Annotated in this window: 52 protein-coding genes and 1 pseudogene (2 of these 53 cut by a window edge); 24 read left to right on the forward strand and 29 right to left on the reverse strand. The window is 49.7% G+C overall.

Annotation, left to right across the window (positions count from 1 at the left end; all coding sequences use genetic code 11):
• The 3 genes in view from KTJ90_RS11090 to KTJ90_RS11100 are tightly spaced (at most 44 nt apart) and all read left to right on the forward strand, a layout consistent with a single transcriptional unit that may run on beyond the window.
• On the forward strand, window positions 1–569 hold the 3' portion of the coding sequence (locus KTJ90_RS11090) for a PP2C family protein-serine/threonine phosphatase (protein WP_003853125.1). It extends 208 nt beyond the left edge of the window; the window shows 569 of its 777 coding nt (coding positions 209–777); the start codon falls outside the window, past its left edge; it ends in the stop codon at window positions 567–569.
• A 14-nt stretch (window positions 570–583) separates the two neighbouring features.
• A complete protein-coding gene (locus KTJ90_RS11095; RefSeq protein WP_003853126.1) occupies window positions 584–1,537 on the forward strand; it encodes a hypothetical protein in 954 nt (317 codons plus the stop codon).
• Between the two features lie 44 nt (window positions 1,538–1,581).
• Window positions 1,582–3,012 carry a serine/threonine protein kinase gene (locus tag KTJ90_RS11100; RefSeq protein ID WP_008926159.1) on the forward strand — a complete coding sequence of 477 codons (1,431 nt, stop codon included), beginning with the start codon at window positions 1,582–1,584 and terminating at the stop codon, window positions 3,010–3,012.
• An 85-nt stretch (window positions 3,013–3,097) separates the two neighbouring features.
• Here the strand turns inward: KTJ90_RS11100 and KTJ90_RS11105 are convergent, their stop codons facing one another.
• Both KTJ90_RS11105 and chaB read right to left on the reverse strand, forming a co-directional pair.
• Window positions 3,098–3,772 (reverse strand): gamma-glutamylcyclotransferase, encoded by a 675-nt coding sequence (locus tag KTJ90_RS11105; protein ID WP_003850848.1) that lies wholly within the window; start codon window positions 3,770–3,772, stop codon window positions 3,098–3,100.
• A 226-nt stretch (window positions 3,773–3,998) separates the two neighbouring features.
• Window positions 3,999–4,229, reverse strand: coding sequence for a putative cation transport regulator ChaB (gene chaB / locus KTJ90_RS11110; RefSeq protein ID WP_003850845.1), 231 nt, complete (start codon window positions 4,227–4,229; stop codon window positions 3,999–4,001).
• A 386-nt stretch (window positions 4,230–4,615) separates the two neighbouring features.
• Here chaB and chaA point away from each other — a divergent pair, with 386 nt between their 5' ends.
• Window positions 4,616–5,707: a sodium-potassium/proton antiporter ChaA gene (gene chaA, locus KTJ90_RS11115; RefSeq protein WP_003850842.1), complete on the forward strand. Its 1,092-nt coding sequence runs from the start codon at window positions 4,616–4,618 to the stop codon at window positions 5,705–5,707.
• A gap of 60 nt (window positions 5,708–5,767) precedes the next feature.
• Here the strand turns inward: chaA and kdsA are convergent, their stop codons facing one another.
• Genes kdsA through hemA form a run of 6 tightly spaced genes read right to left on the reverse strand, consistent with a single transcriptional unit; the run spans window position 5,768 to window position 11,089 of the window.
• Window positions 5,768–6,622: a 3-deoxy-8-phosphooctulonate synthase gene (gene kdsA / locus KTJ90_RS11120; protein WP_003850840.1), complete on the reverse strand. Its 855-nt coding sequence runs from the start codon at window positions 6,620–6,622 to the stop codon at window positions 5,768–5,770.
• Between the two features lie 25 nt (window positions 6,623–6,647).
• Window positions 6,648–7,457 carry an invasion regulator SirB1 gene (sirB1, locus tag KTJ90_RS11125; protein WP_003850839.1) on the reverse strand — a complete coding sequence of 270 codons (810 nt, stop codon included), beginning with the start codon at window positions 7,455–7,457 and terminating at the stop codon, window positions 6,648–6,650.
• Window position 7,458: 1 nt separating this feature from the next.
• Window positions 7,459–7,851, reverse strand: a complete 393-nt coding sequence (locus KTJ90_RS11130; RefSeq protein ID WP_003850837.1) for a SirB2 family protein — start codon at window positions 7,849–7,851, stop codon at window positions 7,459–7,461.
• Between the two features lie 26 nt (window positions 7,852–7,877).
• Window positions 7,878–8,708, reverse strand: coding sequence for a HemK/PrmC family methyltransferase (gene prmC / locus KTJ90_RS11135; protein ID WP_499024563.1), 831 nt, complete (start codon window positions 8,706–8,708; stop codon window positions 7,878–7,880).
• The gene (prfA, locus tag KTJ90_RS11140; RefSeq protein ID WP_003850832.1) at window positions 8,708–9,790 is read right to left on the reverse strand and encodes a peptide chain release factor 1; all 1,083 of its coding nucleotides are present in this window, start codon (window positions 9,788–9,790) and stop codon (window positions 8,708–8,710) included. The genes prmC and prfA overlap by 1 nt, the downstream gene beginning before the upstream one ends.
• A gap of 42 nt (window positions 9,791–9,832) precedes the next feature.
• Window positions 9,833–11,089, reverse strand: coding sequence for a glutamyl-tRNA reductase (hemA, locus tag KTJ90_RS11145; RefSeq protein WP_003850831.1), 1,257 nt, complete (start codon window positions 11,087–11,089; stop codon window positions 9,833–9,835).
• A 216-nt stretch (window positions 11,090–11,305) separates the two neighbouring features.
• On the opposite strand from hemA, the gene lolB reads away from it, so the two are divergent.
• The 4 genes from lolB (at window position 11,306) to KTJ90_RS11165 (ending at window position 15,233) form a co-directional block, all read left to right on the forward strand.
• On the forward strand, window positions 11,306–11,929 hold the full coding sequence (gene lolB, locus KTJ90_RS11150; RefSeq protein WP_499024567.1) for an outer membrane lipoprotein LolB: 624 nt from the start codon (window positions 11,306–11,308) through the stop codon (window positions 11,927–11,929).
• Window positions 11,926–12,783, forward strand: a complete 858-nt coding sequence (ispE, locus tag KTJ90_RS11155; protein ID WP_003850827.1) for a 4-(cytidine 5'-diphospho)-2-C-methyl-D-erythritol kinase — start codon at window positions 11,926–11,928, stop codon at window positions 12,781–12,783. The genes lolB and ispE overlap by 4 nt, the downstream gene beginning before the upstream one ends.
• 136 nt (window positions 12,784–12,919) lie before the next feature.
• Window positions 12,920–13,867 (forward strand): ribose-phosphate diphosphokinase, encoded by a 948-nt coding sequence (gene prs / locus KTJ90_RS11160; RefSeq protein ID WP_003850825.1) that lies wholly within the window; start codon window positions 12,920–12,922, stop codon window positions 13,865–13,867.
• Between the two features lie 214 nt (window positions 13,868–14,081).
• Window positions 14,082–15,233, forward strand: coding sequence for a GGDEF domain-containing protein (locus tag KTJ90_RS11165; RefSeq protein WP_499024569.1), 1,152 nt, complete (start codon window positions 14,082–14,084; stop codon window positions 15,231–15,233).
• On the opposite strand, the gene ychH is transcribed toward KTJ90_RS11165, so the two are convergent.
• Window positions 15,230–15,505: a stress-induced protein YchH gene (gene ychH, locus KTJ90_RS11170; RefSeq protein ID WP_008926152.1), complete on the reverse strand. Its 276-nt coding sequence runs from the start codon at window positions 15,503–15,505 to the stop codon at window positions 15,230–15,232. The genes KTJ90_RS11165 and ychH overlap by 4 nt on opposite strands.
• A 255-nt stretch (window positions 15,506–15,760) precedes the next feature.
• Here ychH and pth point away from each other — a divergent pair, with 255 nt between their 5' ends.
• From pth to KTJ90_RS11185, 3 genes are all read left to right on the forward strand, one after another.
• Window positions 15,761–16,348, forward strand: coding sequence for an aminoacyl-tRNA hydrolase (pth, locus tag KTJ90_RS11175; protein ID WP_003850818.1), 588 nt, complete (start codon window positions 15,761–15,763; stop codon window positions 16,346–16,348).
• Between the two features lie 108 nt (window positions 16,349–16,456).
• Window positions 16,457–17,548 (forward strand): redox-regulated ATPase YchF, encoded by a 1,092-nt coding sequence (ychF, locus tag KTJ90_RS11180; RefSeq protein ID WP_003850816.1) that lies wholly within the window; start codon window positions 16,457–16,459, stop codon window positions 17,546–17,548.
• A 214-nt stretch (window positions 17,549–17,762) separates the two neighbouring features.
• Entirely contained in the window at window positions 17,763–18,956 is a 1,194-nt protein-coding gene (locus KTJ90_RS11185; RefSeq protein ID WP_499024572.1) for a tyrosine-type recombinase/integrase, read from the forward strand.
• 465 nt (window positions 18,957–19,421) lie between these two features.
• On the opposite strand, the gene KTJ90_RS11190 is transcribed toward KTJ90_RS11185, so the two are convergent.
• The 10 genes and pseudogenes from KTJ90_RS11190 to KTJ90_RS11235 form a co-directional block, all read right to left on the reverse strand.
• Complete coding sequence (locus KTJ90_RS11190; RefSeq protein ID WP_499024575.1) at window positions 19,422–22,493, reverse strand: type III restriction-modification system endonuclease; 3,072 nt, start codon at window positions 22,491–22,493, stop codon at window positions 19,422–19,424.
• A 10-nt stretch (window positions 22,494–22,503) separates the two neighbouring features.
• Window positions 22,504–24,609 (reverse strand): site-specific DNA-methyltransferase, encoded by a 2,106-nt coding sequence (locus KTJ90_RS11195; protein WP_499024576.1) that lies wholly within the window; start codon window positions 24,607–24,609, stop codon window positions 22,504–22,506.
• A gap of 75 nt (window positions 24,610–24,684) precedes the next feature.
• Window positions 24,685–27,387, reverse strand: coding sequence for an ATP-binding domain-containing protein (locus tag KTJ90_RS11200; RefSeq protein WP_499024577.1), 2,703 nt, complete (start codon window positions 27,385–27,387; stop codon window positions 24,685–24,687).
• A complete protein-coding gene (locus KTJ90_RS11205; protein ID WP_499024580.1) occupies window positions 27,384–28,085 on the reverse strand; it encodes a DUF4391 domain-containing protein in 702 nt (233 codons plus the stop codon). The genes KTJ90_RS11200 and KTJ90_RS11205 overlap by 4 nt, the downstream gene beginning before the upstream one ends.
• A complete protein-coding gene (locus KTJ90_RS11210) occupies window positions 28,082–31,360 on the reverse strand; it encodes a helicase-related protein (RefSeq protein WP_499024581.1) in 3,279 nt (1,092 codons plus the stop codon). The genes KTJ90_RS11205 and KTJ90_RS11210 overlap by 4 nt, the downstream gene beginning before the upstream one ends.
• Window positions 31,351–32,226, reverse strand: coding sequence for a helix-turn-helix transcriptional regulator (locus tag KTJ90_RS11215; RefSeq protein ID WP_499024584.1), 876 nt, complete (start codon window positions 32,224–32,226; stop codon window positions 31,351–31,353). The genes KTJ90_RS11210 and KTJ90_RS11215 overlap by 10 nt, the downstream gene beginning before the upstream one ends.
• A 265-nt stretch (window positions 32,227–32,491) precedes the next feature.
• Window positions 32,492–32,881: pseudogene (locus tag KTJ90_RS11220) on the reverse strand (integrase core domain-containing protein); the annotation flags it as partial.
• Between the two features lie 303 nt (window positions 32,882–33,184).
• Window positions 33,185–34,030, reverse strand: coding sequence for a hypothetical protein (locus tag KTJ90_RS11225; protein ID WP_499024586.1), 846 nt, complete (start codon window positions 34,028–34,030; stop codon window positions 33,185–33,187).
• Between the two features lie 265 nt (window positions 34,031–34,295).
• Window positions 34,296–35,495: a hypothetical protein gene (locus KTJ90_RS11230; RefSeq protein ID WP_499024588.1), complete on the reverse strand. Its 1,200-nt coding sequence runs from the start codon at window positions 35,493–35,495 to the stop codon at window positions 34,296–34,298.
• A 337-nt stretch (window positions 35,496–35,832) separates the two neighbouring features.
• On the reverse strand, window positions 35,833–36,072 hold the full coding sequence (locus KTJ90_RS11235; RefSeq protein WP_499024590.1) for a helix-turn-helix transcriptional regulator: 240 nt from the start codon (window positions 36,070–36,072) through the stop codon (window positions 35,833–35,835).
• A gap of 234 nt (window positions 36,073–36,306) precedes the next feature.
• On the opposite strand from KTJ90_RS11235, the gene KTJ90_RS11240 reads away from it, so the two are divergent.
• Entirely contained in the window at window positions 36,307–36,813 is a 507-nt protein-coding gene (locus KTJ90_RS11240) for a hypothetical protein (protein ID WP_499024592.1), read from the forward strand.
• A 6-nt stretch (window positions 36,814–36,819) separates the two neighbouring features.
• Here KTJ90_RS11240 and KTJ90_RS11245 read toward each other — a convergent pair whose 3' ends face one another.
• The 5 genes from KTJ90_RS11245 to KTJ90_RS11265 form a co-directional block, all read right to left on the reverse strand.
• Complete coding sequence (locus tag KTJ90_RS11245) at window positions 36,820–37,734, reverse strand: tyrosine-type recombinase/integrase (RefSeq protein ID WP_499024594.1); 915 nt, start codon at window positions 37,732–37,734, stop codon at window positions 36,820–36,822.
• A 46-nt stretch (window positions 37,735–37,780) separates the two neighbouring features.
• Window positions 37,781–38,233, reverse strand: a complete 453-nt coding sequence (gene radC, locus KTJ90_RS11250) for a Mov34/MPN/PAD-1 family protein (RefSeq protein WP_499024596.1) — start codon at window positions 38,231–38,233, stop codon at window positions 37,781–37,783.
• A gap of 1 nt (window position 38,234) precedes the next feature.
• Window positions 38,235–38,696, reverse strand: a complete 462-nt coding sequence (locus KTJ90_RS11255; protein ID WP_499026511.1) for a hypothetical protein — start codon at window positions 38,694–38,696, stop codon at window positions 38,235–38,237.
• Between the two features lie 123 nt (window positions 38,697–38,819).
• Entirely contained in the window at window positions 38,820–39,239 is a 420-nt protein-coding gene (locus KTJ90_RS11260; RefSeq protein WP_499024599.1) for a DUF2787 family protein, read from the reverse strand.
• Window positions 39,240–39,470: 231 nt separating this feature from the next.
• Window positions 39,471–39,845, reverse strand: a complete 375-nt coding sequence (locus KTJ90_RS11265) for a helix-turn-helix domain-containing protein (RefSeq protein WP_499024600.1) — start codon at window positions 39,843–39,845, stop codon at window positions 39,471–39,473.
• Between the two features lie 190 nt (window positions 39,846–40,035).
• Here KTJ90_RS11265 and KTJ90_RS11270 point away from each other — a divergent pair, with 190 nt between their 5' ends.
• Genes KTJ90_RS11270 through KTJ90_RS11285 form a run of 4 tightly spaced genes read left to right on the forward strand, consistent with a single transcriptional unit; the run spans window position 40,036 to window position 41,516 of the window.
• Window positions 40,036–40,563: a hypothetical protein gene (locus KTJ90_RS11270; RefSeq protein WP_499024603.1), complete on the forward strand. Its 528-nt coding sequence runs from the start codon at window positions 40,036–40,038 to the stop codon at window positions 40,561–40,563.
• 12 nt (window positions 40,564–40,575) lie between these two features.
• Window positions 40,576–40,935, forward strand: a complete 360-nt coding sequence (locus tag KTJ90_RS11275) for an acyl-CoA dehydrogenase (protein ID WP_499024605.1) — start codon at window positions 40,576–40,578, stop codon at window positions 40,933–40,935.
• Window positions 40,932–41,144: a DNA translocase FtsK gene (locus KTJ90_RS11280; protein ID WP_499024607.1), complete on the forward strand. Its 213-nt coding sequence runs from the start codon at window positions 40,932–40,934 to the stop codon at window positions 41,142–41,144. The genes KTJ90_RS11275 and KTJ90_RS11280 overlap by 4 nt, the downstream gene beginning before the upstream one ends.
• 39 nt (window positions 41,145–41,183) lie before the next feature.
• Window positions 41,184–41,516 carry a hypothetical protein gene (locus KTJ90_RS11285; protein ID WP_499024608.1) on the forward strand — a complete coding sequence of 111 codons (333 nt, stop codon included), beginning with the start codon at window positions 41,184–41,186 and terminating at the stop codon, window positions 41,514–41,516.
• 126 nt (window positions 41,517–41,642) lie between these two features.
• On the opposite strand, the gene KTJ90_RS11290 is transcribed toward KTJ90_RS11285, so the two are convergent.
• The 3 genes from KTJ90_RS11290 to KTJ90_RS11300 form a co-directional block, all read right to left on the reverse strand.
• Complete coding sequence (locus tag KTJ90_RS11290) at window positions 41,643–41,789, reverse strand: hypothetical protein (protein ID WP_499026572.1); 147 nt, start codon at window positions 41,787–41,789, stop codon at window positions 41,643–41,645.
• The gene (locus KTJ90_RS11295; RefSeq protein WP_499024610.1) at window positions 41,725–41,913 is read right to left on the reverse strand and encodes an S-type pyocin domain-containing protein; all 189 of its coding nucleotides are present in this window, start codon (window positions 41,911–41,913) and stop codon (window positions 41,725–41,727) included. Before KTJ90_RS11295 ends, KTJ90_RS11290 begins: the two co-directional genes overlap by 65 nt.
• A gap of 459 nt (window positions 41,914–42,372) precedes the next feature.
• Window positions 42,373–43,665: a hypothetical protein gene (locus KTJ90_RS11300; protein WP_499024613.1), complete on the reverse strand. Its 1,293-nt coding sequence runs from the start codon at window positions 43,663–43,665 to the stop codon at window positions 42,373–42,375.
• 514 nt (window positions 43,666–44,179) lie between these two features.
• Between KTJ90_RS11300 and KTJ90_RS11305 the strand changes: the two genes are divergently transcribed.
• From KTJ90_RS11305 to KTJ90_RS11340, 8 genes are all read left to right on the forward strand, one after another.
• A complete protein-coding gene (locus tag KTJ90_RS11305; RefSeq protein WP_499024614.1) occupies window positions 44,180–46,198 on the forward strand; it encodes an ATP-binding protein in 2,019 nt (672 codons plus the stop codon).
• Window positions 46,199–46,824: 626 nt separating this feature from the next.
• Window positions 46,825–47,721, forward strand: coding sequence for a WYL domain-containing transcriptional regulator (locus KTJ90_RS11310; RefSeq protein ID WP_499024616.1), 897 nt, complete (start codon window positions 46,825–46,827; stop codon window positions 47,719–47,721).
• A gap of 3 nt (window positions 47,722–47,724) precedes the next feature.
• A complete protein-coding gene (locus KTJ90_RS11315) occupies window positions 47,725–48,714 on the forward strand; it encodes a P-loop NTPase family protein (RefSeq protein ID WP_499024618.1) in 990 nt (329 codons plus the stop codon).
• 10 nt (window positions 48,715–48,724) lie between these two features.
• Entirely contained in the window at window positions 48,725–50,989 is a 2,265-nt protein-coding gene (locus KTJ90_RS11320) for a P-loop NTPase family protein (protein ID WP_499024620.1), read from the forward strand.
• Between the two features lie 6 nt (window positions 50,990–50,995).
• Window positions 50,996–51,895 (forward strand): hypothetical protein, encoded by a 900-nt coding sequence (locus tag KTJ90_RS11325; protein WP_499024621.1) that lies wholly within the window; start codon window positions 50,996–50,998, stop codon window positions 51,893–51,895.
• Window positions 51,896–51,908: 13 nt separating this feature from the next.
• Window positions 51,909–55,145 (forward strand): ATP-binding protein, encoded by a 3,237-nt coding sequence (locus KTJ90_RS11330; RefSeq protein ID WP_499024623.1) that lies wholly within the window; start codon window positions 51,909–51,911, stop codon window positions 55,143–55,145.
• Window positions 55,142–55,744: an HNH/ENDO VII family nuclease gene (locus tag KTJ90_RS11335; RefSeq protein WP_499024627.1), complete on the forward strand. Its 603-nt coding sequence runs from the start codon at window positions 55,142–55,144 to the stop codon at window positions 55,742–55,744. Before KTJ90_RS11330 ends, KTJ90_RS11335 begins: the two co-directional genes overlap by 4 nt.
• Complete coding sequence (locus tag KTJ90_RS11340; RefSeq protein ID WP_499024629.1) at window positions 55,741–56,142, forward strand: SMI1/KNR4 family protein; 402 nt, start codon at window positions 55,741–55,743, stop codon at window positions 56,140–56,142. The genes KTJ90_RS11335 and KTJ90_RS11340 overlap by 4 nt, the downstream gene beginning before the upstream one ends.
• 357 nt (window positions 56,143–56,499) lie before the next feature.
• On the opposite strand, the gene rdrD is transcribed toward KTJ90_RS11340, so the two are convergent.
• Entirely contained in the window at window positions 56,500–57,237 is a 738-nt protein-coding gene (rdrD, locus tag KTJ90_RS11345) for an antiviral RADAR system accessory protein RdrD (protein ID WP_499024632.1), read from the reverse strand.
• 11 nt (window positions 57,238–57,248) lie between these two features.
• Window positions 57,249–57,671, reverse strand: the end of a protein-coding gene (rdrB, locus tag KTJ90_RS11350) for an amidohydrolase family protein (protein ID WP_499024634.1). It continues 2,322 nt past the right edge of the window; only the last 423 of its 2,745 coding nucleotides appear in the window; the start codon falls outside the window, past its right edge; it ends in the stop codon at window positions 57,249–57,251.

Here is a 57,671-nt window from a genome sequence, read left to right on the forward strand (position 1 = left end):
CCCGTCAGGCGATTGAGCAGTGCCGCCTGGCGCTGCACGAGGCACAGGGTAAAAATCCGAAATATTCACGCATGAGTACGACGCTGGCGGCCCTGTTTATTGACCGCCATAAACAACGTGCATGGTGGGCGCATGCAGGTGACAGCCGGGTTTACCACTTCCGCCGCGGCGCGCTTCATGAGGTAACACGGGATCACAGTCTGGCCCAGCAACTGAAAGATGCAGGCTATGAAAATACCGGTATTAACAGTAATTTACTCTATAATGCGCTCGGCGCTGAGCCGTCTCGCTTAGTGAGCTTTTCAGAAGAGATTGCGCTGGAAGATGGCGATGCTTTTCTGGTTTGTACCGACGGCTTCTGGCTGAATCTGACCAGTGATGAAATGGAACAGGCGCTGCGCATGGTGAATGCGTGTGAAGAGTGGCTGGCTTTGATGGAACAGGCGGTGAGCCGCAACGTGAAGAAAGATAATCTCAGCGCACTGGCGGTCTGGATTGGTGAGCCAGAAGAAGCAACATTGCTTTATTCACTGGCTGATTCGGCGCGCTTTCTGCCGCCTCGTTTTTGATTCCAAGGATCCTTATGAAACTGTGGTTGCCCGGCATCATCACCCTGCTGATTGCCTTTAATGCCCAGGCTGAAAATTATCGGGTGGTCTACTCCCCCAGCCTGGCGCTGGAGGTCTACATCGATAATGTGGTGAGCAAAGCGCCCGACGACTGGTGTAAAGAGACGCTGCCGCTGCGCATCGTCTCCGGTAAAAGTAAGGATTCCGCCGTGCTGACCACCTTTTTACCGCGCGTCGGCACCCTGCTCGCCAATCAGTGCGGATTACTGGATGAACTGCCCTGGCAGATGACCAACAAAGAAGGTGGCGTCATGGCCAGCGGCAGCGCAAGCAAGTTGCAGAACTGGCGCCCTATTGTGATGGCGGATGCCACCGTTAGCGCCAGTGACAGCAACGCCGCACCACTTGACCTGTCACGGCCTGCCAATAGCACGCCGCTGCAACATTTTGATCTCCCCAGCGGCTGTCACTTCCGCACCGCCTGGAATGAAAATGCTCAGACGCTGTTTATACCGGACGTCAGCAAGCAGCACTGCTCGCCGGATGGCTGGGCTGAGGGCAAGAGTGAGCTGACGCTGGTGACCCCGGAACATCCCACGCCGGTCGCTGTCACCTTCTATCAGGGCTATCCCATCGCCAACCTGGCGATTCCGGACAGCAAGCTTGAGGTCATCGCCGCTAATAATCAGCGCATGATTGTGACCCGCCCGGACGCCTCAGATAGCTGGCTGGTCCTGCCCTTTGATGCACGACAACATGTCTGGCGCTTCAATGGCGCACTGTTGATTAAAATGGATAAGAATGCTGCGCAGCAGAATGCTGACGCGGTGAAATCGCGAGTCGATACCTTGCGCAGCCAGTGGGCGCCCTATTTCATGCCACAGCAAAAAGTGAATGTGTTACTTATCGACACCCTGCACGCGGATCTGGTTGATCCTGCCATTGGTGCCTGGCGTAACATCAATTAATTACCGCGCAGCCTGGCAATCAGGCCGTGTACAGAGAGTTCACTATGTCGGCAAATGATAATACGAAAACTGTTCCGAATGCCCTGCCTGACGGCTACCGTTTTAATGAGTTTGAGATCAAGGAAGTCATCGGAGGCGGTGGCTTCGGCATTGTCTATCGCGCCTGGGATCACCAGCTCGAACGCACAATTGCTATAAAAGAGTATATGCCGGTGTCGCTGGCGGTTCGTGCCGCCGATTTGTCACTGGAACTGCGCGGAGAGCGTTTTCAGAAACTGTTTAATGCCGGACTGAACAGCTTTATTCAGGAGGCGCGTCTGCTGGCCCGATTTAATCATCCGGGACTGCTGCACGTGCTGCGCTTCTGGGAGCAGAACGGCACGGCCTATATGGGCACGCTCTACTACAGTGGCATGACGCTCAAAGAGTGGCAGGTTACCAGCCCGGCGTCGATTTCTGAAGCCTGGATCCGCCGTCTGCTGCCGCCGCTGCTGGGTGCTATCAGCACGATTCATCAGGCTGGCTATCTGCATCGCGATATCTCCCTCGACAACATTCAGCTTCAGGAGAATCAGCTGCCCGTACTGCTGGACTTCGGCTCGGCGCGTAAGGAGATCGGCAACCTCTCTGACGAAACGGAGATCATGCTTAAGCCTGGCTTTGCACCCATCGAACAGTACAGCGAAGAGGGTGAAGTTGAACAGGGACCCTGGACGGATATCTACGCCCTGGGCGCGGTGCTGCATAGCCTGATTACCGGTAATCCCCCGCCGGTGAGCGTGGTGCGCTGCATTGAAGATAATTATCAGCCGCTGGTGGAACGCCAGCCGGAAGGCTACTCGCTGCCGCTGCTGCACGCCATTGACTGCGCGCTGGCAATGAAACCTGGCGATCGCCCGCAAACCATCGACGCCTTTGCCGCGCTGATTGATCTACCGGTCAGTGATGTTGAGGCCGTGGTCAACAGTTTCCCGGTGCCGGGCGAGCCGCCGGTTATGCCGATCGAAGAGGTCGTTGAGGCGACTCCGCCGGTTGTGATGGCGATGAATCATGCTGCAGCCGCAGCGGAGCCTGTTACCCCGCGTGCGGTGCGCAAATTGTCACCTGTCTTGCTGAGTCTGGCGGCCGTGGCTATCCTGGCAGTGGTCGTCGCCATCTGGCTGGCTAATCGCCACACGGCAATGCCAGATGTGGTCAGCAACAGCTCAGCCGTGACGCACCCGGCACCTGCATCGACGCCGCCAGCCGCAGCCGTTCCTGCCGCGCTGGCGACGGTCTATCTGAAGCTGGAAAGCGGTGAAAGCGTAGTGCTCAACGGACAGCAGGTCGAGGTGAAGCCTGGCAGCAGCGGATTTGCCGCGCTGAATCTGGCGGCCGGGCAGTACAAAATAGACGTTCAAAATGGCAGTGAGACGCATACCCAATCCCTGACCATTGATAAGCCTGGAACCTGGCTTATCAATCCGGGCAAGTAATCCCCGGATCGTTCGTAAAAGGGCGCGACAGTGTCGCGCCCTTTTCTATGCGGCTTCTGCGCTGCTGATTCGCCTGTGGCCTGATTCAGGCCTGTTTGAGACAGGATTGCTGCAGCGTCCGCACCTGATGCGCCAGCCGGCTCAGGCTCTCTTCCTCCATGCCACGACGGGTGAGTTCCTCTTCCAGTGCAAACAGATACTGCGCATTCGAACCCAGCGGGCCGCTGGCCGCAGCAATGAGCGGCGCAATCGCCTCCGGGCAGGAGTCCGATTCATAAAGCGGATGACGTGGATCCATAATAAAGGTCAGCGCAGTCACGCTGCGGCCATCCTCCAGCTGTAATTCGCACCAGGTCGGTAAATAGCAGCCGGTGATCATCTCACGCTTCCACAGCAGCGCCAGCTCTTCATGTAAGCGCGCTTCCGGCAGACGAAATGCCAGTCCGGTTGTGCGGCCACCCTGTTTCAGCGCCAGCATGCGCCCCGGATGCGTGGCAGTGCCACGTCCCGCGATAAGCCGCAGGCAGAAAGCACGATGCCAGCCCTCCAGCGAACCGGATGCAACTTCATCCGCCTCAAAAATCGGGTTCCACATCAGTGAGCCGTAACCAAAGATCCAGACAGGGCTGTGATCGGGACGGCAGGCCAGCGTGGCGGCCAGCGAGGCGGCGCGCTGCTCGCAACTCCAGAGTAGCGTCTCATCGATATCCCCGAATGATGTTTTACAATCCGCTTTTAATAGAAATTCCCGGGTAAGCAATGCGACCTCCTCAACGTCATCGGCGTCCTGCGAAAGTGCTCCTGTAACATGATCTCCAAAACGGCGCTGCGTTTCGTTCATTAAATTGACATTAATCTATTTACGCGCGGGGTTTCAAGCGTGATTCCGGTCGCAGGTTAAAAAAAACCAGATAAACCTGATAGCGAAGTCGAAAAAAAGGGCTGGATAATCCTGGCCCTTTGACGTGAACAGACTAGCAAGGCGATTACGCTTTAGGATGCCACTTATCGTCATTCCCTTTTTCATACTCTTTTTTCACGGCTGACCAGGCGACCTTATGCGCCACTTCTTCCCGCGAATCATCGCCGCGTCGATCTTCCGCCTCTTTATATTGATCCCACGCACTGTTAAATGCCTGCTGATAGATATCCTGCGCATGCGCAGGAAGCACGTGCTTAACGTTGTCGGGTAAGTCGGTTCGTTTATCGTAAGGCATAATTTTTCCTCTGTTTATCGTCGCGGTTTAGTGTTTCTGGTTAAGCCTGGCGCAACAGTAAAAAAACGCAAACCTGTACTTATCGTCACTTCAGTTTAAAAATATGAGCCCATCCCTGAAATTTAGATTAAAATGCCATTTTTGTGACATATATCGTCAGGATAGGTGCATAGGTCAAACTTGTTGTATCCTGATTAATATTGCAATATTCCAGATAACATCAGGTTAATATCATTTCAAAAGGTTATTGCACTTAAGTAAAAACCAGTAAATTTCTCCTGTCAGGCCCGGTGAAAAGATAAACTGCGCACTGCCCTAAAACTGATTATATTTCTAACAGCAGCCCCCGCTGTGTCCGGATAATCATTAACCAGAGAGGATGGTGAATGCCTTCACATGAAAAAACTCGTCACAAGGAATTCTCGCTGATATTTCCCCTTATCACGCTGGGTATACTCTATTTTTTTGGTGCTAACACCGCATTTCCCGTTGTCGTCGGTATCAACTTAGTGGCATTGATTGCCATTCTGAGCAGCGCGTTTAGCGTGGTGAGACATGCAGATGTGCTGGCCCACCGGCTGGGCGAACCCTATGGCTCACTGATTCTGAGCCTCTCTGTCGTCATTCTGGAAGTGAGTCTGATCTCGGCGCTGATGGCGACAGGCGATGCCGCACCCGGCCTGATGCGCGATACGCTTTATTCGATTGTGATGATTGTGACCGGCGGGCTGGTCGGCTTTGCGCTGCTGCTGGGCGGTAATAAGTTTGCGACGCAGTACGTCAATCTGGCGGGCGTGAAACAATATCTGATCGCTATCTTTCCCCTCGCGATTCTGGTGCTGGTATTTCCCAACGCGCTGCCGGGCGGTAATTTCTCTGTCACCCAGGCCCTGCTCATCGCGGCAATTTCAGCCGCAATGTATGGCGTTTTCCTGCTGATTCAGACCAAAACCCACCAGAGCCTGTTTGTTTATGAGCATGAAGATGAGAGTGACGATGGGGATCCGCATCATGGTAAACCTTCGGCGCACAGCAGCGTCTGGCACACTATCTGGCTGATCGTGCATTTGATTGCGGTCATTGCCGTGACCAAGATGAACGCCAATACGCTGGAAAGCCTGCTGACAGACCTGAATGCACCGGCACAGTTTACCGGCTTCCTGGTGGCGTTGCTTATCCTCTCGCCGGAAGGGCTCGGCGCAATTAAGGCTGTGCTGATGAATCAGGTACAGCGCGCCATGAACCTGTTCTTTGGTTCGGTGCTGGCGACTATCTCCCTGACGGTACCGGCAGTAACCATTATCGCCACCCTGACCGGACAGGAGCTGATATTCGGTCTGGAGCCGCCACAGATGGTGATTATGATGGCGTCGCTGATTCTCTGTCAGCTCTCCTTCTCGACCGGACGCACCAATGTATTGAACGGTGCCGCCCATCTGGCGTTGTTTATCGGATATCTGATGACCATCATGCTGTAACGGCAGCGGGCTTCAGACGAAAAAAAAGAGCGAGTAATCGCTCTTTTTTTTTCAGCAAACTTATTTGCTGGTATCGAGTTCCGGGAAGCTTTTCACCAGATCGTCAATCGCTTTCATCTGCACCAGGAATGGCTCCAGCTTATCCAGCGGCAACGCGGATGGGCCATCACACAGGGCGTGTTCCGGATCCGGATGCGCTTCGATAAACAGACCGGCAATGCCGACCGCCATACCGGCACGCGCCAGCTCAGCCACCTGAGCACGACGACCGCCTGATGCTGCACCGAACGGATCGCGCGTCTGCAGCGCATGGGTCACATCGAAAATCACCGGGCTGTTTTTGGTGACTTTCTTCATCACGTTAAAGCCGAGCATATCGACAACCAGATTGTCATAGCCAAAGTTGCTGCCGCGATCGCACAGGATAACCTGCTCGTTGCCACCTTCAGCGAACTTATCAACGATGTTGCCCATCTGACCCGGGCTGACAAACTGTGGCTTCTTAACGTTGATAACTGCGCCGGTTTTTGCCATCGCTTCTACCAGATCAGTCTGACGCGCCAGGAAAGCTGGCAACTGAATCACATCCACCACTTCAGACACGGGCTGCGCCTGTGACGCTTCATGAACATCGGTGATGATCTTCACGCCAAAAGTCTGCTTCAGCTCCTGGAAAATCTTCATCCCTTCTTCCAGGCCCGGGCCACGATAAGAGTGAATTGAGGAGCGGTTCGCTTTATCAAACGACGCCTTAAAGACGTAAGGGATACCGAGTTTTGTGGTCACGTTGACGTAGTGTTCGCAGATGCGCATCGCCAGGTCGCGTGACTCCAGCACGTTCATCCCGCCAAACAGTACAAATGGCAGATCGTTTGCGACGTTGATATCGCCAATACTCACGACTTTCTGTGTCATGCCCTTTCCTTTTCAGTGGGTCCGCTTAGTGCAGCGTGACCTGTTTTTGTTCGATTGCGTGAATCTGAACTTTGATCATTTCGCTGACCGGGTCTTCAGGACACTGCTCAACGAAGTAAGTTAAATCATTCAGCGCGATATGTTCGCACTCCAGCTGCGCGTAGATCAAACCGCGGTCGCGAATTTCATAGGGATCATCCGGATCAATACGCAACAGCACCTGACTGACGTTCAGTGCCAGTTCCATCTTCTGCTCTTCCATCAATGCCGCTTTAAGCGTGTCGAGCATTTTGCGCATCACGGTGACGGTCTTCGCTTCGTCGAGGTCATCATCATACAGACGCGCGGTCGGGCTGATGTTGCCTTTGAGCCACACTTCCAGCGTGTGCCGGTCAAGGGTTTCTCCATTGAACGGATTGATCATCCACTTGTCGCCATCAATCCAGTCCGCACGCAGAATCAACTGCGTCGGGAAAATCACCGGCATCAGCGGCAGTTCCAGCTCGGCGGCAATATGTAGCAGGATAACGCCCAGTGACACTGCCGTGCCCTGACGCGTCTTCAGCACATTGTCGATCCAGAGCGCATCAGAAAGCTTGTAGACACCGCTGGCGCCGCGAAATCCCCACTGGCGATAAAACAGCTCAAGCAGCTTTTCCAGCTGCATATCCGCATCTTCAGCGTGGCTGACATAGTCACGCGCTTCGGCGACTAACGCCGCAAGCTGCGCTTCCACCGACAACGCCGGAAAATCGGCGCGGATGGCAAGCGTAGCGCCAATCACCGCTTCACACAGCGGTGTCTGGCTGAAATCTAATTGTTCGGTCGAGGTCATACTATCCCCATAACGGCATTTTAGTCAGCGCCAGCGTAATGATGGTCACCAGGGCGAGTAACGCCACCAGAAAAGCGATCCAGCGGGTGCGATCAGTGCGTGGACGGCGACTCAATGCCACAAATCCTAAGGCGATGTAGATGATAACCGCTAAAAGCTTCTCCGTCAGCCAGCTTCCTTGCGGCGTGAAGGGATAGAAGTGAGTAATCATCACCAGCGAGACGCCGGTCACCAGTAACAGCGTGTCATTAATGTGCGGCAGAATGCGGACCCAGCGTTTCGTCATCATTGCCGAACCACAGCGCAGCCAGTAAAACCGCAGCAGGAACAGCGTCACGGTCAGCACGACGGTTAAGATGTGCAGATTTTTAATCAGAGGATAAAAGGCGACCATTATAAATCCTTTTTAAAGCGCTTTTATTAGGGGAACTGACCTAAGGTGACTCGTGGATTGCCACCGTAATCGTTGACGGTTTCAACGGCGTGATAGCCATTCTGCCGCATCAGCGTAGCCACCGCATCGCCCTGCTGCCAGCCATGCTCCAGCAGCAGCCAGCCGCCGGGTAGCAGCCACGCAGGTGCCTGCTCGATCAGCGTGCGCAGATCCGCCAGTCCCGCCTCATCGGCCACCAGCGCGCTGCGCGGTTCGAAACGCACGTCACCCTGCTCCAGATGACTATCGCTGGCATCAATATAGGGCGGATTGCTGACGATGAGACTAAAGCGCTGCGGCGTGAGAGCCTGGAACCAGTGACTGAGCAGAAAGCGAGTGTTGCTGAGGCTGAGCTGCTGCGCATTACTGCCTGCCAGCTCAACGGCGGCCTGAATGCGATCCACGCCGGTCACCTGACAGTCGGGGCGCTCGCTGGCCAGTGCCAGCGCAATCGCTCCGGTGCCGGTGCCCATATCCAGAATGGTCGAAGGTGTCGCAGGCAGATGCGCCAGCGCCTGTTCAACCAGCAGTTCGGTATCCGGACGCGGAATCAGCGTGGCATCAGTGACGCGTAAGGGCAGCGACCAGAACTCGCGCTCGCCCACCAGATGCGCTACCGGTTCGCCCCGGGCACGACGCGCCAGCAGGCTATTCAGCTGCGCCAGCTGTTCATCGCTGAGCACCGTTTCATCAAAGGCAATTAACCAGCTGCGTGACTTGCCGGTCACGTAACCCAACAGGATCTCTGCGTCACGCTTCGGACTGTCACCACCATACAGCGTGGCAACCGCCTGTTTCAGCCAGTGACGAAAATCCATTAATCCTGACCAGCCAGCGCCGCCAGCTGATCCGCCTGGTATTCCTGCACAATCGGCTCGATCAGGCTGTCAAGTTTGCCTTCCATCACTTCATCCAGACGGTAGATCGTCAGGTTGATACGGTGATCGGTCACGCGGCCCTGCGGGAAGTTATAGGTACGGTTGCGGTCAGAGCGATCGCCGCTGCCCAGCAGGTTGCGGCGGGTGCTGGCTTCAGCGGCGTGACGGCGGGCCATCTCTGCCGCGTGAATACGCGAACCCAGCACCGCCAGCGCTTTAGCTTTGTTTTTATGCTGTGAACGTTCGTCCTGGCACTCCACCACGATGCCGGTGGGCAGGTGGGTAATACGAATCGCGGAGTCGGTGGTGTTAACGTGCTGACCGCCTGCACCAGAAGAACGGAAAGTATCGATTTTCAGGTCACCGGCATTGATCTCCGGCAGTTCTGCTTCCGGAATTTCCGGCATCACGGCAACGGTACAGGCTGAGGTATGAATACGGCCCTGAGATTCGGTCTCCGGTACACGCTGCACACGGTGGCCGCCTGACTCAAACTTCAGGCGCCCATAGGCACCGTCGCCGGTCACGCGAGCAATGACTTCTTTGTAACCGCCATGCTCGCCTTCATTGGCGCTGATGATCTCCACGCGCCAGCGACGCGCTTCGGCATAGCGGCTGTACATACGGAACAGATCGCCGGCGAAGATCGCGGCTTCGTCGCCGCCGGTGCCGGCGCGGACTTCAATAAAGCAGGCGCGCTCATCATCGGGATCTTTCGGCAGTAACAGAACCTGCAACTGCTGCTCCAGCACGTCGTTTTTCTCACGCGCTTCCTGCAACTCTTCCTGCGCCATATCACGCATTTCAGGGTCGTCGAGCATCTGCTGCGCCGTTTCGATATCTTCCTGTACCTGCTGCCAGTCGCGGAAGCAACGGGTCACATCGGTCAGTTGGGCATATTCGCGTGACAGCGCACGGAAACGCTCCTGATCGGCGATCACGCCAGCATCGCCCAGCATCGCTTCCACTTCTTCGTGGCGCTCCTGCAGGGCTTCCAGTTTGGCAACTATAGAGGTCTTCATTTAAATGTGGGATTCCCGTAACAGGTGGCGACAGCGGTGTGCCTAATCGAGACCCAAGCTGTCGCGTAAAATCTGCAGGCGTTCATTATCGCCATCGCGGGCGGCCTGCTGAAGTGATTTGGTTGGAGCATGTATTAAACGGTTGGTCAGCTTGTGCGCCAGTTCCTGCATGACTTTCTGCGGATCGGCACCCTGCTGCAGCGCCTGCAGCGCACGGCCTTCCAACTCAGCGCGGATTTCATCCGCCTGAGAACGATATTCACGGATCGTATTCACCGCGCCCTGTGAGCGCAGCCACGCCATGAATTCGCTGCTTTCCTGAACCACGATGCTTTCGGCCTGAACCGCGGCCGCTTTGCGCTGCGCCAGGTTCTGTTCGATGATCGCCTGCAGGTCATCCACGCTGTAGAGATAAGCGTTAGGCAGATCGCCCACCTCCGGCTCTACGTCGCGCGGCACCGCAATATCGACCAGCAGCATCGGTTTGTTGCGGCGCGCTTTCAGGGCGCGCTCCATCATTCCCTTGCCGATAATCGGTAACGGACTGGAGGTTGACGAAATAATGATGTCGGCTTCAGCCAGACGGGCATCGATCTCCGCCAGCGTGATCACTTCCGCACCCACTTCCGCCGCCAGCGTTTCAGCGCGCTCGCGGGTACGGTTGGCGATGATGAGATTTTTGACCTGATGCTCACGCAGATGACGCGCCACCAGCTCAATGGTTTCGCCTGCGCCGACCAGCAGTACATTGACGGAAGAGAGAGATTCGAAGATCTGGCGGGCCAGCGTACAGGCGGCAAACGCCACCGAGACCGCGTTAGCACCGATATCGGTTTCTGTGCGCACGCGTTTGGCCACAGAGAAGGTTTTCTGGAACATGCGCTCCAGTTCACTGCTCAGTGCCTGACCGCGCGAGGAGTCAGCAAACGCTTTTTTTACCTGACCGAGGATCTGGGGTTCACCGAGTACCAGGGAGTCGAGTCCGCTGGCGACGCGCATCAGATGGCTGACCGCCTCGTTATCCTGATGCCAGTAGAGGCTGTTGCGTACATCCTCTTCATCCAGCTGATGATAATTACATAACCAGCTCACCAGACGCGCCTGTAAGTCGGCCTGTTGCTCTACACTCAGGTAAAGTTCAGTCCGGTTACAGGTGGACAACACCACGCCGCTCTGCACCATGGGCTGTGATAACAGGCTGTTTAACGCCTGCTCAAGCGTCTCCGGCCCGAACGAGACGCGTTCGCGCAGAGCAATGGGGGCTGTCTTGTGATTGATTCCGAGAGCGAGCAGCGTCATGGCGGTTTTAGTTGGGATGTCCCAATAATGTCAGGGTTTTGTGATGCGCATTCTACAAGATGCGGCAGATCAAGAAAAGCCATACAAAGGCTATGACTGTAATAAGATTAACCCGATCGTGCGCAATTTGCTGCATAACAGCATTGACGGTTAAAACCGGGACGGTTAGCGTTATCCGTTACGAAAAATACATGTGTCCGAGGAGATGACCACTTGATGCTTAATACACCACGCAATCTGTTGCGCCTTTTGCCCCTTGCCAGCGTCCTGCTGGCGGCCTGTAGCGTCAACAAACCGCAAGGCCCGGGCCCCAGCGTTACCGCGCCACAGTGGCAACAGCATCAGCAGGCGGTCTCAAAGGTTACGCACTATCAGACCCGCGGTGCCTTTGCCTACCTCTCTGACAAGCAGAAAGTCTATGCCCGCTTCAACTGGCAACAGACCGCGCCTGATCGCTATCGCCTGCTGCTGACCAATCCACTGGGCAGTACCGAACTGCAGCTTGATGCACAGGGCTCGGTGGTGCAGATCGTCGATAACAAAGGCAAGCGTTACGTCAGCAATGATGCACAGAAGATGATTTCGCAACTTACTGGCATGAACATTCCGCTGGCAAACCTGCGCCAGTGGATGATGGGTCTGCCTGGCGATGCCACCGATTATCAGCTTAACGAGAACTATCAGCTAAGCAGCCTGAACTACAGCCGCGACGGCCAGAACTGGCAGGTGTCTGTTGCGGGTTACGATAGCAAAGTTACCCCACCGCTGCCGTCCAGCCTGGAGCTGAAAGAGGGTGATCAGCGAATTAAACTGCGTATGGACGGCTGGACCGTTCAATGATCACCCACTGGCCTGCCCCGGCAAAACTGAATCTTTTTCTCTACATCACTGGCCGTCGTCCCGACGGCTATCACAACCTGCAGACGCTGTTTCAGTTTCTGGATTACGGTGACCAGTTGCAGATTACCGTTGATGACAGCGATTCCATTCAGCTGTTAACGCCGGTGGCAGGCGTCGCGGATGCAGATAACCTGATTGTGCGCGCCGCAAATAGGCTGAAACAGGCAGCCCTGAATAAGCATTGCCTGCCTGCTCGTGCTGGCGCACAGATCGCCATTGAGAAGCATCTGCCCATGGGGGGCGGCCTCGGTGGAGGTTCATCGGATGCTGCTACCGTACTGGTGGCGCTGAATCATCTGTGGCAAACCGGCTTCACACCGGATGAGCTGGCAGCAATTGGCGTGAAACTGGGCGCGGATGTGCCGGTGTTTGTGCACGGCTTCGCGGCTTTTGCGCAGGGAGTGGGTGAACAACTTCAGCCCGCAGAGCCGGAAGAAAAGTGGTATCTTGTCGCTCATCCCGGCGTGAACATCAGCACACCAGTGGTATTCAACGACCCCGAACTGACGCGTGATACCCCATCGCGCAGTTTATCGACGCTTTTAGCTGCACCCTTCACCAATGATTGTGAAGCAGTGGTAAGAAAACGTTTTCGTAAGGTTGATGAGCTTGTTTCCTGGCTGCTAGAATACGCGCCGTCACGCCTGACTGGCACGGGCGCTTGTGTGTTTGCTGAATTCGACACTGAGTCTGCTGCCCGTCAGGTGCTGGAGCTTGCCCCGAATGGGGTGCGCGGATTTGTAGCCCGGGGCGTAAATGTTTCGCCGCTACAGCGTACCCTGCGAGGCGATTAGCGATTGCGTGACAGTGTCACCACGTTCCAGACACTGCACGTTTCGCATCAACACACCCGTGTGAACGCACATGACTGTACGCGCCGGTTACTGTCATGCCGTTCATTCTCTGGACGCAAAGCCTGAGGTTCTTCTCGTGCCTGATATGAAGCTATTTGCTGGTAACGCCACCCCGGAACTAGCACAACGTATTGCCAACCGCCTTTACACCAGCCTGGGAGACGCCGCTGTAGGACGTTTCAGTGATGGTGAAGTGAGCGTACAGATTAACGAAAATGTACGCGGTGGTGATATTTTCATCATCCAGTCCACCTGTGCCCCCACCAACGATAATCTGATGGAACTGGTTGTGATGGTCGACGCGCTGCGTCGTGCTTCTGCTGGTCGTATTACCGCAGTCATTCCCTACTTTGGTTATGCCCGTCAGGATCGCCGCGTGCGTTCCGCGCGTGTGCCAATCACCGCAAAAGTAGTGGCAGACTTCCTTTCCAGCGTCGGTGTTGACCGTGTTCTGACGGTTGACCTGCACGCCGAGCAGATCCAGGGCTTCTTCGACGTCCCGGTTGATAACGTATTTGGCAGTCCGATCCTGCTGGAAGATATGATGCAGATCGGTCTGGAAAACCCGATTGTTGTTTCTCCCGATATTGGTGGCGTAGTACGTGCCCGTGCTATCGCTAAACTGCTGAACGACACCGATATGGCTATCATTGATAAACGCCGCCCTCGCGCGAACGTTTCTCAGGTGATGCACATTATTGGTGACGTTGCTGGCCGCGACTGTGTGCTGGTCGACGACATGATCGACACCGGCGGCACGCTGTGCAAAGCGGCTGAAGCGCTGAAAGAGCGTGGTGCTAAACGCGTGTTTGCTTACGCGACGCACCCGATCTTCTCCGGCAATGCGGTTGAAAACCTGCGTAAATCCGTTCTGGACCAGGTGATCGTCTGCGATACCATCCCACTGTCTGACGAGATTAAGTCACTGCCGAATGTGCGCACGCTGACTTTATCTGGCATGCTGGCCGAAGCGATTCGCCGCATCAGTAACGAAGAATCGATCTCGGCGATGTTCGAGCATTAATTCTTCGCGGAACCGGGCCCTGTGCCCGGTTTTTTTAAGCCAGCCAGTCGCCCGACTAACGCACTTCTTTTTCTGATTTTTCCGCGATAAATTTCCCCACTATCCCCTATTTTCAACGCCACTCACTCTTTTAGTAAAACGCTGCGTTCCCCGCTTCTGCCCGATGCCGTTAAGTGGTAATTTGCAACGCAATTTTAATAAGAACCCGGCCCTCATGAACCTCGATATCTATACCTTATTTATTTGCGAGCTTTATGTACTGGGGTTTCTGAGCATCATCATGGTCTTTGCCTGGATTGGATCGCAGTATGACCGCGTTCTGGGCTTCACCTGCCTGTCGCTGATATTTACCCTGATTTCCGTGTTCTTAAGTAGCCTGCGCAGCAGTGGTCTGCATTTTCTGCCGGTTGCGGTGGGCAATGTTTTAGTGATGCTGGCTTATGGCGGATTGTTAAATGCGTTGCGGCGCTTGAGTGGCAAACCCATCGGTACCCACTGGCTGCTGGGCGCGCTGCTCTGGGCACTCCTCTGCTGCTTTCCGGCCTTCTATTACAGCTTGCCCAGGCGAGTATTTGTGCTGTGTATCGCCTGTATGGCCTATACCGCAGCATTTATTCAACTGGTCTGGCTGGCTCGTGACTCGCTAAAATCGACTTTCTGGCCTGCACAGTTGCTGCTGTGGATTCACCTGCTGTTTCATCTGGCGCGCATTTTTCTGGATAGCGCCATTGCCAGTACCAGGCATGGTGCCATTGGCGGATCGGACTTCTCGGTTTACGTGATTCTGGAGTCCATTCTGTTTGTCATTGGCCTGACATTTACCATTCTGGCCATGGTGAATGAGCGGATGCAGAGCGTGTTGAAACACACTTCCCTGCACGATCCGCTGACCAGCGCCTGGAATCGCCGTGCTTTATTTAACGAAGCAGAAAAAATTGTGGCGCATTGCCGCCGTCAGAACCGGCCTTATAGTGCAATCCTGTTCGATCTTGATCACTTCAAGAGCATTAATGATCGGTATGGGCATCAGCAGGGTGACCAGATTTTGATCCACTTTTGCGGCATTGTCAGAGAGCTGATGCCTGCTGACGGGCGCTTTGCAAGGCTGGGTGGAGAGGAGTTTGCGGCGATAATCCCGGCCGGAGCAAAGGAGACGGAAGCCTGGTGTGAAGCGACACGACTGGCGGTTTGTAAGTCACAGCCCAATGAGATTACCTATTCAGTCAGCATTGGATTCGCAACGCTGGCCCAACCGCATCAGGGCTTTGAGGATTTACTGGCACTGGCAGATGCGGCGCTTTATCACGCGAAAGCCAGTGGCCGGAACTGCACTGCGCAGCATCCGGTCCCGGCTGCACTCACTTAATGATGTGAGTTGTGCGATCTGCGGCAGCGTTTGTCATAGTGACGCAGCCAGTAATAACGATCTTCTACCTTTTCACGACCACTCAGACCGGCGCCCACCAGCCATAGCAGCGCACCAATAAAGATGCCTAAAATCGCCCCCTGAGCCAGAAGCTGTGGCAGATCAAGTGAGGGGAGCTGATTAATAATTGAGAAGCCGACGCCCAGCACCATTGTCACTAATCCCAGTACCATCAAGCTGTTACCTGCTACACGGCAGTGTTGGTATTTCATGCTGCACCCCCATCCTTATGAGAAAATGACCGCACACAATGTTAAGTGCCATAAGTTTAGGCAATGGGTAAAGATTACGTTGCGGACTGGATCACACATCAGTCATAAAGCATTCCCTGGCCCTGAGTCCAGCCTGTTGATTTAGATAGAAAATGATTAATCACTTCACTGAACCATTTCGGCGTTTGTGCTTTGTCATCCTGGCTGTGGCGAAGTAAACTAACGCCCTTTCGCAATAACAGCAGGATAATCATTGTGAGCAGCATTAAACTGATTGTGGGCCTTGCCAATCCGGGCGCTGAATATGCCGCCACGCGCCACAATGCGGGTGCCTGGTATCTGGATTTACTGGCTGAGCGCCACAATCAGTCACTGAAAGAGGAAGGCAAATTCTATGGCTACACCGCCCGCCTGATGATCGCCGGAGAGGATGTGCGCCTGCTGGTGCCGACCACCTTTATGAACCTGAGCGGTAAAGCGGTTGCGGCGATGGCGACCTTTTATCGCATCGCGCCGGAAGAGATTCTGGTGGCACACGATGAACTTGATCTGCCACCCGGCGTAGCCAAGTTTAAACAAGGCGGCGGGCATGGCGGTCACAACGGTCTGAAAGACATCATCAGCAAACTGGGCAACAACAACAATTTTCATCGGCTCCGCATCGGCATCGGGCATCCCGGCGATCGTAATAAGGTAACCGGATTTGTACTGGGCAAGCCGCCTGCCAGTGAGCAGAAGCTGATTGATGATGCCATTGATGAAGCGGTGCGCTGCACCGAACTGTGGCTGAAAGAGGATCGCATCAAGGCGATGAATCGGCTGCACGCCTTCAAGCCTGCTTAAACGCCCGAATCGTCGTGATTCCGTGTATAATGCGCGAAATTTTTCTATTCGTCTCCGACAGTCCGTCGCCTGACGTGCTGTCCATCCAGTTATAAAGGGTATCAAACCATGGGATTCAAATGCGGTATCGTGGGCCTGCCGAACGTCGGTAAATCCACTCTGTTCAACGCGCTGACCAAAGCGGGCATCGAAGCGGCTAACTTCCCTTTCTGCACCATTGAGCCAAACACCGGTGTGGTGCCAATGCCTGACCTGCGTCTCGACCAGCTTTCTGAGATTGTTAAGCCACAGCGCGTGGTGCCGACTACCATGGAATTCGTCGATATCGCGGGTCTGGTGAAAGGCGCGTCAAAAGGTGAAGGCCTGGGCAACCAGTTCCTGACCAACATCCGCGAAACCGAAGCGATCGGCCACGTGGTGCGCTGCTTTGAAAACGACAACATCATCCACGTGGCGGGTAAAGTGAACCCGGCTGAAGATATTGATGTGATCAACACCGAACTGGCCCTGTCCGATCTTGAGACCTGTGAACGTGCGATTCAGCGTGTGCAGAAGAAAGCCAAAGGCGGCGACAAAGATGCCAAAGCCGAGCTGGCTGCACTGGAAAAATGCCTGCCGCATCTTTCTGAAGCAGGCATGCTGCGTTCACTGGATCTGGATGCAGACGACAAAGCGGCCATCCGCTATCTGAGCTTCCTGACCCTGAAACCCACCATGTACATTGCTAACGTCAATGAAGATGGTTTCGAGAACAACCCGTACCTGGATCAGGTGCGCGCTATCGCCGAAGCAGAAGGTTCTGTGGTGGTGCCTGTGTGTGCCGCTGTTGAGTCTGACATTGCTGAGCTGGAAGATGAAGACCGTGACGAGTTCATGGCCGAACTGGGACTGGAAGAGCCGGGCCTGAACCGCGTGATCCGCGCCGGTTATTCGCTGCTTAACCTGCAGACCTACTTCACCGCTGGCGTGAAAGAAGTGCGTGCATGGACCATCCCGGTTGGCGCAACAGCCCCACAGGCAGCCGGTAAAATCCATACCGACTTTGAGAAAGGTTTTATCCGCGCCCAGACCATCGCGTTTGAAGACTTTATCGCCTATAAAGGCGAGCAAGGTGCGAAAGAAGCCGGCAAGATGCGTTCAGAAGGTAAAGAGTACATCGTGAAAGATGGCGATGTGATGAACTTCCTGTTCAACGTCTAAATAAAATGTGTTGTCTCATGAGGTTTCATCCAATCTCATGACCTTCACTAAAAATGACTAAATCCACGCACTTGCGTGGATTTTTTGTTTCATAGCGTCTCAAAAGATTTCGTAGAAACGCAGTCAAAAATGAGTACGTAGGTGAGTACATCAAACTTCCATCTTTATTTTTAGTGAGTACAATAACGGTATAATAAATATACAAGGAATCGTTATGCTCACTGATACTCAATGCCGTACAGCAAAACCAAAAGAAAAGCTCTACCGCCTCAACGATTTCAATGGGTTATACCTTGAAGTAAAACCTAATGGCAAAAAAGCATGGCGCTATCGATTTAAACTCAACGGTAAATCCAGCATGTTTGCGCTGGGTGAGTACCCGACTGTCAAACTTGCCGAAGCTCGCGAGAAATGCGAACAAGCGCGTAAACAAGTCGCGAATGGAGTTAGCCCTACTCAGGCTCGCCAGTTAGATAAGATCCGCAAGGTCAATGACGCATCCAACACCTTTGAGCTAATCGCCAAAGAGTGGTTGCAGATGAAAGACTGGGCCGAAATCACCAAAACGCGGCGACTAGATATGCTTAAACGTGTGGTTTTCCCCGCAATAGGTAAGCTCCCTGTCAGGGAAATAACCCCGCACCACATTCTAAAAATTCTTCAGGAAACGGCTAAGCGCGGCGCTCCGTCCGTTGCCGCTGAAGCCCGCCGTACCATTTCATCGATTTTTGAGCTAGCAGTAGCGACGCTCAGAGCAGATAGCGATCCTGTCTGGCCAGTACGTAAGGCGATTCCAGCAAATAAAACGCAGCACAAACAGGCACTGTCTCCGCAGCAAATCGGTAAGTTATTAGGCTGTTTTGACAACAGTCGCGGCTCATACCAGGTTAATTATTGCATGTGGTTAATGTGGTGGACGCTAGCGCGTCCAGCCGAAGCCACCGAAGCAGCATGGGCCGAATTCGATCTTGATAACGCATTATGGATCATTCCGGCAACGCGCATGAAAGCTCGTAAAGAACATATTATTCCCCTTCCCTACCAAGCAGTCAAAATGCTCAAAACGCTGCAAGGATTAACCGGGCATCGCCAGCATCTATTTCCAGGCAGAGATAATCCGCTAGGGCCAATGACATCACATTCTCTGCGTCAGCTACTGAAAAGCCTCGGCTGGAGTGGTATTTATAGCCCACATGCTACCAGAACAACAGGCAGTACACGTTTAAACGAGATGGGCTATCGACCTGATGCTATCGAAGCTCAACTTGCCCATGCTGATACAAATAATGTTCGCCGCGCATACAACCATGCAACTTATCTTGATGAGCGTAAAGTGATGATGCAGGAATGGGCTGATAAGCTTGATGAATCGGTAAGATGCGCTGACAGCAGGGCTGCTGTTTCGTAAACGATGATGCATTGGTGTGTTAATACTGAAATTAAATGATTATTTCATAAAGGTAAGAAAATACCATTTATTATCCTGAGTTTATCCAACCCCCTAATTATAAGACACTCGTTGAAAGTTATACTTCTAGGTACTCAACCATTCTACCCAACATATTTATGAGTTAGTACCACGTTTTGGCAATGAGAGCTAGTATAGGAAAGTATCTGGGGTGAAAGTTCTGGCCAATATGTTAGGGATTGATACTTCATATGGCATAAATGATGCGCAATTTCTCCAATTCGAATATTTATTTAAGTCCCCTTTTAAGTTCAACGTTCTTTTTGATATTTCCTGCTTTTCAGCTATCGAAAGATACTCGTCCGGTGTCATGCACACCGGACGAAAGTTCAGATATGGCCATATGCTTCATTGGCAATTTGTGTACTCCATAATCTCACCACCACATGGCCAATACTTAGTATTTTATTTCACCACTTCCATCAGCTTACCAAAGCTATCCACTACGTCATACTTCACGTTTTCGGGTGCAAACTTTTTATTAATCTCATCGAAGAACTTACGGGCACACTTAATCTTAGTGGCTTCAATAGGCCGTAAATCAAATGACGACATCGAGCCCTTTGTCTCAGCAACGAAATACACATGCTTGACCGAACCTTCTTTAAAGGAAATGGCCCAGTCAGGGTTATAATCCCCGACAGGGGTTGGGATTAGAAAACCACGTGGCAACTTAGCATATACCACCACATCCTTGCAGGTATCCAGCTCCTCGACGAAATTGCGCTCAACCATGGAGTCAGTAAGCACGTAATCATAGATGTGATTTTGCAATTTATTCCCGGCCTTACTGAGATCCTGTTTGCTCTGCCCCGTGGTAAAAATGTCCAAATCAAACTTGTCTTCTAGCGTGTCATAGGCCAAATGCTCGATTATGACATTAGCCTTTTGTTCATTTACCAAGCGAATGGCTTCGGCAATGAAGCTTTCCGGATTGCTCTTGAATTGTGCGAAGACATCAACATTGAGGCCTTTAAGAATTTCGGCAACAGCTCGTCTTGTAAGCAAAGTCCCCTCTGATAATTTGCCAATCAGATCGTACTGCACAGCGGAGTGGATGGAGGCATTGTCCGATTCTGTTTCGGTAACTTTCAGGTCGAAGGCATTACCCTTTTTGAAGCCATCGTAAGTTGCCGTATCAGACTGCTCGCCACGATGGATGGTGTATTGCAACGGTGTCACTCGCAACCCAGCATTCTTGTCATTGAGCGCCTTGATCGCATTGTTCACTAGCTCAACATCATCAAATAGCACGCTGTAGGTAGCCTTGCTATTGATTCGACCCCATAGCGCCTTGAATTCCTGCTTTTCAAAGTTGGCATTGGGCTGCAGTCTTTTGGGCTTGCGACCATCTTCTAGCTGAATGAGTTGGCTTTCGCTGAATACGCTATCAATCAGCTGGAATATCTGCTCCGCATAGGACTGCAGTTCATACGGCAATGCCTCAAGCGTGCCGTCTTTCTTGTCTTGATGGTACTTCTCCGTGATATTGCGTTTTTTATCGACGTAGCCATTCTGGATTAGATAAAACTCAATGTCAGTGGCCTGATCGTCCGATACCGTAATCGGGCCTTCGTTCGTGTTCAGCATCTTGCCCGTGAAGTAGGCCTTGTCCGCCACACGCGGACGAGCTGACAAGGACTCGCTAATGTCCTTCTGCAAGGCTGTTACGAAGTCCTTGTAACTTTCGCTGGCAACAACTGTCAGTACGTTAATGTCATGAACAATGGACGGGTGATCAGTGCGATCACCATTCTGATTGACGGACAAACGCAGGCCGCGCCCGACCTCCTGGCGACGTGAAATGGTGTTATCACTATGTTTGAGCGTGCAGATAACAAATACGTTCGGGTTATCCCAACCCTCACGCAAGGCCGAGTGTGAGAAGATAAAACGCACTGGCTCAGCTAGTGATAATAACCGTTCCTTGTCTTTGAGTATCAGATCATAAGCATCTACGTCATCCGACAAGCCCGCATTTTCACCGCGCGCAGCGACTTTAGAATCGGTAAGGCGTTTGCTCTTCTTGTCGATGGAAAAGTAGCCACTGTGCGTCTTATCGGCCGCAATACGGTTTAAATATTTAGCATATGGGGCATCGCCCTCCATAAGCCCATCATCAAAGGCATTTTGAAGGTGATTGGCGTACTCCTCTTCAAATATTTTTGCGTACTCGCCTTTTTCATCGGCAGCGGAGTAGTCCCGGTACTTGGCTACTTCGTCGATAAAGAACAAAGAGAGAACCTTCACCCCTTTATCGAAGAGCTCCATCTCCTTGTCAAAGTGAGCCTTGATCGTCTCACGGATCTGAATACGACGCAGCGCTATCTCAGAAATATCACCAGTCGCATCACCCACCGTCAGCTCTACGCCATTGGTAAAGCTCAAGGTGTCCGTATTGGCATTGATGTCCGATACCACAAACCCATCGCGGTATTGATCCAGCTCGTTCGATAAAACAAACAGATTGTCACCCTTGCCCAGCTTGCGGGTGACGCGCTTGATGTTGCCACCGCTGAGTTTCTGTTCGAGCTCCACAACCGCGATTGGAGGTTTTTTGTTTGAGATTTCGATGGCTTGTAAATAGAGATAGGCGTTGGTTCCCGCCTGTCCCTTCACCGAGATCCCGCGCACCTCAATCTTCTTCACCAGCTTCTGGTTGTAAGCATCAAGCGCATCCAGTCGGTGGATCTTGTTGTGTGTGGTCTTGTGGGTAGCGGAATAACGCAATACCATCAACGGGTTGAAATTCGCCAGGGAATCCAGCGTCTTGCCTCCCTCCATCCGCTGCGGCTCATCGAGGATCAAGATGGGGCGGTTTGCGCTGATCACATCGATCGGGCGACGTGACTGAAAATCATCGAGCGCTTCATAGATGCGGCGGTTATCTTTGCCGGTGGCGTTAAACGCTTGTACGTTGATCACCATGACATTGATACCGGCATCGGAGGAAAAGCTCTCCAGATGGTGCAACTGCTTAGAATTGTAAATAAAGAAGCGCGCCTTTTTGTGGTAGGTTTCCAGAAAGTGCTCGGCCGTGATTTCCAGCGACTTGGCCACGCCTTCGCGGATGGCAATGCTCGGTACCACTATGACGAACTTGCTCCAGCCGTACTGTTTGTTCAGCTCGAAGATTGTTTTGATGTAGCAGTAGGTCTTACCTGTCCCCGTTTCCATCTCGATATCAAGATTTAGCCTAGCGACCTTAGTCTTGACCAAGCCCTCTGACAACGGTAGGTTTTGCTGGCGCTGCACCTGTTGGATGTTCTCCCGCAAGGCATCCTCACTGAGGGTTAGCTCAGCATTTTTAAAACCAGTATCTACCGCGAACAGATCTCCCATGCCGTTTTTGGTATTACCGGGGTCAAGGCGATAGCTCATAGCTGCATCAGAGCCCGGGGGCTGCCCCTGAAAAACATCGACGACCGCCTGCACGGCGGCAGCCTGATAGGATTGATGTTTGAATTTAAGTTTCATCACATGCCCCTCAGATGCATTTCACTTCGGTGACGGGCGACAAGAGCTTGAAAATCTGCTCGACGTTGATCTTGACCGCGCTGTTCTTGTACCCCGCGTCGCGGAACACCACACGCAGAGGCTGATGCTTGGCCAGTTCCTTCACAAAGGCTTCGTCGATGCTGCCGCTGGTGTCGAAGCAGGCTGCCAGCACATTGCCATCGACAAAGAACACGTCCTTACCTTGGATGGACTGCTTGGCGATTGGCAGGACCAGATCGACGCCCCAATCTAGCATTACCTGGAACAGCAGATCCTCAGGCGTGCGGTCAGGCTTGATGTTGTCCACGAACAGGTCAAGGTTAGTCTCGTCCAGCGCGTCGGGTGTGTAATAGACGTCGGCCATGTTGGAGGTGTCGATTTTGAGGACACGGAAGCCAATATCTTTCTTCCATTCCTCGTGTGTGTCTTCCTTCAATGTGGCTTCACCGGCCCTACGAATGCGCTCTTTTGTTACCTCCGAAAGCAACAACGGACGACTACTCTTTTTCAGGAGATTAATTGCCGCTTGAACAGTCTTTTTTGCCGTTCCTGTTGTTGAGGTCAAGGCATCTTCAAGACTTTCCGGTAGCTGCACGACAATGAAACGGTGGTTGGTGCCATAGGCAGCATTAGCCCTCAACACAGCTTCTGCTGTTGTTCCCGAACCAGCAAAGAAATCCATAATGATGGCTTCCCGGTTACGCGGCGTCATGTATTCAATCAGACGAGCAAGCTCGTCATGATCTTTCGGGTTACTGAATACTTTTGCTCCCATTAGCTTGCGCAGGTATTTCACAGCCACTTGGGACTGCTTGTAGAAGTACGAGCCGCGCACCTGAGTTGCAAGTTCAGCATCGGCCTCTTCATCGCCGCTTTCATCATCGCCATCAACTTGATCTTCAACCGCCTCATCAGGAATGGGACGAATGTGCGCCTTACGAAATGGTGGTTCTGAGTGATCTTTGCGAAACTCAACAAGCCCAAGCTTGATCTGGCGTTGCATTTCATCAGGAGATGAATATCTCCATCCGGCTTCCGGCACCACACATGGCTGCTTGGTTTCTGGGTGAATAACGTCATAACGCGGGCCATCACCACCTGGCCAAGAAATATCACGGTCACGCCATGGGCCATTCTTATCCACGCGTTTATAACGCGCCCATTTTTTTGATGGGTGACCTTTGGGCAGGTCCGAATACCACTTGCTTATTGCTGCTTCCATCGCGACATAATCTTCGCCATGAATGCTCTGGAGCCGCAGAAATTCAGCCCAAATTTCCCGTGCACCAGGTTTTTCTTCCCGCCAGACCTCACCGCGCTCTCGGAGTAACACCAAGTCCTTGGCGTAGATGAGCATGTATTCATGCCCAACGGAAAAATACTTTGCGTCGTTTTTACGGCCCTTTTCCCACACGAGTTGGGAAATAAAGTTTTGCTCGCCAAATACCTGATCGCAGACGCGGCGCAATGAAGCCTGCTCAGCGTCATCAATGCTAATCAGAATGAGCCCATCGTCGCTTAACAGCCTCTTGGCCAGCGTCAAGCGCGGATAGATCATATTCAGCCAGTCAGTATGAAACCGACCACGCGTTTCCGGGTTGCTGACGAGTCGACCACCTTCTTCATTACGCTCGCCACTAACTATCTCAAATGCTTCTTTGGATGCCGTAAAGTTGTCGTGGTAGATGAAGTCTTTCCCTGTGTTGTAGGGAGGATCTATGTAGATCAGCTTGACTTTCCCGAGGTAGTTTTCCTGCATCAGCTTTAACGCTTCAAGGTTATCGCCTTCGATGAATAGGTTCTTCGTGGTATCGAAATCCACGCTCTCCTCCCGGCAAGGGCGCAGCGTTTTGGCAATCGGCGCGTTAGCCGTAAGCAAGGCTTCACGCTTGCCCGGCCAGTTCAGGTGGTAGCGTTCCTGTGGACCTTCCACAATCGAATCGTCCAGTTCCTGCCGCAATTGGTCAAAATCCACCGCCAGCTTCACGCTGCCGCCTTCGCCCTTGGCTTCAGTAACGCAGCCCGGAAACAGATCGCGAATACGGGCAATGTTGTCCTGCGTGAGATTGGGTGAATGCATTTTTAGCTTTTCCATGTTCTTTTCCTCTGGTCGCTATGCTTTTTATTGAAAAGGCATAGCGGCTCTCAATTCGAATTCGTATTTGTAGGTTCAGCCGCCTTGTTGCCAGTCCTGGCAAAAGTGCGGGCGCAGACTTTCGATGGCCAATGGCAAGCTACCCTGGCAGGTCACGCCCAGGTAGGTGGCCGCCCGGGTAGTGCCGACGTACAGGTATTTGTCGAATAGCGCCGGATGCAGCGTGGCGAGCTGGTCAATGCTGACAAAGAACACCGCCTCGAACTCCAGCCCTTTGATGTGCTGGATGTCGAACACGCGCACGTTGCTTTCCTGCCCCACTGTCTGGCCTTCTCGGCAGGCAATGACCTGAATGTTGTGCTCCGCCAATGCTGTGTTGAGTGCTTCGGCCAGCGAAGCAACGTCATCCTCGGTGTTCACAAAAATGGCGGTGGATGGCAACTGGCCGACAAAGCGCTCAATCTCGCGAATGCGATCCGCCAGCCAACCGACAATGGTTTCTGTTTTGGTCGCGTGCTCTAGCAAGGCTGGCGCAAAGCCCATGCTGTTCATATGTGCAGGCAAGCTAGCGTTTTGCTCGGGGCCACCGACGGCGCGGATCATGTCGCGAGCCAGATCGTTCAGTTGCTTGCTCTGCCGATAGGAGACCGTGATCTCCTTGATGTCGAAATCCGCAAAGACCCAATTCAAATCGTCGACAGAGCGTGCGCCCCAGGTGGTCAGGCGCTGATTAAAGTCACCACAGGCAAAGAATGAGCGCAGTCGTGGATGCGCCAGCGCCGCCATGCTCGCAAGCTGAATGGGCGAGAAGTCGGTGGCTTCATCCACTAGAATCTGGTTGCAGTAATGCCCCAGAATGGGCTGGAGCGATGACCAAGCGGGGCTATCAATGTCGCGCTGCACGTTGGGCCGACTGAGCAGATCGCCTGCGGCGCGCAAGATCGCAAGCAGTACGATGTCCAACTCTAGGGGGTGGATGTCGCGCGCCTCAAAGCCTTCGCGGAGATACCAGGTGTTTGCCGGTTGGCGTTCGCGCCTGAAAGCACGGTAGCGCTTCGGGATGCCCTCGAGGTAGCGTTTGACCGGATTAACGAAGCGGCGTGCACTGGCCTGCACCAGCAGGCTTGCACCTACCTCAACGCGATCCGCTTCTGTCAGACCACGCTCCCCTAACCACTCGATGATTTTGCCATTGCGAGAGGTTTTGCTGACAGTGCGCTTGGATGCTGCAGCCCGGGCATGGGCGCGCACTGCTTGCATGAAGGCATTGAGCGCAGCGGCACGGCCTGTGCGGGGTGCTGTGGCGTCTTCTTCTTCATCGGCATCCGGATCATCCAGGTCGTCTGCATCAGTCGCATGCGCTTGTTGCGGGTTGTCGATCACGTGGGCCAACTCATCCAGAAAATCTCGGTTGCGTTTGAGCTGCAGGTTGAGTGCGTCTTTGATCTTGGCGTCCGATCCTTCTTTCATGCTACTGACGAGTGCCTGCACTTTGGCAACCTCCACCGACAGCGAGCCAAACATCGCCACCAGTGCGCCATCGGCCGCCCGCGACAAGATGTCTTGCAGACGTGCGCCGAGACTTAAGACGTCGGTCTTTTTGGCATCGTGGAGCTGGGTTGCGGCTTCACGCAGCTCCTGCACATAGGCCTTGCGCTGCCATTCATCGAAATCGTCGAACCATTGGATTGGGCACTCTAGTGCGGCATCGGTCATGCTGGTCAGTCCGTCTTTCAGAACAAATGTACCGCCACCGGAAGCCCTTCTGAGAACGCCGAATACGTTTCGGGCCAGCTCGCGTCGATAGTCTTGCCATGTTCTGATACGCAGATCCGAGGCGGGAACACCTTCACGCGCGAATGCCTCCTTGAGGTACTGCTTTAGCAATTCCGTGGGTGTGAACATCAACCAGCTGTTGGCGTGCGCAATGCCTTGGGCTGAGGCGATTGTTTCAACCAGACGTTGTTCGCCTTCTTCTAGGAAGGCGGTATCGAGTTTTTGGCCAAGGCGGCGGATCAGAGTGGTCGTCTTGCCAGTACCCGGCGGACCCAGGATCAAAAGACGATTGTCAATAGGACGACGGAAAATCTCATCTTGATATTGATCGAGGATAGGCTGATCACGCAGTCCCATCTTGGTGATGACGCTGCGGCGAACGCCGTCGATGATGTTGGCCTTGACTGCCTCCTCGGCCAGCAATTGGCCAATAATGTCTTCGGTGACGCCCTCCCCCGCAACCTCAGTCAGCAGCGCACGCAGCGACTCAATGGTGAACGGTCCGAAATGCTCGGCTTCAACGACGGTGTCCCGAGAGTCCCACCCATCGGCAAGCGCATTGGGGTGTAGATGTGCTCGCTCAATGACGGTTAAATAACTGCCGTCTTTGAGCTCCAGCTCTGCTCCAACAGGTAGGGATGCAAGTCGTCCTTTTTCTGTTAGATAACTAGTGTGATTGATAAATCCAGTTAAAGGAATTGCCCGACAGATATAGAACGTCTGTCGATTTCCTGTGTCGTCCTCAGCAACGACACGAGCAATGGCTGGCTCAGATGCCAAGGTCTGATAGCTCTCTCTATTCACTCGGCTAATCTGACCTAAGTTCTGAATAGCCGAGCTAGACGTCATCGTATTGATACTTGCCAACGCTTCTGAGCCCAATGTCCGCCTATCGTGCAACTTGCCCTTGGCGGTTTCAGCGATGCTTTCGAGTTGCGTCAAAGCTTCACCAGCGAGCTCCTCAATGTGCGTCCTTGACTCGTCATTCAAGCTCTGCGTCATGCACTCTCTCTCTCTGTCAATTCTTCAAGTTCGTTTTTAAGCTGTCGCAAGTGGGCATTGATCTCTACTTTGCGATTGAATTGTTTTTCTTTGGCAAGTCTGCTGGCTACTTTCTCAACCTCACGCTGCTTGGCTGCAACCAATTCGGCGCGTGAGACCAAGTCAGCGAGATTTTCTTGTAGGCGCGGGGGCGTTGGGATTAGGCGGTGAAGCACCTGCTCATACAAGCCTCCCAATTCGAGTGCCAGGGGCATTGCAGCGCGCTCACAGTCACTCGGCAACCAGGCTGTCGCAAAGTAGTCACTCAAGACCCAACGGCTGGCGTCTGACTCATTCGGTCGTTTGTAAGCAGCGATCACCTTTGTTCGGCCATCAAAGCTCAGCTCGAAGATTATGGGAAACTGCACAGCGCCATCTATGCAACGCAAAACGTCCAGATTCAGCTCCGATGTCTTGAGCTGGATCGAAAAAATCTGAAGTTCTGGAACTGCTGGCCTAGCGAGCAGGTTGATCGTTTCCGGAGCCAACTTGTATTGCCAGACAATCTGATCCACCTGCTCGACGAACAAGTCCTTCAGCCTTGTATTGGCGCCGCTGTGTTCGTAGATCTTATTCTTTGGCAGGGTACGACCAAAGACAGCCTGCTTCGGATAGTTGATGAACGCGGTATTCGACTCAAATCGCACAGACTGACTCATCCGGCCTCCTGAATCACGAGGAAGGTAATTAGTTCGAAGTCGTCCAGTCCGACGATAGTATTGACCAACGCGGTGGTCTTTCCGCTGCAGAAGAGGCTGTCCAGATCCTTCTCTTCCTTCACCTCGACCATTGAGCGGATGGCCTGGCCAAGCAGGTCCGAATACATCTGCATCTTGCGGCCATCGGCCGTTTCCTTATTGAACAAGAAACAGGCATCTGTAATAGGCTGGGCTTGTCCCTTACAGCAGGTGCGAACCAGATCCAGCAAACGTTTGACTTCGGTGTGATCGTGAATGACTTCCCCCTCGCGATTAATGTAGACGAGGTAATAAGGGTGCAGGCGGTTGTGCTGACTGACGTTGACGCTTGGATTCCGGTTGCATAGCGTGAAGATCACACCCGGGCGTAAGCCCATCTCCGGCTTGGCAGGCACTACGGCGTGCATCCCACTTGGCACGTTGCTCAATTCGCCATTGGCCTTCACATAGTTGAGCAAGTCCATTCGGAAGTCATTGAGTCCGAGATCAGTGATCGACACTCCGGTTTTCAAATCTTCCAGCTCAATCACTTCCTCTTGCAGACGTCGCAATTGCTCTTTGCGATAAGACACGTCGTTGGCTTGGGCACTCAGTACGTTGTCGTCACCGGTGGCTGTGACATCAGCAATCATCATCCGGCTCTCAACCCGTTCCTTCAGGTTGATGTATTCGTCGAGAGAGATGTCTGGCCAGTAGTTAACCAGTTGGATGCTGCTGTTGGGTGAACCGATACGATCCACACGACCGAAGCGCTGGATGATACGCACAGGATTCCAGTGGATGTCGTAGTTGATGAGGTAGTCGCAGTCCTGTAGGTTCTGGCCTTCAGAGATACAATCGGTGCCGATCAACAAGTCTATCTCTGCCGCCTCATTTGGCAGCACGATGGATTTCTCCTTCGAGTGCGGCGAGAAGAGGGTGAGCAGTTCCTGGAAGTCATAGCTCTTCTTGAGCGTGCTCTTTGGCGCCCCTTTGCCGGTGACTTTGGCACTGTGCAAGGTTTGTGTGGCCAGCAATTCCGGAGCCAAATAGGCATATAGATAGTCAGCGGTGTCGGCGAAGGCGGTGAAAATCAGCACCTTCTTGTTGCCAGGATTCAGCGGTGCTGCCACCTTTTCCAGAACCAGTGCTTTGAGATGCTGTAGTTTGGCATCATCGGCAACCGTGATCTTGTTCATCGACGTCAGTAAGGCATCAATGATTTCCAGATCGACCTTCAGTTCGTGCTCCCAAGAAGGCAAGTCCATATCGGCGAGGCTGATTTTGACCTTGCCACCGATCTCGCTGTCACCGATGCTGGCCAGGTCATCGTCCGCGTCGAGGTTTTCTAACTGGTCGGTGAGGTCATTGATTCTGCTGTCAATGCCACTGAGGTCGCTAGTCTCATTGAAAGAGCGGATCTTGGCCAGCGTATTCGTGTGGTTCGCGCGCAAGGACTGGAGCGTCAAGCGGAAGGACTCAATCGAGCTTTCCAGGCGCTTAAGCAAGTTGGTCGTCATCAATGCCTGCAGGCTCTTTTCGCGGTCAACTTGCTTTAGCTTGCCTTTGCCTGCGACCTGAGTGTCATACATCTCCTCGTACTTATTCAGCCGACTGGGCAGGATGTAGCTGATCGGGGCGTAAACGGCGAGCCTGAGCAACGACAACTGCCCGAAGATCTCGTTGAAGCTCATCACATCCGTTCGCTGCGTGAGCGGACTGTGGAACGACAAGGGCTTGCGGCGCTCTGGGAATTGGCCGATTTCCTTGGTGTCGTAAAAGGTCTGAATATGCTTGCGCGAACGTGCGATGGTGACGCTGTCGAGCAATTCGAAGAAGTCGAAGTCCAACGAATCCAGGATAGCCCGCGCTGTGCGCTCTTCCGATGGAAGCTTTGCCCATGCATTGAAGCTGGCCTGGGCACCACGGAAAATCTCCTCTACCGTCTTACCGGTACGCAGCTTCTTGCTGAGGTTTTCGGAATCGCCTTCGTAGGCCAGTGCCAGTTGGTTGCGTAGGTCATTGAAGCGGTTGTTCACAGGGGTGGCCGAAAGCATTAGCACCTTGGTTTTCACGCCCTGTTTGATGACTTTGTTCATCAGCTTCTGGTAGCGGGTTTCCTTGTCCTTGTAGACGTCATTGTTGCGGAAGTTGTGCGACTCGTCGATGACGACGAGGTCGTAATTGCCCCAGTTGATGCGATTCAGCGGTGTGCCGAACGACTCACCGCTCGTGCGGCTGAGGTCGGTATGACAAAGCACGTCGTAGTTGAACCGGTCGCGAGCAAATATGTTGGTCCTGAGGTTGCGACTGTAGTTAAGCCAGTTGTCCGCCAGCTTCTTGGGGCATAACACCAGCGCTGATTTGTTGCGCAGTTCGTAATACTTTATCACGGCCAGCGCGGTGAAAGTCTTGCCCAACCCCACGCTGTCGGCCAGGATGCAGCCGTTGTAGCTCTCAAGTTTGTTGATGATCCCGGTGGCAGCATCTTTCTGGTAATTGAAGAGTTTGTTCCAGATGAGCGTGTCTTGATAGCCCGTGCGGTCGTTCGGCAGGACATCCTCGTTGATGTCGTCCAGAAACTCATTGAAGATATTGTAGAGCATAAGGAAGTAGATGCTCTCGGGCGAGTTTTCTTGGTAGACGGACGAAATGTGGTCGCAGATCTGCGCCGTTACATCCTCCAGCTTCTCGGGGTCTTGCCAGATCTGGTTAAACAGACTGAGGTAGGTCGCCGTAAACGTCGACTCGTCCATCTTGTTGACGAGGTTAGAGATAGCGTTGCCCTGCTGGTAGCCGAGGTCGACGGCGGTAAAGCCGTGCAGTGGCATGTAGGCAGTATCTGCGGCAGCAGCATGAACACAAGCAAACTGCTGCATCGGTGCCTTACTGCGATTGGACTTGAATGTTGCCTTGCGCCGCATCCAGTCCGCGCACTCTTTTGCAATTGCGCGCTGGGTCAGTTTATTGCGTAGCTGAATTTCGAACTCACTCCCGTACAGACTCCGTTCGCGGTCGGCCTTCGGTATGTGAAATTCTTTGCGTTCCTTACGAATCTTATCGGCAACCTCGTTAGCGGTGAACGTCGGCGAGGTAAAGATGAATTGCAGCTCTTCGATTTTTTCCAGCTCTGCTTTGAGCGCTTCGAACGCGTACATCGAAAAGCAGGAGGCGGCGATCTTCAGGCGAGCGCCAGGTTTGAGCGTCTGCTTTAGGTCGTCTCCGAGCAAACGATTGATATTATCGATCAGTTCCATCCAGAGTCAGCCTTTTCAGTGGTTCTATAGCCTGGTGCCAGCAAGGCATTTTCCACGCCGTAAATCGCAAGATGATCTTTGAGCCATAATCGGTACTCCGGTCCACGAAGGCAGTGATCGGGTGAGCAGTCTACTCGCCATTGTAGCAACATATAGCCCACCACCGCCGCGCGAACGCGCATCCTGATCGATCCATCGGTCATCCCGTAGTCCATCTTGATAATCTCAGGTCGCTCAACGCGCGGGTGCGGCACGAAATCCAGCTCGACTATGCGCGTCCACTGAATGTCATTATCCGGTAGTTCGTTGGCCTGTGGCTCCTCGTCGAGCAATGTTGGTGCTTCGATGCGGGTGACGACGAAATCCCGAAACTCCCCACGCTTGCGATCAAAGGCCCGGACGTGCCAATGCAGGCCGGTATCTACCAAGGCAAAGGGTACAATGACCCGCTCGGACTCGCCGCTGCTCATCGAGTGGTAGCGGATGGCAACAGGTCGGTTGGCGTGAATAGCTCGGCAAATCGAGGCTAATACATCCATCTTGGGGATGCTCAGGGCTGCGGGAGATTCGCATGGTAATAGCGCCTGCCTTAGTACGCTCACGCCATCGCCAAAGCCGAGAGCCAACGCCGACAGAACGCGCTGGGATGCGTGCTCGAACAACGGGGAGAATGCCTGCCCAATGCGATAGATCTTGTTGCTACCATCGAAGGTGATGTTATGCGGCACGATTTCTCGGTACAAAGCCAGATCGCGTGTTGCCCCTGCCGGAGCCACAACGAAGCGCTCAATAAGATCTGGACGACCAATCTCACCGAAAAAGTAGAGCCGAAAATCGATGTAGGCCAGCCGCTCGCGCTGAACCATACTCAAATCCTCAAGCCGCTTAGAAGGGGAACTAGGCATGAATCATCACTATGGGGAGCAATGAAAATTGAATAAGGTAATCCATAAAGCGCTCTGATTGTCATCAATTTGATGACAATCTTGCATTAAAACTAATGTAACAGCAAGAAATGATGTCTCAAACATAGACTGCCATCATATTGGCTGATGTGTTTATACTGTTAAATTGATGCCATCCTGACCCTAGTCCCGAATATGATCCATGTATAATCAGGAATAACCGGCTTCAGGTTGGTTGCTTATTCTGGCAACCGGCAGATTTTTCGGCGAATTCGGATGGGGTCATCCACCCCAGCGCAGAATGGGGACGAATCTGGTTATAGTGTATGCTCCAAGCCTCGATTTTGCACCGGGCATCCTCCATAGACATAAACCAGTTCTCGTTCAGGCACTCCTGACGCAACCTGCCGTTGAATGATTCCGCCGTGGCATTATCCGTGGGCGTACCTGGCCGTGAGAAGTCAATCCGGATATCACGTTCGTACACCCACTTATCCAGCATTTTTCCCGCAAATTCAGAGCCATTATCTGTTTTCAGGAGTTGCGGTAACGGACGTATCAACGCGATGATATTCAGCATCTCAGCCACTTCTGAAGAGCGAAGGTTCTGACCTACTCGGCCCCCTGCATTTTCGCATTTATTACACGTAATAAAGCGGCTTGAAGACGTGCTTAAGTTAAGAGGCGTACGCTCGGTTCAGTTATCCAGACCATTTAAGCCTAAATAAGGCTGTATCTAATTAACAGCATTTATGAAGTTTTTTTGTCATCGCCCTCAGACCCCAGCCGCAAGGCCAGAAACGGCCTCCCCCTAGCGGTTCGGCGGTGCTAACCGGCATGCCGGTTAGCACATTCGGGCTGGGGAGCCAGAGGGGGCTAAAATTCGCGATAATGTTTTAGCATTGGGCTACATCATGAATTAACATAATATTTCTTCTTTCATACCGTCTGGATGTGAAAGCTGACCTTTTTCATTATCCTCGTATCTAATATGTTTGAAAAAAACCTCATGATTTACTGAAACTCCATCACGACCACCGCCTCCGAAATCTGGAGAGATACTTATCTCAGGTGTCCCTCCCATTCCATCAGTCAGATGCACCAAATGCAATGGAAAGGTTATGCATTTTTTATTATCAGGGTTTATTGCAACTACTACACTTAAATCGTGCGCTGTTATTGCCTTTCCACCAGGATCAGGATTATCCATATTCGGATTATTATGACCACCCTCATCTGAGTCTGAACAATGATGGCATTTTTGTGTTTTTTTATGGGATGCGAATCGCCCCACATAAAGTGCAAATTGATCATCTGTCATGCCGGCTTTAGAAGATAGCGCTTCTTCTAGCGTCGTACTCTGGCTTCTATCATGTGCGAAGTAATCCCTAACAACCAATTGAAAAAAATCATTTTCATATTTCGCCCCAATAAAGTAATGCCCAGTAACTATTGGATTGTTTTTTTCATCTGTGAAACAACTCTTGGCAGCATTATACCCATCTATTTCCCCCTTGAATTTCTTTTTAACCTCTCTGTTAAACCCATCATCACCAAGGTCTTTTTTAAACTCTATGATATAGAACTTGAAGTTTTTATAAGCATCCCTTATGACTGTTATTATATCTCCAGCTTGCTCCTGAAAACCGCTTAACGGAGCTATACTTTCAATAATCTTTTTTTCGAGACAGTCTGCAACAAATTTGTATTCGACTGTTTTTTCCCACCATACGATTGTTTCTTTTGTAGTTGATTCCTTGCTCATAACCCCCCCATCTAAAATAGTTAGAGAATGCTGAATATTAATTTGACCGACCATTACTACTAAAAATAGAATTTAATATACGTTACTTTAGTCAAGAAAATTATACATTTCCATTAATATTGCTAATCTGCTGACATGCTGCTGGTTAATTGACACAAAGCACTGTTAGTAGTGTCCGCAGATCGCTCATAGCTACCACTAAAGCCAAACGTGCTAATAGCTAATTATTAGTAGATGGCGGTCATTTGACCGCCATAATTGCTAGCTAGTGCCTACGAGTACGCCGGGAACGATCGCCAGATAACCTTCGTATTTTCCGCTCAATCTTGGATTGTGATTTTACCTCATCACTTGCGGGGTTCTTTCCAGTAAGACCAGCCAATACTTCTCCCATAGCATCAACACAAGTGGACCAACTGCTCCACACTTCATTTGCATTGAACAACTCAACTTCACGACGCTCAAAAATGCGTTCAGCGGCGCGGCTTAAACGCCCTCCAGTATCACGACTAAGGAGATTAACAAGCCCCTTGCTACTGTTAGTGTCAGGTCGCCCAACTTTGTACCACTCGTTGTACATGTCAGACATTAGTGCACGTTCATACACCTTAAGGCGGTGGAGTGGATTCTTCATGCTTTTCAGCTTACTTAGCATGACGACCTTCCCCGCTTTAGAGTATTTACCGTATGCGTTCTTCTTTTCCTGAACGCGAAACTCAACACGCAGTAGTCCCGGGCACTGCTCCTTTTTAAGGTCTATCAAGCGCTCTTTGCGATACCTGTCTTTGCCGCGATGATCTTTGTCGAACACATGGAAAAGGGCACGTTTTAACCCTTGGATCTTGAAATCGCTAGCGTCTACTTTCTCGTAGATATTTACGCTTAACGCTGATTTCTTGCCTATCTGCAGTCCGGGCAACCCATATGGCTCACAGAAATCTTCATAAGCCTTAGCCCAGCTTAGCCACCAGTAATAGTCATCCAGCTTGCACCCATAGATATCCAGCGCAATGTCCACGCGTGTAACCCAAGACCGGGACAATATTGGTAATAGCAGTCCATCGAGTGCATCATTCAACTTATTCAACAGAGAATCCATCCCCTGTCCTGTAGTACGTTGAGGATGAATCTGAATACTGATTCCTCCAACCTTTTTGAAGCGTGGAGATGTATAGATTGATAACAATTTAGGCGAATCAGTACCACATTCAGAAATGTGCAGACCATTCTTATACGGAGGTTTCTTTCCACTCCGCTTATCCATATTCCTGCGCGTAACCTTATACTCCCCCTTTAATTTATCTCCCAGAAGCAGCAAACCAAGTTCGAAAATCTCCTTTTTTTTATCACTTTCATAATCAGAGATAAGTGTTAGCCAATCACAATACATAGTCATAGGATAACGACCATAAGTTTGACCAACGGGTATCCCTTTACTCATTTTAATATTCTTAACATTAAGCATATAAACTCCGATTTGAGTCTAATGCTCAGCGCAGCTTCTAACCTGTTTATCGAGTAGATAATAGGTTCAACTTAATCACATAAAATTTATGAGATAGGGATACAGTCATATTTTCTGTAGTCACTCAACCAGAGTAGATACTCACTGTTATACCCTCAACGTTTTAAATGCAGCGAGTTCTACATTCACCTACGCGCATCCACACTATTACGCATATGAGACATACCAATCCGATTAGCTGGCGACTATAACTAGTACCTTACGCATCTATCTGGAGATGAAGTTAGTTCTGAAGTTGCACTGAGCTGTGTAACTTGACTGATGTTATACGCGCCAATTACTTGACACGTGTGCGCTCAACCAGCCATTGGTTAACTTCATGTTCGTAGAAACCTATCGAACGGATACTTATGCGAACTTGCCGGGGGAATTCGTTACGCTCCAGTAAACGATAAAGTGTCGCCCTGCTCAAAGCACAACGTTCAAGAACTTCCGGGACTTTGATGATACGAATTGTTGTCATGCTACACCTGTTTCGGTTACGCATCGGCTGATGCGAACAGGCTTTTACAACCATCGATTTTCACCAATTCAATTGCCGCAATGGGCTAAATGGTGTGTTTGCAACAGTTGCAACTCCAAGCCATGTGAAATGCAACTGTTGCTTCACTGCACTTGTTGTTTCGGCTAGTCGAGTCGTTTTTTGCCTATGCAACAGTTGCTTTTTTTGCAACTGTTGCATAGGCTAGTTAAATAGATTTTTAAAAATGCAACGGTTGCAATCAAAATGACATACTTGGGAGAGGTTGTTGTGAATAATGTTTCTGTAAAACAAGCTGCTAAACAGCGTTCTACCAGTAGTAGAGAAGACATGAAAAAAGAACTTGGAAACGCATTCTCAATAAATATGAAAAATGACGTAAAAAACAGATTGAGAGAAATATGTGTAATGTATGGTCACGAAGACATGGCCACACGTCAATCAGGTACCGGTCGAAAATTTAGTGATGTCATTAGTCGATTGATTGAATATCATTATATTACTCGTATCTTTGTACCAGTCTGCCCCGAACAGAAGGAAATCATCGGTATCTTTAAGGATGTACATCATCAGAATCTAAGTGGAAAGAAGAACGAAGAAATTTTAGACAACATGATAAAAAAAGAAAAAAGAAGGCCTAATATTATTGCAAAGATGGATGATAGAGACACCGATGAGGAACAAAATTGGAAAAAAGGTGACATAGATAAAATACTGGAAGGAACTAAAATAATTAATTTATTAGAAAAAATAACTGATAGAGTCAATAAAAATTGACTGCATTTAGAACATTAGGTTTTTGCTGGCTTTCACTTTAATATTATCCCCACGATAGTCATAACGCGTCGTGGTAGATATGTCGCTGTGGCCTGCCAGTTGGCGTACGGTGTTGATATCCACACCCTGCTCCAGCAAACGAGTGATGAAGGTTCGCCTCATATCATGTGGGGTAAACCGCGTAATGCCAGATGTGTGCTGTAACTCAACCAAGATGCCCGTTAACCCGGTTGTTGTCAGCGGCTGACTGACTCGCTGAATTCGGCTGAACAGTGCACTGTCGGCTTCGTTTGCGCTGACTTTCAACCATGCGCGGATGGCCTTGTCCACTGCATCCGCCACATGAATTTCACGGTATTTTCGCCCCTTCCCTTGCCTCACCCTCAGGATGCTGTTGCCATAGTCCCGGCGTTCAAGTTTGACTAGTTCCCCAGCCCGCAAGCCCGTTCCACAGAGCGTCAACATAATTGCGACATCACGGCATCGCCGTACCGGTTGCGGGTGCTGTTTTGCTGCCTGAATCAGTGCCCGTATTTCCTGCTTGTCTAACGCTCTTCCCTTACGTTGGATATCGCCGCTCACGCGCTTAACTGACCGTATACGTGCCAGCGTTTCGGCATTCATACAATTGAGGTTAAAGGCCGTCTGCGCCACGCCCCTCAGCGCTGATAACGCCATGTTGACCGACGATACGGCGTAACCGTCATCCAGCAACGCCGCGCGCACTTTGGCGACAGCGGCGAAGTTAAGTTGCTCCCATAGGTAGTTATCTGCATCCGCGCCGCGCTTAAGTATGCTGGCGCTGCGGTTTAACAAGCTGGTTATACCTCGACGCCCCGATGGTGCCAGACCGTTGATATACGCGTCAAACACGGATGTTTGCACCACCGGCACGATCTGACGCAACGCAGCCCCGCTCATGCGTACAACCCGTGATAACGTACATTAAACCAAGTAACTGCTCGCATCAGACAAGCCCTCGTTCAGCCATCGATACTGTTTCAGCGCCAGCAACGATAAAGTGATCTAACAACCGCACGTCCAGCATCTCCAGCAGCCCCTTTAGCTTTTTAGTCAAATTGATATCACTTCGGCTGGGTTCTGGCTCGCCGCTGGGGTGGTTGTGAACGAGAATAGCGGCAGCGGCGTTGTGTTTCAGCACAAGCTTGATCACTTCGCGGGGGTGAACGCTGACCGTATTCAATGTGCCCCTGAACAAAGTTTCCCGATGTAATAGCTGATTCTGGTTATTGAGTAGGATGATGCCAAACTCTTCATGTTCAAGCGGTGCCAACTCAACCATTACGCACCGTCTGACATCATCAGGACACGATAACTGAAAGCCATGCTGATAATACCTGCTGATAATTTGGCACGCCTGATCAAGGATGCGGCTTTCACGAGTGGTAAACATCGTCATGTCAGAACTCCCGTTCAATAAAATAGATAGCATCTGCAAATAGCTGGCGGCGAGTCAGACCAGTGCGCAGTGAGAAGGCTTTACGTGGCATAGTGGTGCGCCCGTTACTGTCGAAGAACCAGAGAGTTTCCTCGCCCATTTTGACCAGAAGTGACCAGTGAAACTGATCGCTGAGAAGGATGAGGCGCGAATGGTCAGTGACGTCCAGAAAACGCTGCATTTCCCTGAAAAGTCGTCCGTCTGCCAGCCCCTTCTTTCCAGCAAAGGGTTTGGTTATTTCAACCGGGAACTGACGGCTGTAATGGCCTTTCTGCAAAACCTGAGACATCAGCCAGTCGAGGCGATCTTCCTCAATTCCTTTGGTTAGCCATTCATTTAAAGGCCAACGCTGCTGATAAGCCTGAGTAAGCCGATTCATTAGTGGGCGTCGCTTAACCTTCCCGTCGTATAACCAGCTCAGCATATTAACCAAGCAATAAGCGCCGCAAAGACTGTCTAGTTCTCCCTGTTGAGACGCACGTATCCCTCTGTTTGCAGTCACAGATAATGTCTCCGTTGTATTTAATGATTAATCAGTGTGGTGGGATTAGCTTTCCCAACTGAGGGTGAGAGAGTAGACCTTCAGAAAGTGATAGTGGACAAAGTTACGCTGCCATAGCTCAAAAATGTCGCGCCCTTCTCCTGGATGTAAATCACCAACAAAAGACTGGAATACATAACGCTGGCTCCAGCTAAAATCAATATCTTTTTCAAGCTCAGGGTATAGCCCCATATATTTTAAGTCGGTGATGTAATCGAAATACCATTCATCGTTTCTGGACGTCAGTCTTATCTCTACAGGATGGTAACCACCGCTTTCAGCACTGTAATTAACATCTTTGAATAATAAAGTGACTGCCCGAACATTGGGACTGGCGGGTGGCCTCTTGGATATTTCATAAAATATAACATTAATTAAATCCTGACTTACGGGCAGAGAAAGCCCTTCCTGACGGATAATATTCATGCGTGTTGATTCCGGTAAATATATATTGGGTTAATAACTATATTGCAATTCACTACCCCCATTTTGAACGCTTAAATGATAAGCGTCCTCCCGACAGAAGGGATATAGAATGAAGGGACACATTAGTTATTAGTTTGGTGTATCAGTGACTGAGTAATATTACACTATCCAGTAATGACATTTTACCAGGAATATACATCAAGAGCAAATAGTTTCACTTGGGAACTAATTTTACTTTGTGAATTCATCAAGGAATAAAATCAAACTTTTCTTTTTATCATGATCGAGTCTCATCCAAACTTGATCGAGTCGTTGCTTTAGTTCCATATCGTGGCCTGTCACATAATTAGGTTGCATGTCATCAAAGTTGAAATCATCCATACAGTCAATAAAGAACCAACTTATCGGTGTCTTTAAAGCAACCGCAATTGTGATCAAATGAGCAATATTGATCTTATTTGTCCCGCGCTCATAGCGAGAAAGTTGTTGCTGCGAAATATCTATAGACTCCGCCAGCTCAGCTGCGGTTAATCCTACCTCCTTACGCCTTGCCTGAATACGCTGTCCTACCAGCTTATCCGCTGAGTCTGCCACGAGCTTAACCATTACATAATCTCCAGAACGTCCATAAAAGGAAGTCTGGGGCCTTTTTACTCTTGCATGAACATCACTAATGGACATAAAATCACTATAAATTCCATTTATAGACCTGTTACAGAAAGAAAATTGGTTAATAAGGTCTTAAACGCGGCTTGTCACCCCACGTGTTGATAGGTGGCTGGTTAGGGAGAGCATTGTGGCAACCAGCATTAGTGAAATAACAGACTGCTTTGAATACTTTTTCAGCTCCCTTTACCGGCGCGAATTTGTCAAAACATTGCGTCTGAATGAATGTAGCGAGCGTGAACTACTGCCATTAGTACGTTGCTATTTACTGGGCTGGTTTGCGGATAACGTCTCGCCGGAAGTAAAAAGTAAACTACCAGGATCGGTATCCGGTCATGGTTTCATTGATTTTGTCATTGACGATGTGGCAGTTGAGTTTGCCGTCCGTAAGCCAACAGCAGCTCGTTCCAATGTCTCCGCAACCGTCAATAGCACTGAGGTGAAGAAATTAATGAAGCACGACGGCAAAGCCCTGCTTGTCCTGTTCGACTTCTCTATCACACCCTACTCGGAAGCTCAGATTGAGGCTTTTCGCGACTGGCCTTCTCTCGGTCGTGGCAATCACAAAAAGTCAGCATTTAATGTCGCCTATTTTTATGTAGAAAAACGCAGACCGCTGACATTCGGTAAAATCACCAAAAATATTCGTATTAATTGACAAGGAAAAACAATGAAAAGAGTCATTTTAGCCACCCTGCTATTGAGCACATCTACACTGGTTAACGCTGCGGAATACGTTAAAAAGAACGGATATCTGGAAATAACGAATCATAAAGCGTCAGCCGAGTTTTCAATTAACTCATCAACATCGGATGGCTCAGGTGTATGCAACATGGAAGGGAATGCAAGTGCAATTTCAGCTAGCACGGGGCAGAGAAAACGCTGGCTTTGGAACGATTCGTCAAGCCAGTGTGTAGCTGTTATCAGTGAATTATCGACGGGAGGAGCGACAGTTATGACTAAAGGGTGCGAGGATTACTGCGGGAGTTCAGCGACAGGCACTATGGATGGAGTGTATAAACCAAAATGAAAGACAGCCAGAATATATCCCCTGATACAATTAACATTAATGAAATAATCAAGAACGAAAATGATGCCCCCAACGACCTACTGCATGAACAGACTCTTGAGTTAATTATTAATGAGGGGTTAAAAGTCGTCAAGGTAAGTACTGTACAGCATCATTTTCGAATAGGTTACAATCGGGCCGCAAACATTCTTGATAAAATCAGAAAATAAAATAGAAACTTTGATTAAAAAATTACACGAGAAAACCACATGTTAAAAATCTTCATTACTTTAATTATTGCTTTTATTCTCTCTGGGTGCAACGAAGACACACCTAAGTGCAGCAGTACCGATGCAAAGAACTTAGTTATTGATATCTCCCGTAAGGAGATCGAAAAATCACTAAAACTGGATGCGGACGTATCAATTTCCGTCAATAACGTCAGAACACTGAATCACGATTCAAAGTTAGATGTGTATCAGTGTGCAGCTGATCTGACATTCGCTAATCCTAATTTAAAGCAAGACATCCCCATCACTTATCGAATTCAAAAGACTGACGAAGGTAAAGGTCACTTCTATATTAATGTTTATGGTTTGTAGTTTCTGCCCCCTTTTACCAAATTCAATTCGCACGCCTTAACAGCACAAACGTAATATATTAATCATACACTCGTACAAAGCGAGTGTATGATCTAAACAAGAAATCAAAATTCATATTAATCACTTTTAAGATGTGACGTTATCGCCCGTATGGTTCAGCAGGTCACTGCCTTCGGGCCTGTCTGGCGTCCAGGTGATCAATGGGCCATCAACACCGCCTGCCAGAGTAAATTCGTAGCGCAGATTTTTCTGCCACCCATTTAATATTCGCAATGCGGACACCTTCATAGGACGAACCTTCTCCGGTATGGACGCCATAGACCTGCATCTGACCGTTTATATCGGGTTGCCAGAAAAAGCTTACTCGCGTGGTGGCTCTCTTACCACTGACGGCCATCTTTCTCAGTTCGTGTTCATACCAGTAGTCATCACGTCTCGGTACTGTGCACCGTTTTGCCGCTGCGCATGCTGATGCTAGCGAACTTCATCAGCATGTCCTGCACAGTGATGTCCCACGCACAGGTAAACTCTATTTCCCAGCGGAAGGGCTCACTCAGCGCTTCACGTCCGGTTTTATTGAACTGTTGTTAATTTCGAGCAGATAAAGATTGTGTCCGATGAAACGGGACAGCCACTTTTCCATGTGTGTTACTCCTGATTTAAATGCCTGAGCAGCGGACTATCGGGGAAGGAAAGCGCGGGCCTTTTGCCTTGTCGGGCCGCTGAGGAGGTGCTGTGTGTCCATGTTAAATGCATTTATTCCATGTGGTTAATATCGACATTGTAATCATTACCGACAATTCACCCAAATATAAAACTTCTCGATGTCGCGCGACGCAGGCCATGTACGCCATGCCTAACTATCTAACTGCTCGTCCGGTGTTTTCCACTTCAATAATCGCTCAATAGCCGTATTCTGAGACAGAAACTGGCGGGCAAGTTGAAGTCGTTCTGTGACGAGCATCTTTTGCTGCTCATCAAGAATTTCTGTATCTTTCTCTGCTTCGTGAAAAAACTGTTCAAGTCGCTTGTCTTCTGCCCACTGAGCCATAATGGATTTTAGCTCGGCAAGACTAGCACTTCGCGCTTTCTCTTTTTCCTCAATCCGTTTTTTTTCCAGATATATGGCTTGTTCACGCTCACGCTTTATGCGCAACTCCTCAGCTTCAATTCTGGCTTTTTCAAGTTGCTTTGAGATTAGAGGAACAGCCTCTTGCATAGACGAAATCATCTTAGGGATCTGACTAATTAATCCACACTGTTTTGTCTGACGAAACTGAAGTAACCATTTTGCGGAAGAATAAGGTGAGTAAAACTGCAACAGAAATCGCCCGGTAGGCAAAGTATGTTTCGATACGCGATGGAAATGATCACTATCCCTACCCTTTATCCATCTTCCCATCTGTTCATCACGCACATATCGGTTTTTGATTTTTTTCGCTGGCACATATTCTGTCATTTCAGCAAGATTAAATGCAAAATACATATCCCCAACACAAATAATACTTGGTGTATAAGGCCGCCATAAATTGCTCCAGCGATAACTGCCTTCTTTGGGATCTTCCTTTATATCAATATCCGCTCGATGTAATCTACCTTCCGCCAGATCCAATGTCACACGGTATCCCTTATTCCCAAGCGCAACAAAAAATCTGCTGAGGAACTCTACAGCACTATCAAATCCAGTATCAGAGACGTTGAGGTCCAATAATTTCTTTTTAGATGGCTTGTAATAACCGTCTTCTGTAACCGAGGAAACTGGAAGATATCTTTTGAGATCTTCAATTAATTTGTAGCCATTACCAGTAACAGAAACTTGCTTTCGGGTTGATGAAGCAGCTGATTTTGGTATCCCATCGGCCACAGGTAGCATTGCTTGATTCCTATTCTTAGATACCTTTACCATCCTATCCTTTTTTAAAACAGGCAGTTCCGGGATTGCAGGCGCTCCCCCTTTTGCCATTGCTTTCCAGTAACCCCCAAGCGGCCTTGGTACACGCATTTCGCTACATCGTTTTGCTAGCAAGTCAGCACTAATGCCATATAAAGCTGTTATTCGCTCCATAGGCTCGCGCCAGACCAACTGGTATAGCGTTTCTCGATCCTGAGGGAATACGTGTTCAGCATCGTGTGAATTTATCTCTGACATCACTTCTCCCTACGCAAGCGCTCTGCGGGCGAGCACCAGCTTTATAGTTGGCTATAAATTTTTTGTGAAATACATATCAGTGAGCGATACTTAAAACTGAGTTCGAAAGAGTTTTTCTTCAAAAAACGATTCTCATTCTCAAGTTCTTTTATCATTTCTATCAGCGGATTGTATCCCCACCATTAGCCTTTTAGTTGTAATAGCAGGCTTCAGAAATCGCGGGCATACGACACACCTTTCAAATGGTCTGCCCATCTTCTCTCGAGTTCATAAGAGCGATGATGTCGAGCTCAGGCTACTGGACTTAAGCTTAAGATATCTTCAGAGAACATAATCAGAATGTCGGGGGATCTTTATATGTGAATAGTATGATTAGGCGAGCTACTCACAAGAAGAACAAATTCTTTTGTGATCACTCCTAATGCTAAACATTAATTTTTCAATAATGTATTGCCTCATAACATCGTGTCAGTTAGATTTTTTAGCATCGATGATAAAAATGAGAGATTGCGCTGTGAGCTTGCAAACAAATCTGAGAGGACGTTTACGCAACACTTTTTTGCCTAAAAGCCACGGCCTGATGCCTGTTTTCGAGGCGGTAGTCAACTCCATCCATTCCATTGAAGAGATGAATGGCGCCGCTGAAGGGCGGATTGTTCTCCAAGTCAATCGTGCAACTCAAGGCAATCTAGATTTTGATACAAAATCTCAGTCAGCAATCGTCGGCTTTACTATCATAGATAATGGCTGTGGGTTTAATGACGACAACTTTAAGTCCTTTGAAACCCTTGATTCGGACCATAAAATTGACAAAGGATGCCGTGGTGTGGGTCGCCTGATGTGGCTTAAGGTGTTTAAGCAGGTCGAAGTAGAAAGCCACTTTTTCGATTCTGATGGCGAGTTGAAAAAACGCTTTTTTCGTTTCGATGGCAAATCAGGTGTCCATGGCGAAAAGATCTTAGATCCAACATCTTCGAATCCCGGCACCGTCATCAGGTTGATTGATTTTGATGAAAGTTTTAGAAAGCAAGTTCTTTCAAAAGGTCATTCAATAGCTAACCAATTACTGGAGCATGTGCTTTGGTATTTCGTACGACAAGGCAGTGCTCCAAATATAATCCTTGAAGATTCTGACGAAACTTTTGATCTTGATAGTTTACTTAAAGGACATATGCATGCGAGTGCATTCATTGAAACAATTACAATTCGTGAATGCCAGTTTGATCTTACCCATATTAAATTTCGTGCTTCGGTGAATAAAAAGCATCAACTGGCACTTTGCGCCGCAAATAGATTAGTTAAAGAAGAATCAATACAAGGTAAAATCCCCGGTTTATATGGAAAAATTTCGGACAATTCAGGTGAGTTTACTTATACATGCTATGTATCTTCTGAATATCTTAATCAGCACGTTCGTAGTGAACGAACATCGTTTAATATTGCTGAAGATGTTGAAGACATGCTCAATGAAGTCAGTCTAAAAGATATCCGCGAAGCTGTGTTAGCTCGTACTAAATTCTATCTTCAGGATGTACTAGCAGAAACTACTTCTGCGGGCCGCAAACGTGTTGACGATTTCATTAACAATCATGCGCCGCGCTATCGTCCAATCGTAAATCATGTGCCGGAAGAGCTACTGATCGTGGACCCAGAAAAATCAGATAAAGAATTAGAGTTACATTTGCACTCACAGTGGTATGAAGTTGAAAGGCAGTTGGTAAACGAAGGTCATGACATCTTAAACCCTCAGAACAAAGAGCAGGTAGAGGAATATAAAGAAAGGCTGAATGAATACCTTAGCAAAGCTGAAGACCTTAAAAAATCAGATCTAGCCAATTACGTCTCTCACCGCAAAGTAATCATTGATTTATTGCAAAAATCGATCGAAAGACTTGAAGACGGAAAATATGCTCGTGAAGATATGATCCATGAATTGATAATGCCCATGCGAAAAGATTCTAATGAAGTTTTTCTTGAAGCTTGTAACTTATGGCTGATTGACGAACGTTTGGCATTTCATAACTATTTAGCTTCAGATAAAACTCTGCTATCAATGCCAATTACTGGAGCAGAGTCAACAAAAGAACCGGATATACTCAGCCTTAGACTTTTTGATAACCCTCTTTTGGTAAATGACCAAAACACACCCTATCTTGCTTCCATTACAGTTGTTGAGATTAAAAGACCAATGCGTAACGATATGCAAGAAGGAGAAGATAAAGACCCGATTGATCAGGCCTTAGGCTACTTAGAAAGAATTCGTGAGGGAGGTGTAAAAACTAAGTCAGGACGCCCTATTCCCGGAGGCAAGGACATCCCAGGCTATTGTTATGTGCTTTGTGACTTAACTAAGACAATGCATCGCCGGTGCCGAAGGGCTAATTTGCGTATCACCTCCGACGGCATGGGCTATTTTGGTTACAATGAACCTGCACATTCTTACATAGAAGTGATTAGTTTCGATCAACTAGTGAAATCAGCGAAAGAACGTAATCGTGCATTCTTTGATAAACTAGGATTACCTTCAGTTTAGAGGGAAGTTAATTATAATATTATTCATAAAATCCAGAAGAGGCCAAGCTTATTTAAAAAGAATCTAAATCTCCGGGTGATATATCAGCCGGTTATTCTCAATGGGCCAATCATACTGAATCACTGTGGCAGGGATTACATGACACGACAACGTGTATCCATCAGTGCCTAACGATGTGGCAGCAACAGCAAAAGATTTGATACTTCATGAGAACCGTCAGACCGATAACACTACGAAAACGTGGACAGGAAAAAGTGTGGTAATGTTAGGGAAGCTATCTAAGGACTTGACCAATCTTCTGCTAGCGTCCGCCAGAAACGTTCAATTTCCAGCCATTTGTTAGCTCCGAGACGCGACTACCACCGCCAATTTTCCCTGACTTTATTATAGGCATTTCGGCCAATCAGTAAGCATATGTTTTATATTGGTTTTTTATTTGTAGAGTTATGTAATACCATTTACAACCATCATTAACATACTGTTACTTATAAAGTTTAAAGAAACTCTGCCGATAATTATCAGGGCTAATAGGTTTGTGTCCGCCATTTTTATGGCATCTAGTGTGACATAACCTGTCACTATGGCATGGCAGGATGCATGTGTCAGAAAAAAGGAACAGACTATCTATGAGCAAAAGTAATACAAGGTTAGCACTTCGTATCGCTGATATTCTGATGCGCCTTAATAATGGTGAAACGTTGCATATGGCAAAACTTGCAGAGGAGTATGACGTATGTGCGCGTACGATTAGACGTGATTTAGAAGAGCGACTACTTTTTCTTGAACTCAAGCGCGACACCAACAACGGTGGTTTTGCTTTGGCACCAGAAATGCTAGGACGTTTTGATAGTAAAAGTATTGAACACTTTTCCCGGATAACTGGAATTAAGGGTCTTTTTCCCGCACTAGATAAAACGATATTAAATACCATATTCCGACCTTCTGGCCAGAATCACTTCATGGTACATGGTCATAAATACCTTGTAGATGAAATGCTTAGCGTTAATTTCCCACGTTTGCAACGTGCGATTGATGAACAATGCATTGTGACATTTCGCTACCGTCGTAAAGACGCTATGCGCCACTATACTGTCGAGCCATACAAGCTATTAAATTACAACGGAATTTGGTATCTTTCCGCCCGACATGCAGAAAAAATAAAAAACTTTACCCTCAACAAAATCGCCTCTCTGGAGTGTACTTTTGAACATTTCAGCCTGGATGAAGACTTACACGAAAGTATCAAAAAACAAGAAAGTGTATGGGCAAGTGAGATGAAGTTCGAAGTAGTACTTAAAATCTCATCAGACATTGCAGAATATTTTGAACGTCGCCAGCTTTTAAATGAACAGATCATTGAAAAGAAAATGGCAGATGGCGGATTGATTGTCTCCACACAGATTTCTCACAAGACTGAAATAACGCCAGTGGTGCGTTATTGGATCCCACATATAAAAATTATTTCGCCACAGAGCTTACAAAACGAACTCGTGCAGGAAATTAAAACCTGGTTGGATGAATGATATATGTCCTCGTGGAAAATACGTATCAAGCGCAATAATAAAAAATGGCCGCCGAGCAATATCAAGCATATTTCACCTAAAGTAAACGTGATTATTGCCGCGACCATGAGCGCCGGTAAAACGTCTCTGATCAATGCCCTTCTTGGCACTGAATTATTATGGTCAGCAAATGAAGCTGCCACTGCGACAATTACACGCATTCATCATTCTACACGGAATGTAAAGACCATGCGCGGCGTCAGTTTTACCTGGGGGGGAGAATGCCACCAGATTGCTGAAACTGTTGATTCTCAAATGATGCATGCTTGGAATGCTAGCCCATTTGTAAAACACATCGAATTGAGTGGATGTCTGAATGCCTTTAACGAAAGCCGCTGTTTACCAGTCATTTACGACACGCCTGGGGCAAATAATAGCCAGGACAGCAACCATGTACAGCTATTGAAAGAGGTGCTGGAAGAGTGTGATACCGGGGTTATCGTGTACGTCCTTAATGCCACCCAACCAGCAACGCGAGATGATGCCAGTCTATTGAGCGAAATCAAAAGCCATATGAGTGCCAGACCAGGAAAGCGGATCATCTTTGTACTGAATAAAATTGACGAACTTGACGAAGATAAAGGTGAAATCCCCGCACTTGCCGTCCAGGCTGCCGCACGCTACCTGGAAAAGAATGGCTTTAGCGCGCCAGTCATAATTCCGGCAATGATGAAATGTGCCTTAGTGGCGAGAAAAATGTTAACGCGTCTGCGCACGACGCGCTCACAGGGCAATCATTTAGCTAACGAGTTGGCGCGTTTTCGCCTGAATAAGCACGTCCTTAACGATGCCGCCCTGATACCACCGCCGCTGCGCGAAAGATTGCGGCAAGAGTTATCACACAGCACGTTATCCATCTCCAGCAATGATGAGTTTTGCCAAGGCGAATTGCGTCAGTTTGCCGCTTACAGCGGTGTACGGACACTGGAACTCTATCTGACACATTACCTTTAAAGGGCACAGCATGAATAAAATTTATATCGAACATAATCCCTTTGTTGTTGAAACCCGCTTTTTAATCAATGGTTCCGAGCCATCCGAAGGCTGCAGACTGTCAAGCTACAAAGAATTGCGTCTTCAGCTTTGGGTCGAAATACTTTTTGATGAATTGAGTCGTCTTCTTAACGGCGAGCTGGTCTTCAGTGTCGAATTCAAAGGTGTAGAGTCCGATTATATGGATATGCTGGAAGCCGCAGATGTCGGCCGACTGAAAGGCATGACCATCGAACTGGAATTTAGCAGGGTTAAAGAGGTTCATCACCGCCTTAATGTGATTCAGTCTATGATGGAAGAAGCCCGGCAGAATCCGCAGTTTAACGACTATATCGAAAATAACGAAAAGGTGAACCGTGGGTTTCAGGAAGCCTTTGACCGCGACTTCAACCTGTATGTGGTCGCCACTATGTCATCGGGTAAGTCCACATTAATTAACGCCATGCTCGGCCAAGATCTCTTGCCCGCAGCCAACGAAGCCACTACTGCTACCATCGCGCAGATTACCGACGACAAAACACTCGGTACATCTTTTATGGCACGTCGTATCAGCAGCCACATAGGGCCTGGGGAAGAAATACCGGTATCCTCCGATTTGCTTAAAGAGTGGAACCAGCTAGAGGACACCCATCAGATCGAGCTTCGCGGTAACATCGTCTCGATACAAGAGCGCGAGAATGTTCGTCTGGTGCTGACCGATACTCCAGGCCCTAATAACAGCCAAGACGGCGAGCACGAACGTGTCACCATGAGCTATATCCAGGATTCCCAGCGCAATCCGCTGATCCTGTATGTACTGAATGCTTCGCAACTGGGAATCAATGATGACCAGCACCTACTTCGTCTGGTCGCGCAAACCATGGTGCGTGGCGGCAAACAGAGCAAAGACCGCTTTATTTTCGCCGTCAACAAGATGGATAACTTTGATCCTGAAAACGGTGAAAACGTCGGTGCAGCGCTGGAGCGGATCAAAACTTATTTGCAGAATAATGGTATTCAAAACCCGCAGGTTTACCCGATCTCAGCCAATCTGACCCGCTTGCTGCGAAAAAATCCTGATGCCCTCACCCGCAAAGAACGCGGCGAGCTCAACACCATGACCGAGCTTTTCCTTGAAGAAGGCAGCATGAATCTGCCCTCTTATATGCCGCTCACCTCGCGCGTCAGCCGTACGCTGGAGAAACGCAACCTGTCTCGTGTCCTCTACCGCAGTGGGCTGCCCGCCGTTGAGGTGATGATTGACGAATATATTGATAAATATACTTTCCCGAATCGATTGAAACGGGCCTATGAGGCGCTCAATCAGGCTATAGAGAAAGGCATGCGCGAAGCCGAACTCACCGAACAATTAGATCAGGATGAACGCGCACTCACGCACCTGAACGAACAAATTACTCAGCTCGTACAAAAGCGCAAAGAAAGTGCTGATACCGATGTGTACAAGCAGTCATTGCGTCAGAAAGGAAAAGAACTTCCGCCGCATATTGCCGCCGTGTTCACCCAAAAACTGACGCAGGTGCTGGCAGCCACCAGAAAACAAGGTAACGAATTCACGAAAGTGCCGCAGCAGACACCCGCCGATGCGCAGCGGTTACTGGATGCAGCAGAGCGCGACGCGAGTTTTCGTTACAAAGAGTTAATCAATGAGTTCGAAGCCGCATTCCGCGCCGCGCAAGCGTTAATTAAGGACGAATTGCAGGTGGAGTACTGCCGCTATATCAGCGAATTGTTTGAAGATACCCGTGAACTGAAACTTCCGCTGTTCCAGGGACTGAAAGAAAATATGGCCGATTTTTCGCTCAATTTGAGCCTCAACAACAACAACATAAAAAAGCGTGAAGAAAGTTATAACCCGCGTGAGGTGAGCGACGCAACCTGGTGGAACCCCTTATCCTACTTCAGAACCCGTACCGTCTGGGATTACCGCACAGTGGAATATGTTGATATGTCCGAACTGTGGAATGAAAAACGCAACGAGGTCGAGGGCAACTTCCGAGACCTGATTGATGCGGCGCGCAAGAAAACCGAAACGGATAAAGACCGGTTAGTCGAAAGCTACATCGCGTTTATCGAACGCGAATTTAACAGCAAATTTGATGCGCTGATCGCCACCCTGAAGGAAAAAATGACAGATCAGGAAGCACGCGAAGTCGCGATTGCCGAAGCGCGTTCGCAGAAGTCGTGGATCACCGAATTTAAATATCGCCTCGACAAAACATTGAGCTTACAGGAGTAACCACACATGGAGCATAATTTTCACCACGCATTTCTGGCAGCGCTTAACAGTCCACAGCGTGATTTCGCGCTGCTGAACGCCATGCTTGATGAATCTCACGCGGAGAAATTGGCGCTTTTCAACACTCACCGGGAGGATGGCGCCTGTGAAGCCATTAATCCCGATACCATTGACTGGAACAGTGGTTACTTTGCATTGCAGAGCAGAAGCCTTGAGCACAATTTCTCGCTGGCGCGAGCGCGGCATCTGATTGCCGTCAGTCAGTGGCTGACAGAGCACCAGCACGACGGTTTTCTCCGCCCCCCTGCCGCGTTCAAGGATAACGGAAACAAAAACATGAACAATAATGCAACTACGCCGTTTACGCCGGGCCAGAGCATGCTAGCCGCGCTGGAGTCCGGTTCCATCAACCGCCTTCGTTCTGCTCTGGTTGCAGAGCTGGAAAATAATCGGCTAAATGGGCAGATAGTTCGTCAGGCGATGAAATGGGCTGAATCTCAGATACCCGATCTATTTGTCGATTATGAAGAGAACACGCTGGCGCTCGGCTTCGAGGCAGACAAAAACAAATGGGATGTTGATTACTACAATCTCCAGTCCGCGTATCTCGTTATGAACTTCTCACGGAAACGTTTTGAGCACCTGATGAACATCTATCAGGAGCTACGTGATCGCGCTGTTTCCGGCTTTATCTACCAACCCGAAGTTGCACCGCGCTCCGCAAGTTCATCGACTGCATCGGCACCGCGCCCTACAAGTTCACACACTGCATCAGCGACGTACAGCCAGACGCCTGCGCCAACCGCGCCGGTGCCCCAAAGCAGTTCCACCTCCGCGCTGCGTGTTGCCGCGCTGGCTGGCGGTACGATAGCTGCGCTGGCTCTACTTATTTTCGCATTGCTTTAACGGAGTCATCACCATGCAAAAAACGATGATGCCGCTGCAACTCCAGGAAATTGAACAACGTGCGGCAGGAACACTCGCCTCTGCCAACACCCTGATTAACCGTAGCTATCTGGCTGAGATGCGCCACTATCCGGTGCAGTCGCTTGAAGATTATCAGGGCGTACCAATCCACCGAGCCGGTGATATCCGCCTGTTTCGCATCGCGCGTATTGTTCAGGAAAACAAGCAGTCAGTGTTGGAGAGCACCACTGCCGCCTACACCGCACTAGGCGCTGCCGGTTATAGCGTCTTTTTATTGCTGAAATCCGATGGCCGGGAAACTGATGTCTTTATCGGCACACGTGGTGCACCAGGTAAGATGTTGGGGCAAAACTCCGGTGATCTGCTCAATGAAACGTTCAAAGGACATTTCCCCGGCAGCAAGTTAATTGCACAGAACGCGCAAGAGACTGCAGATTTACTTGATAGTGCGCTGGCGCAAAAAGAAAATCCGTCATCCTCGGTGACTGCCGTCACGGGAGTACCGTCGCTGGCAACAGAAGACAGTGAACATTTTATGCAGGGGCTGGAGCATTTTATTGATGCCGCCGAAAGCCGTATTTATCAGGCGATAATCATTGCAGAGCCTGTTACACCGCCAGAGCTAGATCGCATTCGCACCGGTTATGAAAAGGTCGCCACGCAGCTCTCTGCCCTGGCGAAGCGCCAGTACTCTTTTGGTGTACAGGACAGTGACAGCGTAGGCCTAAGTATCAGTGAAGGGCTGAGCCAATCTCTCGGTGAAAGTTTAGGCATGACCGTGTCTCAGGGTAGCTCTTTCACCCGTGGAACGAATCACTCTACAAGCGTTGGCACCTCAAGCAGCGAATCTACCTCTGGGGTCATTGCTGATGTAATGGCGGGTTATAAAAATGGGAGCCAGATATCACTCGGTACGGCGTTTAAAGGTGTGCTACAGGGCATTGCCCTTAACCGTACTCACTCTGCAAGCGTAAGCGAAAACACGACCGTTGGCGCGTCCGAAACGCTTGGCAGCAACACTTCCCAAAGCGAGTCGCACATGCTTAATAGGAACGATACCACCACCCGCACTGACAGCCAGACCATCAATAAAATGACGGGTAACAGCCAGCAAATTTCGCTGGAAGTGCATGACAAAACTATCGAGAACTTGCTTGCAAAAATCGATCACCATCTAGAGCGTGTGAATGAAGCGCGAACCTACGGCGGCTGGCAAACTGCCGCCTACTTTATTGGTGACAGCACCGCCTCATCAGAATCGCTAGCCAGCATTTTCTTAGGGTTAATGCGCGGAACACGTTCAAGCACGGAAGATTTTGCTTTAACCACGTGGAACTCACAAAGCAAACGTCCCATTCTTGACTGGCTATCTGTATTGGCGCATCCACCGCTGAAACCCACCATTGGCCCAGTGCTGGCTATAGATTGGCTCACCCCAGCAACGTTGGTTTCAGGCAAAGAGATGGCTATTCAGTTGAGCCTGCCCCGACGTTCAACTTCCAGTGTTGCGGTACTGCACACCCAATCATTCGGGCGAAAAGTTCTGCGCCTCGATGGGTCGGAACCTGACGGCCAACAGACCCGAACACTGCGACTCGGGCAAATGCGCCATTTGTGGAACGATCTGGATATGCCCATCGATCTGGATGTCGACAGGCTTACCAGCCATGTGTTTATCACGGGCTCCACTGGTGCAGGCAAAAGCAACACCATTTACGCGCTGCTGGAACAACTGGGTCAGCACAATGTACCTTTTTTGGTAATCGAACCCGCGAAAGGTGAATATAAGCAAGTATTCGGTCATCGTGATGATGTATCGGTCTTTGGAACGAATTCGCGCTTTTCGCCACTATTGCGTATTAATCCGTTTCGCTTTCCCGAAACCACTCACGTTTATGAGCATATTGACCGCCTGGTAGATGTCTTTTCCATGTGCTGGCCGATGTATGCGGCCATGCCTGCTGTATTAAAAGATGCCATTTTGCATGCATACACGGTCTGTGGCTGGGATCTGGTTACGTCGGAAAACTGCTGGCAACCAGCCCTATTTCCAACATTTGAAGATCTGCAGGAACAACTTCGCCAGGTAATTGAAAAATCTGAGTGGTCACAGGAGGTGAAGAGTAACTACATCGGTTCTCTAGTGACCCGCGTCAACTCACTCACCAATGGCCTGAATGGACAGATTTTTAGCGGCGAAGAGATAGATAACAGCCGCCTTTTTGACAGTAATGCCATTATCGACTTAAGCCGTATCGGCTCGCAGGAAACCCGATCACTCATTACCGGTATTCTGGTTATTCGCCTTGGCGAATATCGTGCCGCTACGAGCGGGATGAACCAGGCTTTACGCCACGTTACTGTACTTGAGGAGGCTCACCACCTGCTGAAACGCAGCGGCAGCAACTCTGGTGCAGAAGGCGCGGATATTAGTGGTAAAGCAGTGGAAATGCTCGCGAATGCCATCGCTGAAATGCGCACCTGGGGTGAGGGTTTTATCATTGCCGATCAGTCACCTTCGGCAGTGGACATGGCCGCTATACGCAACACCAATACTAAAATCATCATGCGTCTGCCTGAAGATATGGATCGTCGCACTGCCGGAAAATCAGCAGCCCTGAGCGACGTTCAACTTGATGAACTGGCGCGCCTGCCACGTGGCGTTGCAGTGGTGTATCAGAACGACTGGCTGGAGCCGGTGCTGTGCCGTGTAAGGAAGTTTGAGACACCCGCCGAGCCATGGCAGTACAAGCCTACTCTAAGGCTGGTTGCCACCAATCCGCAAGCCTGGACGCCGCTGTTAAGCTGGTTGCTCAATCACCGTCTGCCCCACCCAGTCGATATCACGGCGCGACAACTGATAGAGCGGGTCGATACACTGGTTCTGTCGACGCGCAATAAAATTCTGCTGCGCTCGCTAATTGCGGAGTTCGAGACACACCGAACCTTACGTATACAACGTGAAGACCAGTTCCGACAGCTGGCCAGCACCATAAGCGGGTTACTCGATTGTCGTCGCGAGCTGATACATCAGCTCAGCCAGTGCAGTGACTTCAGCACCCTGAACAGCACCCTTGATACCCTGCTGACACGGCGCACCGGTGAGTTACCGCCAGCACTGCGCATTGCGGTACAACAGTGCCTAATGAAAGACGTTTCGAGCGAATCAGAAACATGGCTGAAGACCTACGCCGGGTGGCGTAAACATGTACAGGAAACCCTGCAATGAGCGAACTGGTAGTTTTAGAAACGGTCCTCGAGGTCGTGGGTGAGCATGAGGGGTTGATTGAACTCACCAAAGATATCGATATTACCGACATTGACATTGATAAGCTGGATGAGCCTCTGACGAGGGATGATGCGCCGCTGACTGAATTGAGCGACGAGATGCGTGAGACGCTACGTGATAAAGGCTACAGTGAAGACGTCATTGAACGCATCGGCAGCGAACAAGAAGCGCAGATTTATCTTGATGCCGGGCTGGAATGCGAGACGGTCAACGGTAAGGATGTGCTGGTGCAACCGGATATCAACCCAGATCAGATGGATGAGCTGGGCAGAACGAATATTGAGCGGATGGAAAAAGGCCTGCCGCCACAAGATGCCGATGGCAAGCCTTATCAGCTTCACCATATCGGACAAAATGCAGATTCACCGTTAGCGGAGCTGACGCAGAGCGAACATATGGGCGGTGGTAATAATAAAATCCTACATGATATGACCAAAGAGTCGGAAATTGATCGCGGTGATTTCAAAACGGAACGCACCGAACATTGGAAACAGCGTGCAGAAGATATTAAAAACCAACGAAGTGAGGCCGCAGTGTGAAAAAACTGAGAACGTTTATCGAACAATATGATGTGACTACCCGCCCGGTTGATACGGCAACGATCAACGCGGCGGAAAGGGCACTTAACATTACCTTCACCACGGATTATAAAACCTGGCTGGAAAGCGTTGGAATCCTCTCTTATGAGGCCACCGAAGTGTTTGGACTGGGGGTAAAGGAAAACGCGTGGTTAAACATTCTGCGCTCGACAGTGGAGTTGCGTCAGCAGCATCACAACTTCCCGGCTTCAGCGGTTCCGCTAATGGATGCGGAGGAAGGCCACTATTATCTCTATGACAACGGGAACGGCAAAATTGTGTGCTGGTCTCCTCTCTCTGGCGTTCTTGAAATCTTGAGCGATTCATTAGAATCATTCGTGCTAAAACAAATCGAGTAAAAGACCGAACTAACGGCGCACTTGGCAGCGGCAGGGTGCGCTAAAAATCTCATGAATGGTTAGGAAGTTACTGAATGTACACTTTATACAGGAACTAACGTTACACTCTCTTCAAAAAGTTGAGCTTGTACCGATACTAGAAGTAGAACATCCGTACTGCACATTGCCAATGTGAATCGACATGAAAATGAGTACAAATCTGAGTACAAATAAAAAAAGTTTAAATAAAACAATTAAATCAATGCAGTGAGCGGAAAATCATGGTTTAACGTATAACGTTTGCTTTAGGGTAGCCCTTATGTTCTAACAAAAATCCACGCAATTGCGTGGATTTTTATAGCATGAATTTAAAACCGATTACGCTTTTATTTGATTTTCAATCAACGTCATAAAATAAGATGTATCGCTAACCGTATCCTGGTTCTTACTATGATCGGCTTCATCAACAAGCTTCATATACTCTATAAAATGGGATTCTTCGAATTTAATATCCATCTTTTTTCGGATAATATTCAATTCGTCGAAGCGCTCTAACCTTCTGATATAGAGTTTGAGACGTTCATTTTGGCGAGTCACCCCTAATGTGCGGTCAATTATCAATGGTAATAATGTCAAAACGAGAAATACTATAAAACCATAAAACACTTTATTATTCGCGCAATAAATAAAAACAAATAAAAACAAATAAAAAATAAAAAATACAAAATGAGCAAGTGATTTATAATTTAACTTACGAGACCCAACAACTTCATTCGCATCCTGCGGGCTGTATTTACAGTTGAAGCACCTCCACTGCAAGAGTAATACGAAAACAGAAATAATAACCCCCAGCAGCAGACTGCCACTGAAGGATATGCTCAGAGTTACAAGCATATTATTCACTTTCTCTATCCCAACTTTCTTCGTCAAACTCAGACAAAAGAAAAAAGTGAAGACTATAAGGAATGGAATAGCATAAAGCGAAATTCTACGTATCAGAAAGCGAGGCCAGTATGACAAATACTCTTTTTCCCGCAAATTTTTCAACTCTTCTTTGAGCTTAGGTTGTAACCCATCAGCATCCGAATATTGTAAGTAAGGCAATGTACCACTCATGATAAAACTCTCTATTCAATAATTTCAAATACATTTAAATGATTACGCTGAAACTGCTCCAAACCGTACAGACGCAGCCTTTCCAGCCAATATTCAGCCATCGTTCGGCTTATGCCGCGTTCAATCGCAGCCTCTCGCAGTAGTAAAAATTCCGTCCGTAATGTCGTAGGCATAATCCCAGGATCGTCAGTATTGACCAGTACCCTGACTGGTCCACGGCGCAATCCATAGCGATTGAATTCAGCACCTGGTTTCAACAGTTCTTCATCCGGTGGGTTCCAACGAAAAATAGGATGCTCTACGTGCTTTTTGAATCGCGCAATATATACGTTCGATGTCGGGTTTGTTTCGATAATTAACCCTTTACGATCATATTGATCGAGCAAATAGTCCTGCAAAGCATGCAAAAACTGCAGCTCTACAGGCGTATCAAT

Origin of the sequence: Pantoea jilinensis, from assembly GCF_019104105.1 — a bacterium.
GTDB classification, from domain to species: domain Bacteria; phylum Pseudomonadota; class Gammaproteobacteria; order Enterobacterales; family Enterobacteriaceae; genus Pantoea; species Pantoea eucalypti.

Excerpts from the sequence above, each read along its gene's own strand:
- KTJ90_RS11200 (WP_499024577.1), bottom strand. The coding sequence starts at position 27,387 with ATGACGCAGAGCTTGAATGACGAGTCAAGGACGCACATTGAGGAGCTC.
- KTJ90_RS11260 (WP_499024599.1), bottom strand. The coding sequence starts at position 39,239 with ATGAATATTATCCGTCAGGAAGGGCTTTCTCTGCCCGTAAGTCAGGAT.
- KTJ90_RS11225 (WP_499024586.1), bottom strand. The coding sequence starts at position 34,030 with ATGAGCAAGGAATCAACTACAAAAGAAACAATCGTATGGTGGGAAAAA.
- KTJ90_RS11315 (WP_499024618.1), top strand. The coding sequence starts at position 47,725 with ATGTCCTCGTGGAAAATACGTATCAAGCGCAATAATAAAAAATGGCCG.
- KTJ90_RS11275 (WP_499024605.1), top strand. The coding sequence starts at position 40,576 with ATGAAAAGAGTCATTTTAGCCACCCTGCTATTGAGCACATCTACACTG.
- KTJ90_RS11310 (WP_499024616.1), top strand. The coding sequence starts at position 46,825 with ATGAGCAAAAGTAATACAAGGTTAGCACTTCGTATCGCTGATATTCTG.
- KTJ90_RS11325 (WP_499024621.1), top strand. The coding sequence starts at position 50,996 with ATGGAGCATAATTTTCACCACGCATTTCTGGCAGCGCTTAACAGTCCA.
- KTJ90_RS11320 (WP_499024620.1), top strand. The coding sequence starts at position 48,725 with ATGAATAAAATTTATATCGAACATAATCCCTTTGTTGTTGAAACCCGC.
- KTJ90_RS11335 (WP_499024627.1), top strand. The coding sequence starts at position 55,142 with ATGAGCGAACTGGTAGTTTTAGAAACGGTCCTCGAGGTCGTGGGTGAG.
- chaA (WP_003850842.1), top strand. The coding sequence starts at position 4,616 with ATGCCTTCACATGAAAAAACTCGTCACAAGGAATTCTCGCTGATATTT.
- hemA (WP_003850831.1), bottom strand. The coding sequence starts at position 11,089 with ATGACGCTGCTCGCTCTCGGAATCAATCACAAGACAGCCCCCATTGCT.
- KTJ90_RS11095 (WP_003853126.1), top strand. The coding sequence starts at position 584 with ATGAAACTGTGGTTGCCCGGCATCATCACCCTGCTGATTGCCTTTAAT.
- KTJ90_RS11195 (WP_499024576.1), bottom strand. The coding sequence starts at position 24,609 with ATGGAAAAGCTAAAAATGCATTCACCCAATCTCACGCAGGACAACATT.
- ispE (WP_003850827.1), top strand. The coding sequence starts at position 11,926 with ATGATCACCCACTGGCCTGCCCCGGCAAAACTGAATCTTTTTCTCTAC.
- kdsA (WP_003850840.1), bottom strand. The coding sequence starts at position 6,622 with ATGACACAGAAAGTCGTGAGTATTGGCGATATCAACGTCGCAAACGAT.
- ychF (WP_003850816.1), top strand. The coding sequence starts at position 16,457 with ATGGGATTCAAATGCGGTATCGTGGGCCTGCCGAACGTCGGTAAATCC.
- KTJ90_RS11330 (WP_499024623.1), top strand. The coding sequence starts at position 51,909 with ATGCAAAAAACGATGATGCCGCTGCAACTCCAGGAAATTGAACAACGT.
- KTJ90_RS11100 (WP_008926159.1), top strand. The coding sequence starts at position 1,582 with ATGTCGGCAAATGATAATACGAAAACTGTTCCGAATGCCCTGCCTGAC.
- lolB (WP_499024567.1), top strand. The coding sequence starts at position 11,306 with ATGCTTAATACACCACGCAATCTGTTGCGCCTTTTGCCCCTTGCCAGC.
- KTJ90_RS11235 (WP_499024590.1), bottom strand. The coding sequence starts at position 36,072 with ATGGTTGTAAAAGCCTGTTCGCATCAGCCGATGCGTAACCGAAACAGG.
- KTJ90_RS11210 (WP_499024581.1), bottom strand. The coding sequence starts at position 31,360 with ATGGAACTGATCGATAATATCAATCGTTTGCTCGGAGACGACCTAAAG.
- rdrD (WP_499024632.1), bottom strand. The coding sequence starts at position 57,237 with ATGAGTGGTACATTGCCTTACTTACAATATTCGGATGCTGATGGGTTA.
- KTJ90_RS11190 (WP_499024575.1), bottom strand. The coding sequence starts at position 22,493 with ATGAAACTTAAATTCAAACATCAATCCTATCAGGCTGCCGCCGTGCAG.
- chaB (WP_003850845.1), bottom strand. The coding sequence starts at position 4,229 with ATGCCTTACGATAAACGAACCGACTTACCCGACAACGTTAAGCACGTG.
- KTJ90_RS11185 (WP_499024572.1), top strand. The coding sequence starts at position 17,763 with ATGCTCACTGATACTCAATGCCGTACAGCAAAACCAAAAGAAAAGCTC.
- KTJ90_RS11245 (WP_499024594.1), bottom strand. The coding sequence starts at position 37,734 with ATGAGCGGGGCTGCGTTGCGTCAGATCGTGCCGGTGGTGCAAACATCC.
- KTJ90_RS11205 (WP_499024580.1), bottom strand. The coding sequence starts at position 28,085 with ATGAGTCAGTCTGTGCGATTTGAGTCGAATACCGCGTTCATCAACTAT.
- prfA (WP_003850832.1), bottom strand. The coding sequence starts at position 9,790 with ATGAAGACCTCTATAGTTGCCAAACTGGAAGCCCTGCAGGAGCGCCAC.
- prmC (WP_499024563.1), bottom strand. The coding sequence starts at position 8,708 with ATGGATTTTCGTCACTGGCTGAAACAGGCGGTTGCCACGCTGTATGGT.
- KTJ90_RS11300 (WP_499024613.1), bottom strand. The coding sequence starts at position 43,665 with ATGTCAGAGATAAATTCACACGATGCTGAACACGTATTCCCTCAGGAT.
- KTJ90_RS11165 (WP_499024569.1), top strand. The coding sequence starts at position 14,082 with ATGAACCTCGATATCTATACCTTATTTATTTGCGAGCTTTATGTACTG.
- KTJ90_RS11230 (WP_499024588.1), bottom strand. The coding sequence starts at position 35,495 with ATGCTTAATGTTAAGAATATTAAAATGAGTAAAGGGATACCCGTTGGT.
- KTJ90_RS11255 (WP_499026511.1), bottom strand. The coding sequence starts at position 38,696 with ATGCTGAGCTGGTTATACGACGGGAAGGTTAAGCGACGCCCACTAATG.
- KTJ90_RS11280 (WP_499024607.1), top strand. The coding sequence starts at position 40,932 with ATGAAAGACAGCCAGAATATATCCCCTGATACAATTAACATTAATGAA.
- sirB1 (WP_003850839.1), bottom strand. The coding sequence starts at position 7,457 with ATGACCTCGACCGAACAATTAGATTTCAGCCAGACACCGCTGTGTGAA.
- KTJ90_RS11265 (WP_499024600.1), bottom strand. The coding sequence starts at position 39,845 with ATGGTTAAGCTCGTGGCAGACTCAGCGGATAAGCTGGTAGGACAGCGT.
- ychH (WP_008926152.1), bottom strand. The coding sequence starts at position 15,505 with ATGAAATACCAACACTGCCGTGTAGCAGGTAACAGCTTGATGGTACTG.
- KTJ90_RS11295 (WP_499024610.1), bottom strand. The coding sequence starts at position 41,913 with ATGGCCGTCAGTGGTAAGAGAGCCACCACGCGAGTAAGCTTTTTCTGG.
- KTJ90_RS11130 (WP_003850837.1), bottom strand. The coding sequence starts at position 7,851 with ATGGTCGCCTTTTATCCTCTGATTAAAAATCTGCACATCTTAACCGTC.
- KTJ90_RS11285 (WP_499024608.1), top strand. The coding sequence starts at position 41,184 with ATGTTAAAAATCTTCATTACTTTAATTATTGCTTTTATTCTCTCTGGG.
- KTJ90_RS11215 (WP_499024584.1), bottom strand. The coding sequence starts at position 32,226 with ATGGTTCAGCGCGAGCGGCTGGCCTACATCGATTTTCGGCTCTACTTT.
- radC (WP_499024596.1), bottom strand. The coding sequence starts at position 38,233 with ATGACGATGTTTACCACTCGTGAAAGCCGCATCCTTGATCAGGCGTGC.